This is a genomic window from Bradyrhizobium liaoningense (assembly GCF_018130825.1).
GTDB lineage: Bacteria > Pseudomonadota > Alphaproteobacteria > Rhizobiales > Xanthobacteraceae > Bradyrhizobium > Bradyrhizobium liaoningense_B.
The window spans coordinates 169705-225977 of record NZ_JAFCJS010000008.1 but is presented as its reverse complement, the minus strand read 5'-3'; the positions used below and the strand labels follow the sequence as shown (position 1 = coordinate 225977).

At 65.5% G+C, this 56273-nt stretch carries 53 protein-coding genes; 25 read left to right on the top strand and 28 right to left on the bottom strand.

From position 1 onward, the window contains the following. The first annotated feature begins 41 nt into the window (after window positions 1-41). From JQ603_RS38165 to JQ603_RS30305, 4 genes are read left to right on the top strand one after another with little or no spacing between them, the layout of a single operon-like run. Entirely contained in the window at window positions 42-248 is a 207-nt protein-coding gene (locus JQ603_RS38165; protein ID WP_245003978.1) for a hemin uptake protein HemP, read from the top strand. Window positions 249-254: 6 nt separating this feature from the next. After that, the gene (locus JQ603_RS30315; RefSeq protein WP_212345151.1) at window positions 255-1205 is read left to right on the top strand and encodes a heme/hemin ABC transporter substrate-binding protein; all 951 of its coding nucleotides are present in this window, start codon (window positions 255-257) and stop codon (window positions 1203-1205) included. Further along, a complete protein-coding gene (locus JQ603_RS30310; RefSeq protein ID WP_212345148.1) occupies window positions 1202-2293 on the top strand; it encodes a FecCD family ABC transporter permease in 1092 nt (363 codons plus the stop codon). Before JQ603_RS30315 ends, JQ603_RS30310 begins: the two co-directional genes overlap by 4 nt. Next, window positions 2290-3090: a heme ABC transporter ATP-binding protein gene (locus JQ603_RS30305; protein ID WP_212345145.1), complete on the top strand. Its 801-nt coding sequence runs from the start codon at window positions 2290-2292 to the stop codon at window positions 3088-3090. The genes JQ603_RS30310 and JQ603_RS30305 overlap by 4 nt, the downstream gene beginning before the upstream one ends. Before the next feature lie 47 nt (window positions 3091-3137). Here the strand turns inward: JQ603_RS30305 and JQ603_RS30300 are convergent, their stop codons facing one another. Both JQ603_RS30300 and JQ603_RS30295 read right to left on the bottom strand, forming a co-directional pair. Further along, the gene (locus JQ603_RS30300) at window positions 3138-4817 is read right to left on the bottom strand and encodes a mucoidy inhibitor MuiA family protein (RefSeq protein WP_212345142.1); all 1680 of its coding nucleotides are present in this window, start codon (window positions 4815-4817) and stop codon (window positions 3138-3140) included. A 170-nt stretch (window positions 4818-4987) separates the two neighbouring features. After that, on the bottom strand, window positions 4988-5608 hold the full coding sequence (locus JQ603_RS30295; RefSeq protein ID WP_212345140.1) for a response regulator transcription factor: 621 nt from the start codon (window positions 5606-5608) through the stop codon (window positions 4988-4990). 200 nt (window positions 5609-5808) lie between these two features. Here JQ603_RS30295 and JQ603_RS30290 point away from each other — a divergent pair, with 200 nt between their 5' ends. After that, window positions 5809-6846, top strand: a complete 1038-nt coding sequence (locus JQ603_RS30290; RefSeq protein ID WP_212345137.1) for an AraC family transcriptional regulator — start codon at window positions 5809-5811, stop codon at window positions 6844-6846. A gap of 3 nt (window positions 6847-6849) precedes the next feature. Here the strand turns inward: JQ603_RS30290 and JQ603_RS30285 are convergent, their stop codons facing one another. Further along, a complete protein-coding gene (locus tag JQ603_RS30285) occupies window positions 6850-8061 on the bottom strand; it encodes an NnrS family protein (protein ID WP_212345134.1) in 1212 nt (403 codons plus the stop codon). Between the two features lie 129 nt (window positions 8062-8190). On the opposite strand from JQ603_RS30285, the gene JQ603_RS30280 reads away from it, so the two are divergent. Continuing rightward, window positions 8191-8901: a Crp/Fnr family transcriptional regulator gene (locus tag JQ603_RS30280; RefSeq protein WP_212345132.1), complete on the top strand. Its 711-nt coding sequence runs from the start codon at window positions 8191-8193 to the stop codon at window positions 8899-8901. Between the two features lie 108 nt (window positions 8902-9009). Here the strand turns inward: JQ603_RS30280 and JQ603_RS30275 are convergent, their stop codons facing one another. Both JQ603_RS30275 and hemN read right to left on the bottom strand, forming a co-directional pair. Then, window positions 9010-9207, bottom strand: coding sequence for a DUF1858 domain-containing protein (locus JQ603_RS30275; protein WP_212345129.1), 198 nt, complete (start codon window positions 9205-9207; stop codon window positions 9010-9012). Between the two features lie 193 nt (window positions 9208-9400). Then, a complete protein-coding gene (gene hemN, locus JQ603_RS30270; RefSeq protein WP_212345127.1) occupies window positions 9401-10753 on the bottom strand; it encodes an oxygen-independent coproporphyrinogen III oxidase in 1353 nt (450 codons plus the stop codon). A gap of 158 nt (window positions 10754-10911) precedes the next feature. On the opposite strand from hemN, the gene JQ603_RS30265 reads away from it, so the two are divergent. The 3 genes from JQ603_RS30265 to JQ603_RS30255 all read left to right on the top strand — a co-directional run bounded on the left by JQ603_RS30265 (window position 10912) and on the right by JQ603_RS30255 (window position 13369). Further along, on the top strand, window positions 10912-11118 hold the full coding sequence (locus JQ603_RS30265) for a hypothetical protein (RefSeq protein ID WP_212345125.1): 207 nt from the start codon (window positions 10912-10914) through the stop codon (window positions 11116-11118). Between the two features lie 226 nt (window positions 11119-11344). Next, window positions 11345-12439, top strand: coding sequence for a copper-containing nitrite reductase (nirK, locus tag JQ603_RS30260; RefSeq protein ID WP_212345123.1), 1095 nt, complete (start codon window positions 11345-11347; stop codon window positions 12437-12439). A gap of 54 nt (window positions 12440-12493) precedes the next feature. Continuing rightward, window positions 12494-13369 (top strand): SUMF1/EgtB/PvdO family nonheme iron enzyme, encoded by an 876-nt coding sequence (locus JQ603_RS30255; RefSeq protein ID WP_212345121.1) that lies wholly within the window; start codon window positions 12494-12496, stop codon window positions 13367-13369. A gap of 466 nt (window positions 13370-13835) precedes the next feature. Here JQ603_RS30255 and JQ603_RS30250 read toward each other — a convergent pair whose 3' ends face one another. Both JQ603_RS30250 and JQ603_RS30245 read right to left on the bottom strand, forming a co-directional pair. Then, window positions 13836-14486 carry a 3-oxoacid CoA-transferase subunit B gene (locus JQ603_RS30250; RefSeq protein WP_211407130.1) on the bottom strand — a complete coding sequence of 217 codons (651 nt, stop codon included), beginning with the start codon at window positions 14484-14486 and terminating at the stop codon, window positions 13836-13838. A gap of 68 nt (window positions 14487-14554) precedes the next feature. Next, window positions 14555-15262: a CoA transferase subunit A gene (locus JQ603_RS30245; protein WP_166813432.1), complete on the bottom strand. Its 708-nt coding sequence runs from the start codon at window positions 15260-15262 to the stop codon at window positions 14555-14557. 335 nt (window positions 15263-15597) lie between these two features. Here JQ603_RS30245 and JQ603_RS30240 point away from each other — a divergent pair, with 335 nt between their 5' ends. From JQ603_RS30240 to JQ603_RS30220, 5 genes are all read left to right on the top strand, one after another. After that, entirely contained in the window at window positions 15598-17526 is a 1929-nt protein-coding gene (locus JQ603_RS30240; protein ID WP_212345120.1) for an AsmA family protein, read from the top strand. Between the two features lie 219 nt (window positions 17527-17745). Beyond that, the gene (locus JQ603_RS30235) at window positions 17746-19131 is read left to right on the top strand and encodes an ABC transporter substrate-binding protein (RefSeq protein WP_212345119.1); all 1386 of its coding nucleotides are present in this window, start codon (window positions 17746-17748) and stop codon (window positions 19129-19131) included. Window positions 19132-19233: 102 nt separating this feature from the next. Continuing rightward, window positions 19234-20106, top strand: coding sequence for a carbohydrate ABC transporter permease (locus tag JQ603_RS30230; RefSeq protein WP_212345117.1), 873 nt, complete (start codon window positions 19234-19236; stop codon window positions 20104-20106). Next, a complete protein-coding gene (locus JQ603_RS30225; RefSeq protein ID WP_018641536.1) occupies window positions 20103-20954 on the top strand; it encodes a carbohydrate ABC transporter permease in 852 nt (283 codons plus the stop codon). The genes JQ603_RS30230 and JQ603_RS30225 overlap by 4 nt, the downstream gene beginning before the upstream one ends. 116 nt (window positions 20955-21070) lie before the next feature. Beyond that, a complete protein-coding gene (locus JQ603_RS30220; RefSeq protein ID WP_212345116.1) occupies window positions 21071-22057 on the top strand; it encodes a hypothetical protein in 987 nt (328 codons plus the stop codon). Window positions 22058-22093: 36 nt separating this feature from the next. Here JQ603_RS30220 and JQ603_RS30215 read toward each other — a convergent pair whose 3' ends face one another. The 7 genes from JQ603_RS30215 to JQ603_RS30185 form a co-directional block, all read right to left on the bottom strand. Continuing rightward, window positions 22094-24121: a methyl-accepting chemotaxis protein gene (locus JQ603_RS30215; RefSeq protein WP_212345114.1), complete on the bottom strand. Its 2028-nt coding sequence runs from the start codon at window positions 24119-24121 to the stop codon at window positions 22094-22096. Between the two features lie 14 nt (window positions 24122-24135). After that, window positions 24136-25119, bottom strand: coding sequence for a TRAP transporter substrate-binding protein (locus JQ603_RS30210; protein ID WP_433996661.1), 984 nt, complete (start codon window positions 25117-25119; stop codon window positions 24136-24138). Window positions 25120-25220: 101 nt separating this feature from the next. Continuing rightward, complete coding sequence (locus tag JQ603_RS30205; RefSeq protein ID WP_212345112.1) at window positions 25221-26033, bottom strand: ABC transporter permease; 813 nt, start codon at window positions 26031-26033, stop codon at window positions 25221-25223. A gap of 4 nt (window positions 26034-26037) precedes the next feature. Beyond that, window positions 26038-26952, bottom strand: coding sequence for an ABC transporter permease (locus JQ603_RS30200; protein ID WP_212345109.1), 915 nt, complete (start codon window positions 26950-26952; stop codon window positions 26038-26040). Next, on the bottom strand, window positions 26949-28121 hold the full coding sequence (locus tag JQ603_RS30195; protein ID WP_212345449.1) for an ABC transporter ATP-binding protein: 1173 nt from the start codon (window positions 28119-28121) through the stop codon (window positions 26949-26951). The genes JQ603_RS30200 and JQ603_RS30195 overlap by 4 nt, the downstream gene beginning before the upstream one ends. 75 nt (window positions 28122-28196) lie before the next feature. Next, window positions 28197-29657 carry a glycerol-3-phosphate dehydrogenase gene (locus JQ603_RS30190; protein WP_212345107.1) on the bottom strand — a complete coding sequence of 487 codons (1461 nt, stop codon included), beginning with the start codon at window positions 29655-29657 and terminating at the stop codon, window positions 28197-28199. Window positions 29658-29792: 135 nt separating this feature from the next. Further along, window positions 29793-32480 (bottom strand): sensor domain-containing protein, encoded by a 2688-nt coding sequence (locus tag JQ603_RS30185; RefSeq protein ID WP_212345105.1) that lies wholly within the window; start codon window positions 32478-32480, stop codon window positions 29793-29795. 202 nt (window positions 32481-32682) lie between these two features. Between JQ603_RS30185 and JQ603_RS30180 the strand changes: the two genes are divergently transcribed. Next, window positions 32683-33786, top strand: coding sequence for an NAD(P)/FAD-dependent oxidoreductase (locus tag JQ603_RS30180; RefSeq protein WP_212345104.1), 1104 nt, complete (start codon window positions 32683-32685; stop codon window positions 33784-33786). Between the two features lie 113 nt (window positions 33787-33899). Here the strand turns inward: JQ603_RS30180 and JQ603_RS30175 are convergent, their stop codons facing one another. Beyond that, a complete protein-coding gene (locus JQ603_RS30175) occupies window positions 33900-34079 on the bottom strand; it encodes a YdcH family protein (protein ID WP_025034152.1) in 180 nt (59 codons plus the stop codon). Between the two features lie 329 nt (window positions 34080-34408). Here JQ603_RS30175 and JQ603_RS30170 point away from each other — a divergent pair, with 329 nt between their 5' ends. The 3 genes from JQ603_RS30170 to JQ603_RS30160 all read left to right on the top strand — a co-directional run bounded on the left by JQ603_RS30170 (window position 34409) and on the right by JQ603_RS30160 (window position 35234). Further along, complete coding sequence (locus JQ603_RS30170) at window positions 34409-34615, top strand: YdcH family protein (protein WP_018641547.1); 207 nt, start codon at window positions 34409-34411, stop codon at window positions 34613-34615. A 127-nt stretch (window positions 34616-34742) separates the two neighbouring features. Beyond that, window positions 34743-34961 carry a hypothetical protein gene (locus JQ603_RS30165; RefSeq protein WP_212345103.1) on the top strand — a complete coding sequence of 73 codons (219 nt, stop codon included), beginning with the start codon at window positions 34743-34745 and terminating at the stop codon, window positions 34959-34961. A gap of 21 nt (window positions 34962-34982) precedes the next feature. Beyond that, a complete protein-coding gene (locus JQ603_RS30160) occupies window positions 34983-35234 on the top strand; it encodes a hypothetical protein (RefSeq protein ID WP_018641549.1) in 252 nt (83 codons plus the stop codon). A gap of 109 nt (window positions 35235-35343) precedes the next feature. Here JQ603_RS30160 and JQ603_RS30155 read toward each other — a convergent pair whose 3' ends face one another. Continuing rightward, entirely contained in the window at window positions 35344-36051 is a 708-nt protein-coding gene (locus JQ603_RS30155; RefSeq protein ID WP_212345102.1) for a GGDEF domain-containing protein, read from the bottom strand. 142 nt (window positions 36052-36193) lie between these two features. On the opposite strand from JQ603_RS30155, the gene purE reads away from it, so the two are divergent. Together purE and JQ603_RS30145 are read left to right on the top strand one after the other, a co-directional pair. Next, entirely contained in the window at window positions 36194-36682 is a 489-nt protein-coding gene (gene purE, locus JQ603_RS30150) for a 5-(carboxyamino)imidazole ribonucleotide mutase (RefSeq protein ID WP_212345100.1), read from the top strand. After that, a complete protein-coding gene (locus JQ603_RS30145; RefSeq protein ID WP_212345098.1) occupies window positions 36679-37785 on the top strand; it encodes a 5-(carboxyamino)imidazole ribonucleotide synthase in 1107 nt (368 codons plus the stop codon). Before purE ends, JQ603_RS30145 begins: the two co-directional genes overlap by 4 nt. Window positions 37786-37821: 36 nt before the next feature. On the opposite strand, the gene aqpZ is transcribed toward JQ603_RS30145, so the two are convergent. Continuing rightward, window positions 37822-38544, bottom strand: coding sequence for an aquaporin Z (gene aqpZ, locus JQ603_RS30140; protein WP_212345094.1), 723 nt, complete (start codon window positions 38542-38544; stop codon window positions 37822-37824). 260 nt (window positions 38545-38804) lie between these two features. Between aqpZ and rpsU the strand changes: the two genes are divergently transcribed. Together rpsU and JQ603_RS30130 are read left to right on the top strand one after the other, a co-directional pair. Further along, on the top strand, window positions 38805-39101 hold the full coding sequence (gene rpsU / locus JQ603_RS30135) for a 30S ribosomal protein S21 (RefSeq protein WP_011089854.1): 297 nt from the start codon (window positions 38805-38807) through the stop codon (window positions 39099-39101). Window positions 39102-39225: 124 nt separating this feature from the next. After that, window positions 39226-39876 carry a tetratricopeptide repeat protein gene (locus JQ603_RS30130; protein WP_212345091.1) on the top strand — a complete coding sequence of 217 codons (651 nt, stop codon included), beginning with the start codon at window positions 39226-39228 and terminating at the stop codon, window positions 39874-39876. 121 nt (window positions 39877-39997) lie between these two features. On the opposite strand, the gene JQ603_RS30125 is transcribed toward JQ603_RS30130, so the two are convergent. From JQ603_RS30125 to JQ603_RS30075, 11 genes are all read right to left on the bottom strand, one after another. Beyond that, entirely contained in the window at window positions 39998-40870 is an 873-nt protein-coding gene (locus JQ603_RS30125; RefSeq protein ID WP_212345089.1) for a hypothetical protein, read from the bottom strand. Window positions 40871-40968: 98 nt separating this feature from the next. Then, a complete protein-coding gene (locus tag JQ603_RS30120) occupies window positions 40969-41253 on the bottom strand; it encodes a cupin domain-containing protein (protein ID WP_212345087.1) in 285 nt (94 codons plus the stop codon). A gap of 27 nt (window positions 41254-41280) precedes the next feature. Beyond that, window positions 41281-42378: a calcium:proton antiporter gene (locus tag JQ603_RS30115; protein WP_212345086.1), complete on the bottom strand. Its 1098-nt coding sequence runs from the start codon at window positions 42376-42378 to the stop codon at window positions 41281-41283. Between the two features lie 49 nt (window positions 42379-42427). Continuing rightward, window positions 42428-43906 (bottom strand): sodium:proton antiporter, encoded by a 1479-nt coding sequence (locus tag JQ603_RS30110; protein ID WP_212345085.1) that lies wholly within the window; start codon window positions 43904-43906, stop codon window positions 42428-42430. Then, a complete protein-coding gene (locus JQ603_RS30105) occupies window positions 43860-44657 on the bottom strand; it encodes an alpha/beta hydrolase (RefSeq protein WP_212345084.1) in 798 nt (265 codons plus the stop codon). Before JQ603_RS30105 ends, JQ603_RS30110 begins: the two co-directional genes overlap by 47 nt. A gap of 22 nt (window positions 44658-44679) precedes the next feature. Next, window positions 44680-44850 carry a hypothetical protein gene (locus tag JQ603_RS30100; protein WP_212345083.1) on the bottom strand — a complete coding sequence of 57 codons (171 nt, stop codon included), beginning with the start codon at window positions 44848-44850 and terminating at the stop codon, window positions 44680-44682. A 13-nt stretch (window positions 44851-44863) separates the two neighbouring features. Then, window positions 44864-46261, bottom strand: coding sequence for an NAD(P)(+) transhydrogenase (Re/Si-specific) subunit beta (locus JQ603_RS30095; RefSeq protein WP_212345081.1), 1398 nt, complete (start codon window positions 46259-46261; stop codon window positions 44864-44866). Between the two features lie 39 nt (window positions 46262-46300). Next, window positions 46301-46618 carry a proton-translocating transhydrogenase family protein gene (locus tag JQ603_RS30090; RefSeq protein ID WP_212345079.1) on the bottom strand — a complete coding sequence of 106 codons (318 nt, stop codon included), beginning with the start codon at window positions 46616-46618 and terminating at the stop codon, window positions 46301-46303. 11 nt (window positions 46619-46629) lie between these two features. Continuing rightward, window positions 46630-47757 carry a Re/Si-specific NAD(P)(+) transhydrogenase subunit alpha gene (locus JQ603_RS30085; protein WP_212345076.1) on the bottom strand — a complete coding sequence of 376 codons (1128 nt, stop codon included), beginning with the start codon at window positions 47755-47757 and terminating at the stop codon, window positions 46630-46632. 137 nt (window positions 47758-47894) lie between these two features. Beyond that, the gene (locus JQ603_RS30080) at window positions 47895-48047 is read right to left on the bottom strand and encodes an aa3-type cytochrome c oxidase subunit IV (RefSeq protein WP_008136857.1); all 153 of its coding nucleotides are present in this window, start codon (window positions 48045-48047) and stop codon (window positions 47895-47897) included. Window positions 48048-48284: 237 nt separating this feature from the next. Then, complete coding sequence (locus JQ603_RS30075; protein ID WP_212345073.1) at window positions 48285-50177, bottom strand: M3 family oligoendopeptidase; 1893 nt, start codon at window positions 50175-50177, stop codon at window positions 48285-48287. A gap of 127 nt (window positions 50178-50304) precedes the next feature. Here JQ603_RS30075 and JQ603_RS30070 point away from each other — a divergent pair, with 127 nt between their 5' ends. From JQ603_RS30070 to JQ603_RS30060, 3 genes are all read left to right on the top strand, one after another. Further along, complete coding sequence (locus JQ603_RS30070) at window positions 50305-51801, top strand: sigma-54-dependent transcriptional regulator (protein WP_212345071.1); 1497 nt, start codon at window positions 50305-50307, stop codon at window positions 51799-51801. Between the two features lie 348 nt (window positions 51802-52149). After that, on the top strand, window positions 52150-54384 hold the full coding sequence (locus JQ603_RS30065) for a L,D-transpeptidase family protein (protein ID WP_212345069.1): 2235 nt from the start codon (window positions 52150-52152) through the stop codon (window positions 54382-54384). Window positions 54385-54668: 284 nt separating this feature from the next. Then, a complete protein-coding gene (locus JQ603_RS30060; RefSeq protein WP_349630764.1) occupies window positions 54669-56273 on the top strand; it encodes a DUF882 domain-containing protein in 1605 nt (534 codons plus the stop codon).

The following is a 56273-nucleotide window of genomic DNA, read 5'->3' as shown; positions in this document are numbered from 1 at the left end:
GCAGGCAGCATCTGAATTTACGAAAGCGCATCACACCCAAAATGTCGGCCACATCAGGAGACAAGAGCGGCGATGCGGCAGGGCCGACACAAAGCCCTTCTGCAACAACGAGAACACTCACCATGCGAGGAGGCCGGATCGACAGCCGCGAGCTGTTCGCGCATGAGCGCGAGATCATCATCGCACATGGCGAGGACAGCTATCGGCTTCGCCTGACCTCACAGAACAAGCTGATCCTGACGAAGTAACCTGTAATGACATTTTGTCGCACCCTCGCGAACCTCATGCTCACCGCCACCATCGCGGTTGCGTCCAGCGCACATGCCGCAGGCATCACGGTGCATGACGCGCGTGATCGCGATGTCGCGGTCATCGATTTTGCCCGCACGGTCTCGATCGGCGGCGCCATCACCGAGATCCTCTATGCGCTCGGGCTGGAAAGCCGGCTGGTCGGCGTCGACACCACGAGCCTCTATCCGGCCGCTGCGCTGCACGACAAACCCAACGTCGGCTACATGCGCCAGATCTCGGCCGAGGGCGTGCTCGGCCTCAACCCGACGCTGATCCTGGCGATCCAGGGCTCGGGCCCGCGCGAGACCATGGACATCCTGGAGACGGCGAAGGTGCCGCTGGTGCTGGTGCCCGAGACCTTCTCCGAGGAAGGGCTGATCGGGAAGATCAAGCTGGTCGGCCACGCCATGGGCGTCGATGCGCGCGCTGAATGTCTCAGCGCCGCGGTCGGCGCCGATCTCGCCCAGCTCCGCGCGCTGCGCGCCAAGGTGACGAAGCCGGTGCGCGTGATGTTCGTGATGTCGCTCCAGAACGGGCGCGCAATGGTCGCCGGCCACAAGACCGCGGCCGACGAAATCATCCAGCTCGCGGGCGCCGCCAACGCGGTCGACGATTACGACGGCTACAAGGTGATCGGCGACGAGGCGATCGTGGCCGCAAAGCCCGACGTCGTGCTGTCGATCGAGCGCGGCAAGGATTCGCTGCAGGCCGATGCAGTCTATGCACATCCCGGCTTTGCGCTGACCCCGGTCGCGGCCAACAAGAGCTTCATCACCATGGACGGCCTCTATCTGCTCGGCTTCGGGCCGCGCACGGCGGCGGCGGCGCGCGATCTCTCGGTCAAGCTGTATCCGGCCTTGGCCGATGGCGGCGCATTCACGTCGGCCCTGTCGGCGGCGAATTGCCGGCAATGAGCGTGGCGGTCGGGACCGGGGCACGGAGCCTGCGACGACCTGCAGGACGGCGGTCCGCATCGTTCGCGATCCCCCTTCTGGTTGCGGCGCTGCTCGCCACCGCCATCGTTGCCCTGACGGTCGGTGCAGCCGGCATTCCCCTGTCCCGGCTTCCTGCTGCGCTCGGCTTCATCAGCAACACCACCGCCGATGCCATGACGACGCGCGACCAGCTCGTGCTGTGGTCGATCCGCATCCCCCGCATCGCCGCGACTGCGATGGTCGGCGGGCTGCTGGCGGCGGCCGGCGCGATCATGCAAGGACTGTTTCGCAACCCGCTGGCCGATCCCGCCCTCGTCGGCGTCTCCAGCGGCGGCGCGCTCGCGGCCGCGAGCGCAATCGTCTTCACGGATTCACGCTTCGGCGAGGCGCTGCGCTTCCTCCAGACCGAGCTGCTGCCACTCGCCGCCTTCGCGGGCTCGCTGGCGACCACCGCAATCCTCTACGGCATCTCCAGCCGCTCGGGGCGGACCTCGATCGCGATCTTCCTGCTTGCCGGCGTCGCCATCACCGCGATCGCCAACGCGGGCATCGGACTTCTCGTGTTCATCGCCGATGATCGCCAGCTGCGCGACATCACGTTCTGGATGCTCGGCTCGATGAGCGGCGCGACCTGGGCCAAGGCCGCCGTCCTTGCGCCGGTCCTTGTTGTCGGGCTCGCAGCCTGCGCCTTCATCGCCCGCGGCCTCGATCTGCTGGTGCTTGGCGAGGCCGACGCATTTCACGGCGGCGTCGATGTCGAGCGCCTCAAGCGCATCTCGATCGTCATGGTCTCCGCCATGACCGGCGTCGCGGTGTCTATCAGCGGCGTCATCGGCTTCGTCGGCATCGTCGTGCCGCATCTGCTCCGCCTCGTTATTGGACCTGCGCATCGGCTGCTGCTACCCGCCTCGGTGCTGCTCGGCGCCATCCTGATGGTCGGCGCCGACACGCTGGCGCGCACCATCGTCGCGCCCGCGGAAATGCCGATCGGCATCCTAACCGCCGCCGTCGGCGCGCCGGTTTTCCTCGGCATCCTGCTGCGGCAGCGCGGGCTCGCCGCGCTATGAGCGCCGTGATCGAGGCGCGCGGCCTGGTCAAGCGCGCCGGCCGCGCGACGTTGCTCGATGGCGTCGGCCTGACCGTTGCCGCCGGTGAGATGGTCGCCATCATCGGCCCGAACGGCGCCGGCAAGTCGACGCTGCTGCGGCTGCTCTCCGGCGATCTCCGCCCAAGCGAGGGCGAGGTGCGGTTGAAGCAGCGCGACATCGGCACCTACACGCCGCGCGAGCTTGCTGCGCGCCGCGCGATGCTGTCGCAGCACATCAACGTGACGTTTCCCTTCACGGTCGAGGAGATCGTGCTGATGGGCGCTGGCGAACGCGGCGCGCGCGATGCCGCTCCGCTGGTCGACGCCGCGCTGGACGAGGTGGGCCTGGCGCATTTCCGCGGGCGGCAATTGCCGACGCTGTCGGGCGGCGAGCAGCAGCGCGCCCATTTCGCCCGCGTGCTGGTGCAGCTCGCCTGCGGCGAGGCCGAGCATGGTCCCGGCCTCCTCCTGCTGGACGAGCCGACCTCGAGCCTCGATCTGCGCCACCAGATCGACCTCGTCGAAGCGGCGCGCCGCCGCGCTGGCAGCGGCACCGCGGTGATCGCGATCCTGCACGACCTCAATCTCGCGATCCGCTTTGCCGACCGGCTCATCGTGCTGAGCGGCGGCCGGCTCGCCGCGGACGGCTCGCGAGCCGAGGTCGTCACGCGCGAGATCATCCGCGATATTTTCGAGATCGACGCCGTCGTCCATCAGGCCGACGGCGTGCCGTATGTGCTGCCGCAGTCGATGCGGGCGGCGCCCGCTTCGCGATGACGGTGCACTCCCTCGCCCCGCTTGCGGGGCCAGGTGAAAGGTGGCCTCTACCCCGCCGGCACGATCACCATGCTCTTGTCCTTCGGCCAGCGGATGCGCCAGGCGAAGGTGATGTCCTTGACCTCGCCGGGCTTGGCGTCGAACGACCATTCCAGCACGCCGCGCTTGTCGCGGATGTTGCTCGCGGTCGGCGGTGTGGTCGAGGGCAGCATCTCGACGACGATGTCCTCGCTCTCGCTGACCGGCAGCTGATCCTCGATCGCAACCTTGATCGGGAAGTCATGGCCGTTGCGGACCGTGGTCTTGAACGAACGCTCGTCGGTCTTCGACGTCGTTACCAAGAGGCCCGCCGAGCCTTCGTTGCGCTTGAGCACGGCGCGTTCGATCTTGACCTTGTCGTCGGCACCGAAACCGAGCCGCACGATGTCGTCCTTGGCCGAAGCTGCGAGCTTGCCGCGGCCGACGAAGACGCCGTCGCGATAGATCGCGACCTTGCCCGGCAGCAGCGTCGTATCGTCGGTCTGCTTGAAGCTCGCTTCGAGGAAGGCGGTGGTATCCATCACCGGGGCTGCGCGGACTGCAAGATCGGCCGGCACATTCATAGACGCGATTTTCAGGCTCTTGGCGCCTTCGGCGGCGCCGAGACTGACGCGGCCGGGGATCTTGAAGGTCGCCTGGAAACCGCCGATCTCGGCAATCGCCTGTTGTTCATCGGCGCGTTCACGCGGCTCGGCTTCGAGGGCCTTGGACATAGGCATAACTCGCGCAGAACGCTCCTGCATGACTGGCGCGGGCCGCGCCAGATCCGAGGCCGTACCGAGCGCCATCGGCTTCGGCACCTGCGGATATTGCGCGACCAGCGAACCCAGCTCCGGCGCATTGCCGCCGCGGCTGATGCGAACCGTGGAGACGCCGAGCGAGACGTTCGACCAGTCCTCGCCGGTCGATTGCGTGATCTCGGCGCGACGGACCAGCTCGAGCTGCGGCTTGCGGTCCTTGGCGCCGGTGTCGAGCCGGGCGTCATAGAGCGGCAGCCAGCGCGCATTGCGCACATTATAGGTGACCCGCAACGTCGCCTTGGTCGCGGCTGCGGCGGCAACGTCCATGCGAACCTCGAGCTTGCTCGGCGGCTTGGCTTTGCGTTCGACGTCGAGTTCGGCGATCTGCCGGTCGATCTCGCGCATCTTGCGCGTGGCGTCGCGGATGGCGGTATCGGCGCTCGAAATCTCCTCGCCGACCGCAGCAAAGGCCGTGCGCCATTCGGCAATCGGCCGCGCCTCGCCCTTCTCGCCGATACCCACGGGGGACGCTTCCGCAAAGTGCTCCGCGAATTTGCGCCGTGCATTGGCCGAGTCGATCGCGCCCTGCAGGTCGGCGCGCTGGTCGTTCAGAGCCTCGATCCGCTTGTCCAGCTCAGGCAGGTTGACCGGCGCGGCGCGCGGCGGCCGCGCATCGATCGTGCCGATGGTGAGCTTTGCACCGCCCTCACCCTCGACGCGGATGGAGGAGGTATCGAGACCGAGCGGAAAGTCCTTGGCCACCAGCGTCGAATCTCCGGACGGCAAATCGACCGTTATGACGCGGGTGACGGTGGCGCCATCAGGGTAAACGGTGACGGTGTCGATCGCCGAATTGGCGCCCAGATCGGCGGCCCATGACGGTGACGCCGCGGCCATTGTCACCAGGACCAGGCTCGTCGTTGCCAAACATCTTGCGGTGATGCGCATAAAATCCCTCCTGCCGGTATCGCCGCGCCGCCAGCCGGACGCGCGCGATCAAATGCCTCGCCAACATGGTTGGACGCGGCAGGGAAGGAACCGGTTCGATTGGGGTTTCCGTGGGGCGCCGCTGCGGCGGCACCATGGCCACGGAACGCGGACAACGCGCCGCGGAGACCTCAGGCCTGAGCGGGCGAGCCCTTGCCGAAGATGCGGCGGAGCAGATCGGTCACGTTCTTGGCGCCGGCCTTCTTCAGGATGCTGGCGCGGTAGCCCTCGACTGTCCGGGCGCTCAAATGGATGCGCCGGGCGATCTCCTTGTTGGTGAGGCCGGCGGCAAGATGCTCGAGCACGTCGCCTTCACGCTCGGTCAGGGGCTCGCAGCCGGGCAACCAGCGCTGCCGGCTCGAACCGGGCTGGGCGACCTCGTCGATGGCGGCATCGATGCGGCCAACGATGTCGTGGGTGCGGAACGGCTTTTCGATGAAGTCGGTCGCGCCGCTCTTGATCGCGTCGACCGCCATGGCGATGCTGCCGTTCGCCGAGGTCACCAGAACCGGCGCCATGCAATTCTCCTCGCGCAGCCGCTTCAGCACCTCGAGGGCGGAGCGATCCGGCGGCATCTCCAGCAGCACACACGCCGGCATCCGCTCCCTTGCTTCCGAGAGCAGAGAAGCGCCATCGGCGAAGCAGATCACGTCATAGGCGCCCTGTTGGAGCGCATTGGAAAGTTGTTCGCGGGAGGCGGCGTCAGTGTCGATGACGAATACCTCGCCCTTGGAAAGCATGTTCCCCGGCATATCCCGATCCAGCAATGTCTTGGTCAAATGACCCGAGACGGCCGGGGGCCCCGTCGCGCCCCGCCGTCATGCGCACGGCATTCACGCCCGTGCTTCGGTTTCCCTTATGTATGTTCCGTCCTGTTCCCGGATTTGACGGATCGGGACAGAAACTTTACATTTCGGGACATCTGCGGGAATGGCTGGCAGGAACGGTTCGCATGACCGACCTCATTCGCAGCGCAGGCTTGAGCTATTACCCGGAGGTCGCCCGGGCAGTCGGGCTCGACCCCAGGCAGATGATGCGCAAGGTCAGGCTGCCGCTGGCCGTGCTGGACAAGCCCGATACACCGATTGCAGTCACCAGCGTGCGCCGCCTGCTCGAATTGTCGGCAGAGGCTTCCGGTGCCGAAGATTTCGGCCTGCGCCTCGCCGAGCGCGGCGGCCTGACCAATTTCGGCGCGGTCGGCCTGATCGTACGCGAACAGGCGACCGTCGGCGAAGCGATCGAGGCGTTCTCGCGATTCATTCACATTCATCACGACGGCATGAAGCTCGACGTCGTCAGGGACAGGCAGACCGTGACCATCACGCTGCACCTGCGCGGCCGGCAGCCGCGCGCGCCGCGGCAGTCGATCGACATGGCGCTCGGCAGCGTCCACCGCATCATCCAGTCGCTGTTCGGCAGCGATTGGCGGCCGCAGGAGGTGCACCTGCATTATCCGCCGCCGCACGACCGCAAGCGCTACCGCGACTTCTTCGGATGCCGCGTGACCTTCAAGGCGGATGACGATGCGATCCTGCTGTCGGCGCACGATATGGAGCGGCGAATTCCGAGCGCGCATCCCCTGATCGCGAATTATCTGCGCAAGCGGATCGAGGCGATCGAGACCCGGCCGGCAAGCTGGGAGGAGAAGGTCGACGAGGTGGTGCGGACCCTGCTCGCCAGCGGCGATTGCACCGTCGAGCGGGTGGCCGAGCACCTCGCCTGCACCCGCCGCACCGTCCACCGCCACCTCGCCGCATCAGGCACCAGCTTCTCGGCCATCCTCGACGCCCAGCGCGCCGATCTCGTGATGCAGCTGATCGACGATCCCGACCGGCCGCTGGCCGATATCGCCGCGCAGCTCGGCTTCTCCGCGCAAAGCGCGATGGCCCGCTGGTTCCGCGGCCGCTTCGGCTGCACCATCACCGCATGGCGCAAGGGCATGCGGCCGCTGGGAAAGCCAATCGAAACCGCTCCCGCATCGGCCGCCTAGGACTCAGCGTGCCGGGGCCGGCACGCCCATGATGGCGAGGGCGCGTCGCGGGCTGCCGGCGAGCAGCGGGCCGAATGCGACGGCAAAGCCGAGGAACGCGGCGACCCAGCCGAAGGCCGCGACATGCAACAGCACGTCACCATGCGCAGGCACGACCGCTGCGCAGACCCGCGCCAGCGCCGCAACGACAATCGCGACATAGATGGCTTGCGTCGCGGGCGAGGCGGTCAGCGCCTGCCCGGTATGACCGAGGCTTGCACGCGTCATCACCGCGAGCGTCATGGTCCCGGCCGCGCCCGCCATCCAGGCATGAATGCCGGCACTCGGCGGCAGTTCGCCGAAGGCCGCCAGGGCATTCAGGATGAAGCCGAACGGCACGAAGACGTAACCGACATGCAGGATCAGCAGCAGCCGCTCGCGCGTGGTGCGATCGCCGGCCCAACGGGCGAGCCGAACCAGATGCAGCACGCCAACCACAGCCATTAGAACACCGGTGACCATGTTCAGCGGCGCCGCGATCCACCCGATCAGCGCCAGTGCGCTCGCTCCGATCACCGCGCCGTCAAAACGTCCGAATGGCACCGGCAGGCGTCCGGGATTGAACTTGACCAGCCAGTTGCGGGTGAAGCTCGGAATGATGCGGCCGCCGATCAGCGCGATCAGCAGCATCACGACACTGACGCCGACGCGGATGCTGACATCGGCCGCGCCTTCGTAATGTGCTTCGAGATGAAAGCCGACATTGCCGGAGAGCAACATGAGCACCAGCACCACCACCGGCAAATTGCGCCAATTGCCGCCCGCGATGATCTCGCGCGTCGCAGCGGCGACGACCAGCGCCAGGAAAGCGGCATCGACGACCAGCGCGAAGGCCCAGCCGATCTCGGCCGACAGCGTCACCGCAACGCGCCCGGCGAGCCAGACCACCAGCAGTGCTGCCAGCGAGGTCCCCTGGATCGGCAGCCGCCCGGTCCAGTTCGGGATTGCCGTGAACAGGAACCCGGTGATGACCGCCGGCAGGAAGCCATAGAGCATCTCGTGGACGTGCCAGTCGCGCGGCGCGAAGGCCGATGTCACCGACAATTCACCGTAGAACATCGGCAGCCAGGCCAGAATCGAGAGCCCGGCCTGGATGGCGGCGAGCAGGAAAAAGGGCCGAAAACTGTTTGCGAACAGCGGCCAGCCCGCAAAATTGCGGGATCGGGCGCCAGCCATGGGGCAACTCCTGTCAATTCAGACTGTTGTTTGGAAAAATACTGCCGTCCCGGACGGCCGGTTTTGCGCTATCGCAAATTGCAGGACGATTGCAGGTGCCATCACACTCCCGAGCGCCAAGGAGGCAGAATGGCCAAGGTCGACACATCGCTGGTTGCGCATTTGCCGCTGTTTGCCGGGGTCAAGCCGGAGGACCTCGAGGAGATCCTGCGCGAGGCCCGTTCGGCACGCTACCCGAAGAACACCGCCATCTTCGAGCAGGGCGCGGACGCGCAGTCGTTCTTCCTGCTGCTGCACGGCCATGTCCGCGCGGCCAAGACCACCCCGACCGGCGAGCAGATCGTGGTGCGCTATGTCGCCCCGGGCGAGACGTTCGGGCTCGCGATGGCGATCGGCGCCGCGCACTACCCGGCCACCGCGATGGCTGTCGACGATAGCGTGGTGCTGATCTGGCCGAATTCGGCCTGGCCGCGGCTGGTCGAGCGGTTTCCCTCGCTCACCGCCAATACGCTGCAGACCGTCGGCGCGCGGCTGCAGGAGAGCCACACCCGCATATTGGAAATGTCGACCCAGCAGGTCGAGCAGCGTGTCGCGCATGTGCTGCTGCGCCTTGCAAAACAGTCCGGCAAGAAACTCGACCACGGCATCGAGATCGATTTCCCGATCAGCCGCCAGGACATCGCGCAGATGACCGGCACCACCCTGCACACCGTGAGCCGCATCCTGAGCGGCTGGGAGAGCCAGGGCCTCGTCGAGAGCGGCCGTCAGCGCATCATCCTGCGCGAGCCGCACAAGATCGTCGTGCTGGCGGAACGGACGGCCGACAGCGGCCCGGCGTGAGCGCCGCACCGCTGTCGTTGAAGATAGGGGTGAGGGCGCCTCCGCTTGCGGCGGAAGCTTGACCCTCACCCGGGAATTCGCACGCGCCCGCGCGAACTCCGGATCGTCTCACGCCGGCACGCAGTCGCAGAGCGCAGCGAGGAATTTGTCGCGGTCGATGCCGTGCTCGCGGCAGGCGTCGTCCACCGTGTGGAAGGTTGCGATCGGGCAGCCGACGCAGGCCAGCCTGAAAGCAAGAAACACGCGGATCGTGTGCGGCGCCGTGCGCATGATGTCATCGACCAGGTCGTCGGATCGAAAGGGCATGGACAACTCCGTTCCGAAGCGACGATAGCGGAGCGGGTGCCGGTTTCTTTGCTGAAGCGCAAGCTGTTGCCGGTTCCTCAACTCGTCATTCCGGGGCGCGCGAAGCGCGAACCCGGAATCCATCGCGCAGCGGATGATAGGGAGAAATGGATTCCGGGCTCGCGCCAAAGAGGCGCGCCCCGGAATGACGCGGCTACACCGCCCTGCTGTGCAACTGCTTTCCCGGATCCAGATGCGCGTCGAACGCGGCGGCGACGCTGCGGACCAGGAAGCGCGAGTCGTTTGCGACTGCGATCCGATCGCCGTCCAGCCTCACGACGCCGTCCGAGATCAGCGGCTTCAGACGCGAGGCCGATTTGAGCATCGCCTTCGGCTCCGCGCCGTAGCGCGCGCAGATGTCGCCGAGATCGGCGCTGAACTCGCACATGATGCGCTCGATGATGTCGGCTCGCAGCCGGTCGTCGTCGGTGAGCCCGTAGCCCTTGGCAGTGGCGAGCCGGCCGCTGGTGATGCTTTGCGCGTAGGCGCCGATCTGCACCTCGTTCTGGACATAGCCCTGCGGCAGATGCCCGATGGCGCTGGCACCGAAGCCGAGCAGAACCTCGCCTCTGTCGGTGGTATAGCCCTGGAAATTGCGGCGCAGCGTCCGGTCCTCGAAAGCCACGGCCATGGCGTCGTCGGGACGCGCAAAATGGTCGAGCCCGATCTGCACGTAGCCGGCCTCCTTCAGCGCATTGGCGATCGCGCAGGCCTGATCGTGACGCGCAAGACCGTCGGGCAGCACCGCCTCGTTGATCATCCGCTGGTGCTTCTTGAAGGCAGGCACGTGCGCATAGCCGAACACCGAGAAGCGGTCGGGCCCGAGCTCGAGCGCGCGCTGGACGGTATCGAGGCAGGAGGCGACGGTCTGATGCGGCAACCCGTAGATCAGGTCGAAATTGAGTCCCGCGATGCCCGCACGCCGGAGCATGTCGACGACATCAGCGGTCTGCTCATAACTCTGCACACGGTTGATCGCGCGCTGCACGACCGGATCGAAACTCTGCACCCCCAGGCTGGCGCGGTTGACGCCGGAGAGCCGCATCGCCTCGACCATCTCGGCGGTCAGCGTCCTCGGGTCGATCTCGACCGCGATCTCCGCCGACGGCAGCACGAAGAACGAATGGCGCATCGCCGCCATCAACTCGGCGAAGGCCTCCGGCGCCATGATCGTGGGCGTGCCGCCGCCGAAATGGATGTGTTCGACCTTGATGCGGCGACCGATGGTTTCGGCGACCTGCGCGATCTCGCTGCGCAGTGTCCGCTGGTAAGCCGCGATCAGCTCGTCGCGGCGCACGATCTGGGTATGGCAACCGCAATACCAGCACATCTCGCGGCAGAACGGCACGTGCAGATAGAGCGACGCGCTGGTGCCGGCAGGAAGCTCCGACAGCCACCGGGCGTAGGTATCGGCGCCGATCGCCGGCGAGAAGTGCGGCGCGGTCGGATAGCTCGTATAGCGCGGCAATCTCTCTTCGCCGTAGCTCGCTGCGAGATCAGTCCTCATGTCTTACCCATTCGTAAATCGATGCCGGCGTGGCGCGGCAAATCCCGGATGGCATTGAATTACCCGTTTCCTGGCGAGCGACCTTGCGCTCGCTCAAAGTCCGAGCGCCTGATTTGGCCGATGATGACGTTTAATCACCGCTATCCTGGAGATAGGCCATGGCGTCGTTCGCGCTCGATCTCGTTCTCTGGCTCGCCGGCATTCGCGGCCACATCCCGCGCTTCGACGATTTCCGTCCTGTCCCTGCCGCGCCCGCAACCGGCGCAAATCATCTCGCGCGCGTTCTGGCCCTCATGGCCGCCGTCTTCGCCGCACTGTCGCTCGCGGTCTGGGGCACGGTCTGGATGGCGATACACCTGCTCTGATCGAGCAGATCCATCCGGTCACGAGCGAATGCAACTGAACATGCGAACGACTTGCGCAGCTGACGACGCGCGATCGTAGCCCATCGTCGATGCGGCTTCGGCGCACCTCCTAAGGAATTTACCGGAGGCTAAACCGGCAGAAGCTTGTCGCAGCGCAAACACTCTTGCCGCAACAGGCGCACACTGCATCCGTCATCAAGACCATTTCAGATGAAGGATGCTTCCAATGTTCACCCGCAGAGCCGCATTGATCAGCGCCGCCGCGACCGCCCTGATGCTGGCGACACCCGCCCTGGCTGCCGACGATCTCAAACTGCCGCGTCAAAAGGTCGAGCTGGTCGCCCCGCCCTTCGTGCACGCGCACGAGCAGGCGACCAAGCAGGGTCCCAAGATCATCGAGTTCAAGCTCACGATCGAGGAGAAGAAGGTCGTCATCGACGAGAAGGGCACGACCTTCCAGGCCATGACCTTCAACGGCTCGATGCCGGGCCCGCTGATGGTCGTGCATGAGGGCGACTACGTCGAGACGACGCTGGTCAATCCCGCGACCAACACCATGCCGCACAACATCGACTTCCACTCCGCGACCGGTGCGCTCGGCGGCGGCGCGCTCACGCTGGTCAATCCCGGCGAGCAGGTCGTGCTGCGCTGGAAGGCGACCAAGACCGGCGTGTTCGTCTATCACTGCGCGCCGGGCGGCCCGATGATCCCCTGGCACGTCGTCTCCGGCATGAACGGCGCCGTGATGGTGCTGCCGCGCGAGGGACTGAACGACGGCAAGGGCCACGCGCTGAAGTACGACAAGGTCTACTATATCGGCGAGCAGGACATGTACGTGCCGCGCGACGAGAAGGGCAACTTCAAGTCCTACGACTCACCGGGCGAAGCCTTCACCGAGACCGAAGAGGTGATGAAAAAGCTCACGCCGACCCATGTCGTGTTCAACGGCAAGGCGGGCGCGCTCACCGGCAAGAACGCGCTGACCGCCAATGTCGGCGAGAACGTGCTGATCGTGCACTCGCAGGCCAATCGCGACAGCCGTCCGCATCTGATCGGCGGTCATGGCGACTATGTCTGGGAGACCGGAAAGTTCGGCAATGCCCCCGAGGTCGGGCTCGAGACCTGGTTCATCCGCGGCGGCTCGGCGGGAGCTGCGCTGTACAAATTCCAGCAGCCCGGCATCTACGCCTATGTCACGCATAACCTGATCGAGGCCGCCGATCTCGGCGCCACCGCGCACTTCAAGGTCGAAGGCAAGTGGAACGACGATCTGATGATGCAGGTGAAGGCGCCTGCGGACATCCCGGCCAACACCAACTAGACGCGACGAGGGGCCGGCGAACAACCGGCCCCTTCTTCCTTTCGGGGGACGACCATGCTGATCGCATTCAAGCTGAAACTGCTGCTCGCCTGCGCCGCCGGGCTCGCAGGCCCGATCGCGATGGCGCCCCTCGTCTCGGATATGACGGTCCACGGCACGGCGGCGGAGCCCGCGATCGTCAGGATCGCACCGGGCAATTTCCCCTATCGCGAGGCCGGCGATTTCACGCGTGGCGGGCAGCAGGCGGAAGTGCCGCTGCGCGCGATTCGCTTCGAGAAGCCGCTGCACATCATGCGGAATCAGGTCTCGTCGTCCGACTATCAGATCTGCGTGCAGGACGGCGCCTGCCGCGCGCTCGATCGCGGCGTGGCCGTCGCCATCGATCGGCCCGCGGTGCAGGTGAACTGGCACGACGCCGAAGCCTATGCCGGCTGGCTGTCGCGCAAGACCGGCCAGCACTACCGCCTGCCGAGTGACGAGGAATGGGCGTTTGCGGCGGGCTCCAGATTCAAGGACGATGGCGCGCCGGTGGACCAGGACAATCCTTCGAAGCGCTGGATCAGCCGCTACGAGCGCGAGTCCGAGCGCGATCCCTTCGACACTGCGGCCCATCCGTTCGGCAAGTTCGGCGTGAACGAGCACGGCATCGAAGATCTCGCCGGCAATGTCTGGGAGTGGACTTCGACCTGCTTCGTGCGCTCGCGCGTCGACGAGGCCGGCAATGCCGGCCGGCCGACCGTGAATTGCGGCGTGCGTGTCGCCGAAGGCGCGCACCGCGCCTATGTCACCGACTTCATCCGCGACGCCCGCGCCGGCGGCTGCGCGCAAGGCGTGCCGCCCGCCAATCTCGGCTTCCGCCTGGTGCGGGAAGAGCGGACGTGGATGGCGAACGTGTCGATGCGGTGGGGCAAGGTGCGGGCGAGGTCGTAGCCAAGACCATTGCCATGTAGCCCGGATGGAGCGAAGCGCAATCCGGGTCAGGCCGTCCGCGAGCACCCCGGATTTCGCTACGCTCCATCCGGGCTACGGCCTCCGTCATTGCGAGCACAGCGAAGCAATCCAGAATCCTTCCGCAGGAATAGTCTGGATTGCTTCGTCGCAAGGGCTCCTCGCAACGACGGTGTGGAGGCGGCGCGCCCATGCCCCTCCAGCGTCGTCCTGGCGAAGGCCAGGACCCATAACCACCGAACAAAGTTTGGCGAAGACTGGTCGTTCGGGACTACCGACCGCGATCGATAGACCTCGCGGTATGGGTCCTGGCCTTCGCCAGGACGACACCGAGGATGTGGTGGCGCCCTACTGTCCCTCAGACGCCCTCATCTTCGGCACCTACACCGTCAAACGAAAATGGCCGGGACGAGGCCCGGCCATCTCACGATTATTCGCGACCGCTGCCTCAGGTGTTCTTCAGCGCGACGCGGAATTCGGCTTCGGTCTTGGACTTGACCTCGTCGAGCGAGACACCGTCGGCGAGCTCGATCAGGGCCATGCCACCGTCGCCGTGCTTGTCGATGGTGAAGACGGCAAGATCAGTGACGACCATGTCGACCACGCGCTCGCCGGTCAGCGGCAGGTTGCACTGCTTCAGCAGCTTCGGGCCGTCCTTGGCCGAATGCTCCATCACCACGACGACGCGCTTGACGCCGGCGACGAGATCCATCGCGCCGCCCATGCCCTTGACCATCTTGCCGGGGATCATCCAGTTGGCGAGATCGCCGTTCTGGGCCACCTGCATGGCGCCGAGGATCGAGAGGTCCATGTGGCCGCCGCGGATCATGCCGAAGGAATCCGCGCTCGAGAAATACGAGGTCGAGGGCAGCTCGCTCACGGTCTGCTTGCCGGCGTTGATGAGGTCGGCGTCCACCTCGTCTTCATAGGGGAACGGGCCCATGCCGAGCATGCCGTTCTCGCTCTGCAAGGAGACGTCCATGCCGTCGGGGATGTAGTTCGAGACCAGCGTCGGGATGCCGATGCCGAGATTGACGTAGTAGCCATCGCGCAATTCCTTCGCGGCGCGCGCAGCCATCTGTTCACGGGTCCAGGCCATCGTTGTGCTCCTGTCGATTCTTTAGTGGCGCATGATCTGATCGGAAAACCGGCTTCCACTTTTCCGGATCATGCGCTGGTGCGCGGGCGGGTGTTGCGGAATTCGATGCGCTTCTTGGCCGTGCCGACCTCGACGATGCGCTTCACGAAGATGCCGGGCGTATGGATGTGGTCGGGATTGAGTTCACCGGCCGGAACCAGATGCTCGACCTCGGCCACCGTGACCTTGGCGGCGGTCGCCATCATCGGGTTAAAGTTGCGCGCGGTCTTGCGGTAGATGAGGTTGCCGGCGGTATCGCCCTTCCAGGCGTGCACGATGGCGAGGTCGGCGAACAGGCCGCGCTCCATCAGGTACTTCTCGCCGTCGAACTCCTTCACTTCCTTGCCTTCGGCGATCAGCGTGCCGACGCCGGTCTTGGTGTAGAAGGCCGGGATGCCGGCGCCGCCGGCGCGGATGCGCTCGGCCAGCGTACCTTGCGGGTTGAATTCGAGTTCCAGCTCGCCGGCGAGGAATTGCTGGGCGAACAGCTTGTTCTCGCCCACATAGGACGAGATCATCTTCTTGATCTGCCGGGTTTCCAGGAGGCGGCTGAGCCCGATGCCGTCGACGCCGGCATTGTTGGAGACGACCGTCAGCCCCTTGACGCCGGATTCGCGGATCGCGTCCGACAGCTCCTCGGCAATGCCACAGAGGCCAAAGCCCCCCGACATGATCATCATGTTGTCTTTCAGAATGCCGTCGAGCGCCGACTTGGCGTCGGGATAGACCTTGTTCATGCAAAAAACCTCGACTGAACCTTCGGCTTGCAGCCGTCGCGCCTGATTGGCGGCGATTATTAGGCGAAATCCTCCAAAGCCGTCAATGATACGGGGTTCTCCGCCCCGCGGGGCGGTGGTAGAAGCTGCCCACGGCGTGGGCAGAGCCGCCCGCGGCCTTGAAAGCGACAAGAAAACCCATCAAGTTGCGGCACTTAACGTAGCAGGACTTGTAACCTAACAAGACTTGTAACCTGACCAAACTTGTAGCGTAACAACCTTGGGCGTGGGGCGCGCAGGTCTCCCGGCCGCCCTTCTGGACCAACAACCAACCCGATCAGGACATGCCATTGACCATGGCCCAAGGAATGAAGCGCCTCGGGACGCCGATCGCGGCGCTGCTCGGCGTCGCGCTGATCGCCCTGATCGCAACCTCATGGCTCATCAACCGCGACGCGCTGCGCAAGGCGGTGGAGGCGCAGATCCGCGACGTCACCGGCCTGGAGCTCAATGTCGCAGGCAGCATCGATATTTCGGTGCTGCCGGCGAGCTACATCTCCTTCCATGACGTCGGCCTGAAGGGCGGCGGCACCAGCGATCCCGCGCTCCATGTCGACGTGCTCACCGCCAATCTTCGGCTGCTGCCGCTGCTGCTGCAGCGCTTCGAGATCGCCGACCTGACGCTGCTGCGGCCGCGCATCCATGTCAGCCTCAAGCCGGACGGCGAGAGCAACTGGACGCCCTTCATCCAGACCATTGCGCGCACCATGAAGCCCGGGGCCGACAACCAGGTGTCGTTCTCCGAGATCCGGATCCAGGACGGCGTGCTCAATTACGAGGACGCCGCCACCCACGCCACCGAGAAGTTCGAGGACATCGATCTGTCGCTGGCCTGGCCGTCGATCTCGCGCTCCTTCGCCGCGACCGGGCAGTTCGACTGGCGCGGCGAGCGCGTCGACGGCTCGATCAGCTTTTCCGATTTCGTCGCCGCCCTCTCCGGCGACCGGTCCGGTCTGAAGGCGCGGATCGCCAGCGCGCCGCTCAAGCTCGCCTTCGACGGCAGCGTCGCCAACCGCACCAGCCCGATGATGGAGGGCACGCTCACCATCGACAGCCCGTCCCTGCGCAACGCGCTGCGCTGGACCGGACAGCCGCAGCCGGCCAGCGGCGGCTTCGGCCGGTTTGCACTGAAGGCGCGCGCCAACGTGGTGGGCGCCTCGATCGCGCTCACCAATGTCAATGTCGAGCTCGACGGCAACACCGCCGAGGGCGTCATGACCTACGCCAATAACGGCCGGCAGACGCTGCAGGCGACGCTCGCCGCCGATGCGCTCGACTTCACACCTTATATTTCGACCTTCCGCCTGCTTGCGAGCGGCGCCCGGGACTGGAACAGGCAGCTGTTCGACCTCAACGGGCTGTCGACCACCGACCTCGACATGCGCCTGTCGGCGGCGCGGCTGACGGTCGGACCGACGAGGCTCGGCCGCACCGCGATCGGGGCCAATTTGCGCAACGGCACGCTGGCGCTCTCGGTCGGCGAGGCCCAGGTCTATGGCGGCATCGCCAAGGGCTCGTTCGGCATTGCGCGCTCCGACAGCGTCGCCGACATCAAGGCGCAATTCCAGTTCACCGACGTCGACCTGCAGGCCTGCGCCACCGAGCTGTTCGGCCTCAACAAGCTGTCCGGCCGCGGCAACATCAACGTCTCGCTCGTTGCCTCCGGCTCGAGCCCGTTCGGCCTCGTGCAGTCGCTCGACGGCAGCGCCACGGTCACCGGCCATGACGGCGCGATCTCGGGCTTCAACGCCGAGCAGCTGTTGAAGCGGCTGGAACGGCGGCCGCTGTCGGGCGGCGGCAATTTCCGCAGCGGCTCGACCCCTTACGACAACCTCACCATCGCGGTGAAATTCTCCGATGGCATCGCCACCGCCGAAGACATCCGCGTCGAAGGACCGGCGGCGAAGATCACGCTCACCGGCACAGCATCGGTACCGACGCGCGAATACGACATGAAGGGCGTGGCGAGCCTCAACAGTGCGTCGGGCTTCGAATTGCCGTTCGTGGTGCAGGGGCCCTGGGACGATCCCCTGATCTTCCCCGATCCGGAAAGCCTGATCCGCCGCTCGCCGGCCTCCGCGCCGCTGCTCGACATGCTCAAGGACCGCAAAGGCAGCGATGCCGTGCGCTCCGCGATCGAGCGCATCACCGGCGGCGGAAAACGTCCCGCACCGGCAGAATCGCCGACGGCGGAGAACGCCAAGGAAAACGCCAAGTCGAACTAGTGCCAGATCATTGAGCGCTGATCGGCCGGCAACGGCCGACCAGCGCGAATTGATCCGGGCGAATTGATGCGGCGATTGGATCGATGCGCACGTTAAGCATCTCCTCCGGCGCAAGGCCCACGACCTAGGTCTGACAAGATGCCGCTAGATCGGCTCACCGCCATGCGCTAGTGTTTTACACGACCGGTTAAAAACACCGGCCGTTTGAGGGAGAAAAACGTGAGATCCAAGGTTATTGGCGCAGTGTCACTGGCGGTCGCTGCGGTTGGGCTGTTCGCAGTCACTGCACCTGCCTTTGCGCAGCAGAAGACGATTACGGTCTGGTGGGGCAAGGGCTTCTATCGCTCCGAAGACGACGCGCTGATCGATACGATCAAGAAATTCGAAGCCAAGACCGGCATCAAGGTCGAATTGTCGCAATACGCGATCCAGGACATGATTCCGAAGACGGTCGCCGCACTCGATGCCGGCACCGTGCCCGATGTGGCCTATTCCGATTCCTATGACGTGCAGGCACAGGGCAAGTGGGCCTATGAGGGCAAGCTCGAGGACCTCACGGACGTCATGCAGCCGATCAAGGACCGGTTCGTGCAGAACACGCTGGATGCCTCGATCCTCTATAACGACGTCACCAAGAAGAAGGCCTATTACGGCTTCCCGCTGAAGCAGCAGAGCATGCACGTCCAGATCTGGAACGACATGCTGGAGAAGGCCGGCTTCAAGCAGAGCGACATCCCGAACGACTGGACGGGCTACTGGACGTTCTGGTGCGACAAGGTGCAGCCCGCGATCCGCAAGGCCACCGGCCAGCGCATCTACGCCGTCGGCCAGCCGATGGGCGTGGAATCCACCGACGCCTTCCAGTCGTTCTACACCTTCATGGACGCCTACCACGTCAAGCTTGTCGACGACGACGGCAAGCTCCTGGTCGACGATCCCAAGGTTCGCGAGAACCTGATCCTGGCGATGAAGGACTACACCGACACCTATATCAAGGGCTGCACGCCGCCCTCCTCGACGACCTGGAAGGATCCGGACAACAACGTCGCCTTCCACAACAAGACCATCGTGATGACCCACAACTTCACGATCTCGATCGCGGCGAAGTGGTTCGAGGACTCCCAGAACCAGGCATTGACCCAGGAGCAGCGCGACGCCGGCAAGAAGGCCTATGAGCAGGACATCGTCACGGCGTCCTTCCCGAAGGCTCCTGATGGTTCGACCATCCGCTACCGCTCCGACGTCAAGACCGGACTGATCTTCACCGCGGCCAAGAACAAGGCCGAGGCCAAGCAGTTCATCAGCTTCCTGCTCCAGGAAGAGAACGTCCGTCCCTATATCGAGGGCGCGCTCGGCCGCTGGTTCCCGGTGACGAAGGAAAGCCAGGAAAGCCCGTTCTGGCAGGCTGACAAGCACCGCAAGGCCGTCTACACGCAGTTCAAGGGCGGCACCGCGGCGTTCGACTTCACCAAGAACTGGAAGTTCACGATCCTGAACAACGAGAACATCTGGGCCAAGGCGATGAACCGGGTCGTCAGCGAGAAGGTCCCGGTCGACAAGGCCGTGGACGAGATGATCGCCCGCATCAAGCAGGTCGCGGGTTAAACTGTATCCCACCCTCTCCCCGTTCTTACGGAGAGAGGGTAAGCAAGCAAACAACACCGGCCGCCTCGCGCGGCCGGAAGTCCTTTCAAAGAGTCCGAAAGAATGGCGATCACGCTCTCTGGCGATCAGGCACTTCCCGGCCCGCCCCTGTCGTCGCGGCTGACCCCGGCGCAGGTCTGGGGCATTATTCTGCTCGCGCCCTATCTGCTCGTTTTCCTTGCCTTCGTCGTCTATCCCGTCTGCTACGGGCTATGGCTGGCGCGCGCTCCGGCGAACTATGTCGCGCTGTACAACGATCCGATCTTTGCGCGTGCCGCAGTCAACACGCTGATCTTCCTGGTCATCGGCATCAACATCAAGATGCTGATCGCGCTGTTCCTGTCCGGCTTCTTCGCCATGCAGCGCACCTGGATCAAATGGCTCTCGGTGATCTTCATCCTGCCCTGGGCGGTGCCGTCGATCCCGACCATCCTGTCGGTGCGCTTCATGTTCAATCCCGAATGGGGCGTCATCAACCACCTCATCTTCTCCTTCACCGGCGATGACGGCCCGAACTGGCTGAACGACCCGACCGTGGCGCTCAGCATGGCGATCGGCGTGCACATCTGGAAGTCGCTGCCGTTCTGGACGCTGATCCTGATCACCGGACGCCTTGCGATCTCGCACGACCTGTTCGAGGCCGCCGAGGTGGACGGCGCGAGCTGGTGGCAGAAATTCCGCTTCATCACCTGGCCGTCGATGCAGACGCTCTACGTGACCTGCACGCTGCTCTCGATGATCTGGACGCTCGGCGATTTCAACAGCGTCTACCTGCTCACCGGCGGTGGCCCGGCCGACCTCACGCACGTGCTGGCGACGCTCGGTATCCGCTATCTCCGGCTCGACCAGCTCTCGCTCGCGATGGCCTCCATCGTCTGCGCGATGCCGTTCGTCCTGCCGCTCGTGTACTTCATGATGAAACGGTTGTCGCGATGAAGCTTCCCTCTCTCCGTGACGTCGCGACGGAAGCGCGGCTGCTCCTGATCGGCATTCCCGTCTTCCTGTGGACGATGATCCCGATCTACCACATGTTCCTGTTCGCGATCTCGCCGAAGGAGGACGCATTCTCGGGCAAGCTGTGGCCGGACCATCCGACGCTGCACAACTTCGAGATCGTGTTCAAGCAGCAGCACTACTTCCTGCGCGATTTCTACGTCCAGTTCTGGAATTCGACGCTGATCGCAGCGGCCGTCGGCGTGCTGACGCTGTTCATCGCCACGGCCGCGGCGTTCTCGATCTCGCGGCTGAAGGTGCCGGGCGGGCGCATGGTGTTGAACCTCGCGCTCTTCACTTATTTCATCCCCGCGGCGTTCCTCGCGGTGCCGATGTATCGCACCATGGGCAATTACGGCCTGCTCAACAATCACTGGTCGCTGATCCTGGCCATGGTGACGATCGCCTCGCCTTACGCGATCTGGGTGCTCAAGCAGGCGTCCGACAAGCTGCCGGTCGAGCTGGATGAAGCCGCGGTCATGGACGGCGCCACCACGCTGCAGATCTTCCGCCTGGTCTATCTGCCGCTGATGATGCCCTCGCTGGTCGCGATCGGCACCTATGCGGTGCTGCTGGCCTGGAACGAATATCTCTACGCGTTCCTGCTGCTCTCGAACGACCGCGAGATCACCCTCCCCGTCGCGCTCGGCAACTTCCTCGCCGCCGACGACTCGCCGTGGGAGCTGCTCATGACCACCGGCTTCATCTACGCGCTGCCGCCGGCCGCGGTCTATTACGCCTTCCGCCGCTACATGGTGGGCGGGCTGACGGCAGGTGCGGTGAAGTCCTGACGCGACAGGACGCATCGAGGCGCCGCAAGCAAAGCGCTTGAGCGACGACGCGGGCAATTGCGGGTTGTCTGCGTCTGCTCTAACCTCCGTGCCCCAATATTACGGGGCACGGCATCATGCGCAGCAACGACGCGATCCATCTCGGCCTGATGCTGCTGGCGCTCGCGGCCGCCTATCTGGTGCCGTTCGAGCTGTTGCTGCTGGCCTATGTCGTGCTCGGCCCGGCGCATTATTTCACTGAGATCTCGTGGCTGCATGATCGCAGCTACTACCTGCCCCATCGGGGGATTGCCTTGGTCCTGGCCATCGTCGCCGTGGTCGCGGCGCTGATCGACAACGCCTCGTGGTTCGGCTTCGCGATGTGGGCCGCGCTGATCGTCTGCGCCATGCTGGCGGCGACCGCCACGGCGATCGAGAGCATGCTGCTGTTCATGGTGGCGATCGCCCTGTCCGCGATCATGTATTCGAGCGGCTCCTCGCTCGCCGTGATCGGTATCCTGATTCCGACGCTGATTCACGTCTCGCTGTTCACGCTGATCTTCATGGTGCTCGGCGCCTACCGGTCCGGCAGCCGCGTGCAGGCCGCGCTGGTGGTGGTCTATCTCGCCGCAATCGCCGCGATCGTGCTGCTGCCCCCCACCGCCGAAATCCGGATCGCAAGCTTTGCCCGGGTGGGGCAGGATTATTTCGGCAATGTCGGCCCGGCCCTCGGCCGGCTGTTCGGCGTGCCTGGTCTCGTGCTCGACACCAGGCTGACCAGCCTGCTCGCCTTCGTCTACACCTATCATTACCTCAACTGGTTCATCAAAGCCGACGTGATCCGCTGGACCGAGGTTCCGAAGGCGCGGCTGGCGGCGATGGCCGCCGCCAGCGCGGCGTCGACCGCGCTCTATTTCTACGACTATGCGTTCGGCTTCACCTTCCTGCTGGCGCTGAGCCTGATCCACATCCTGCTGGAGTTTCCGCTCAACAGCCTCGCGCTGCGCCAGCTCGGCGCGGCCATGCAAAGCGAGGTACGCGCCTTTCATGCCGCACGCACGGCAACGGCTGCGCCTCGGCCTGCGAAGTCGAGGGCCTCGAAACGAACGACGCGGCCACGGTGACGTGCATGGACAAGGATGGCGACGCGCAGATGCGCCTCATCCAGCCTTGCGTACAGTCTGGAGAAATTCCGCCACGTCCTTCTTGAGCGCGCGTGCCTGATCCTGCAAGGCCGAGGCGGCCGTGAGTGCGGCTTCGGCGCCGGCATCAGTCTCGCCGGCCACGGTACGGACGGCGCCGACCTGGTCGGTCACGGCCGCTGTCCCGTTCGCGGCCTGCTCGACATTGCGCGCGATCTCGCTGGTTGCGGCCCCCTGCTCCTCGACGGCGGACGCAATCGTCGTCGCGATCTCCGTCATCTCGGCGATGGTTCTGCCGATCTGACCGATCGCAGCGACCGACTGTCCGGTCGAGCCCTGGATCTCGGCAACGAGCCCTGCGATCTCCTCGGTGGCGCGCCCGGTCTGGGTTGCGAGGCTCTTCACTTCATTGGCGACCACGGCAAAGCCCTTGCCTGCATCGCCGGCCCGTGCCGATTCGATCGTGGCATTGAGCGCAAGGAGGTTGGTCTGGCTCGCGATCGCCTGGATCAGCTGGACCACCGTACCGATCCGCTCGGCCGAATCCGACAGCGCGCGCATCAGCGCTTCGGTCCGTGAGGCCTCTTCCTTGGCCTGATCCGATACCGATACGGAGCGCGCGACCTGGCTGGAAATCTCCTTGATCGAGGCCGCGAGTTGATGCGTCGCCGCCGCAACGGTCTGCACATTCTCGGACGCCTGGGCCGACGTCGCGGCGACCTGCTCGGCAAGCGAGCGACCGCGCTCGGCGACGCGGGCGAGACTTCCGGCGCTCTGTCCCATCTCCTCGGCACGGCTCGAGACGCCGCCAATGACGCCCTCCATGCCGCGATCGAAGCGGTCGGCGAGCTGCGCCATCATCGCCGCACGTTCCGTCTCGGCTGCGGCGCGCTGCGCGGCAGCGTCCTGCTCCATGCGCCGGACGGTCTGTGCGCTCTGGCGGAACACCTCGACCGCGCCGGCCATGTGACCAATTTCGTCGCCGCGCCCGCCGCCCGGGATCGCTTCGTCGAGCTCACCCGCCGCAAGGCTCTGCATGCGCAGGGTCATCTGGCCGATGGGACGCGACACGCTGCGTCCGATCAGCCAGGCCAGCAATGCGCCGAGGACGAGCGCGAACGCGGCCACCGTGAACACGAGATTACGGGTTTGCTCGACGGATTCAGCCGTGAGCCGGCTCTGCTCGGTGCGCGTCGCGCCGAGGGCCCGGCTGATCTCGGCCGCCTTGGCATCGATCGCGCTGCTGGATTTGACGAGCTCGGCCTGCGCCTTGCGTAGCTCGCTCATCGCGGCGGAAAGCTCCGTCAGCGTCGCCGATTGATCGGCAAGCACCTTCTTGAGGGCCGCGATCAGATTCTTCAGTCGCGGCGCATCGACATCGGCGATCTCCGCCTCGCTATCGGCCACCGCCGCCAGCGCATAGCCGATCGTCATCCCGGCATCGTCGGCGTCGACCTGGGCCTGGGTGATGGTGAAACGCAGCACCGAGACGCGCATCGCATCCACCGTGCCGGCCAGACGCAGCGGCTGCAGCAGACGGTCGGGCTGGTTCGCGAGCGCGACGTTGATCGCACCGACGTCGAGGCCTGCCGAGGCGCCGAGGGCCTCGCTCTTGGTGCTTGCGGTGCGCAGACGATCGACAGCGGCGGCGACTGCCGTGAAGGATTTTCGATAGGTCCCGAGCGCATCCACCAGCGCGCTCCGGCCGGCGGCAATCGCCGGCAGGCGGGTGAATTGCTGATCGACCTGATCAAATGTCTGGCCAAAGCCGTCGATCGCCTTCATGGCGCTGTCGCGGTCGCCGATATTGCGCGTGCGGACGAATTTCTCGACGGTGACGTTCGACGAGAGCAGCGCGGCGTGCACCCGCGCCATGCCGGCATCGCCGTCGGCGCTGGTGACGAGCTCTCCGACGGTGCCGCCGATCTCGGACAGCCGCATGACGGCAAGCAGCGCCAGTACGCAGAGGAAACCCAGGACCAGCGCGAAGCCGCCGAAGATGCGCGGGCGGATGCCGATGCGCGACAGAAGCAATGACAGGTTCATGATGTTTCCCGCGATCACGGCGTAGCCCGGATCCGGGCGAGCAGATCCTTGCCGAAGCGCTTCTCGAACTCAGGCTCCAGGGGCTTCACGGCATCGATGAAGGGCTGGCGATCGACCTTCTCGATGATCTCCATGCCGGCCTTGCGCAGCTCCTCGAGCTTCTTCGTCTCCTCCGCGACGCCACTCTGCCAGGTCGCCTCCGCACCGGCCTTGGCTGCGGCGACGATGGCGGCCTGGTCGGCGGGCTTCAGGGCCTGGAACGCCTCGCGGTTGGCGACGAAGGCGATCGGGGCGAAGAAATGCCCGGTCAGGCTGGCATATTTCTGCACCTCCTCGAGATGGCTGGTGGCAATCGTCATGACCGGGTTCTCCTGCCCGTCGATGCGGCCATCCTTCAGCGCGGAGTACACCTGCGTGAACTCCATCGGCACGACCTCGGCGCCCAGCGCCTTGAAGGTCATCTGATAGACCTCATTCGGCAGCACGCGGATCTTCAGGCCGCGGAGGTCCGCAGGAGAATGAATCGGCCGCTTCGAATTGGTGACGTTGCGAAAGCCCTGCTTGCCGATCGCGAGCAGCACCAATCCCTTGTCGGCAAAATGCTTGGCGAACAGCGCGCCGACCGGCCCCTCTGCGACCGCCTTGGCCTGCGCCGCATCGCGGAACAGGAACGGCACGTCGAACACGCCGAACTCCGGCACGGCGGAGCTGACCACCGAACCGGACAGCGTCGCCATGTCGACCACACCACTGCGCATGGCGGCCAGGATCGCCGTCTCACTGCCCAGCGCGTTGCCGGCGCGTGCATCGAGGATGACGCGGCCCTGTGCGATCTCGCCGAGCTTGCGGCGGAATTCGTCGGAGCCGATCTGCTGCGGCGACTGCGGCGAGCCGTTGTACAGCAGCGACACCATCTGCGTCGCACCGGCCGACGGACGAACAGCAAGACAGAGTAACGCCAGAACCGTGCTGGCCACACCAATATAAAGCCGCTTCATCGCCCCTCTTCCCCAAGCGAGGCGACGATAGCCAGATAAGCTATATGAATTATTAACTATGTCAGGTGGTGCCTGAGCACCATACATGGCATGTCGGACGGCTACAGCGGCGCAGCGCTCTCGCCCTGCGAGCTCGACAGTTTCGAGGCCAGCGAGGCGATGACGATGACCACAGCGATCAGGGCGATCACCAGCGTGCAGATCGCGTTGATCTCCGGCTTCACCCCCAATCGCACCTCCGAATAGATCCGGATCGGCAGCGTCGCCGAGCCTGGGCCGGTGGTGAAGCTTGCGATCACGAGATCGTCCAGCGACAGCGTGAAGGCCAGCATCCAGCCGGCGACGATCGCGGGCGCAATCAGCGGCAGGGTGACGGCGACGAAGGCGCGGACCGGGTTGCAGCCGAGGTCCATCGCCGCCTCCTCCAGCGAACGGTCGAGCGAGCCGAGACGGGACTGCACGACCACGGCGACGAAGCACATGGTCAGCGTGGTGTGGGCGATCGTCACCGTCCAGAAGCCGCGCTCGGCATTGAGCGCCACGAACAGCAGCAGCAGCGACAGACCAGTGATCACCTCCGGCATCACCAGCGGCGCATAGAGCATGCCGGAGAACAGCGTTCGGCCGCGAAAGCGCTCGCCGCGCGACAGCGCCACCGCCGCGAGTGTGCCGAGCAGCGTGGCGATGGTCGCGGAGGAGACCGCAACCCGCAGGCTCATCCAGGCCGCCTCGATCATGGCGCGGTCGTTGAAGAGTTCGCGATACCAGCGCAGCGACCAGCCGCCCCACACCGTCACCAGCCGCGAGGCGTTGAAGGAGTAGAGAACGAGGATCAGGATCGGCAAATAGAGGAATGCCAGCCCGAGCGCCAGCGAGGCGATGTTGAAGCGGGACAGGCGGGAGACTTTTCGCATCGCCCTACCGTCCCTGTTCGAGCTGCCGCTTCTGCAGGCGCTCATACAACAGCAGCGGCACTAGCAGCACGATGAGCAGCACGATGGCCGCAGCGGAGGCGACCGGCCAGTCCTTGTTGGTGAAGAATTCGAGCCACAGGGTCTGGCCGATCATCAGCGAGTTGGAGCCGGCCAAGAGATCAGGAATCACGAACTCGCCGACGATGGGAATGAAGCACAGCAGCACCCCGGCACCGACGCCGGGCAGCGACAGTGGAAAGGTGACGAGCCAGAACACCTGCCAGGGCGGCGCGCCGAGATCGGAGGCCGCCTCCTCCAGCACCGGCTCCATCTTGGCGAGCGTGGCGTAGAGCGGCAGGATCATGAACGGCAAATACGAATAGACGATGCCGATATACATCGCGGTGTCCGTGGAGAGCCACACCACGGGCTGGCTGACCAGATGCAGCGAAAGCAGGATCTGGTTGAGCAGGCCATCATGCTGGAGGATGTTGATCCAGGCATAGATGCGGATCAGGAACGAGGTCCAGAACGGCACGATCACCAGCACCATCGCCACCGCCTGCCAGCGCTTCGGCAGCCGCGCCATACCATAGGCAATGGGATAGCCGATCAGGAGCAGCAGCGCCGTCGCCGTGACGGCAACAGTAAGACTGCGCACATAGGCGAACACATAGATGTCGTCGGAGCCGAGCAGCCTGAAATTGTCGATCGACAGCGCGGCAAAGGCGGCCTTGAGCGCGTCCCATCCCGCCGTCAGGTCGAACACGGGCACGTAGGGCGGCTGCGCGATCGCGGTCTGCGACAGGCTGATCTTGAGCACGAAGGCGAACGGCACCAGGAAGAACAGCGCCATCCAGACATAGGGCGCGATGGCGGCAAAGCGCGCCGGTCGCGCGAAGATACGGCGGGAGCTCATGACGGCAGCACCACGCAATCGTCGGGCGTGAACCAGGCGACGACGTGCTGGTTCAGGCTGTAGGCGTCGACGTCGATACGCGCGCTGTTGGCGACCGAAGCCTGCAGCATCCCGCCGGTATCGAGCTTCACCTTGTAGGTGGTGGTGCCGCCGAGATAGCAGATGTCGGCGATCACGCCGTCGAGGATGTTGATCGCCGTCTCGCGACCGGCCTCGCTCGCAGGAGCGCGGCGCGACAGCTTGACCTTCTCGGGGCGGATCGCGACCGCGAATTTTCCCGCGCCGACCAGCTCGCGCGGCTCGGCCACCACCAGCGCACCCGCATCACGCGTGCCGATGACCAGACGATGACCGTCGCGCAATCTGGTCTCGCCGTCGAACAGATTGATGTCGCCGACGAACTCCGCGATCCAGCGCGAGCGCGGCGCCTCGTAGAGCTCGCGGGGGCTCGCGACCTGGGCAAGCTTGCCTGATTTCATCACGCCGATCCGGCTCGCCATCGTCATCGCCTCCTCCTGGTCGTGGGTGACGATGATGAAGGTCATGCCGAGCCGCCGCTGCAGCTCCATCAGCTCGCCTTGCGTGCTCTCGCGCAGCTTCTTGTCCAGGGCCGCGAGCGGCTCGTCGAGCAGTAGGAGTTGCGGTCGGCGCGCCAGGGCGCGGGCGAGCGCGACGCGCTGGCGCTGGCCGCCGGAGAGCTGGTCCGGCTTGCGCTTCTCCAGGCCTTCGAGCTTCACCAGCGCGACCATCTCGGCCACGCGCGTCGCGATCTCGGCGCGCGCCATGCCGGCACGCTTCAGGCCGAAGGCGATGTTGTCGCGCACCGACAGATGCGGGAACAGCGCGTAGTTCTGGAACATCATGTTGATCGGGCGCTCGTGCGGCAGCGCCTGCGCGATGTCCTTGCCGCCGAGCAGGATGCGCCCCTCGTCCGGCGCCTCGAAGCCGGCGAGCATGCGCAAGAGCGTGGTCTTGCCGCAGCCACTGGGGCCCAGCAGCGCAAAGAACTCGCCGGCCTTGATGTCGAGCGAGACGCCATCGACGGCCCGGAACGTCCCGAAGGTCTTGGCGACGCCCTCGATGCGCAGCAGCGGCTGCCCCGCCGCGGGAAATGCATCTCCGGCGGCCGCTTCAGCCGCGACGTCCGTTCCGGGTAACTCTTCCGCCATAATCCCTGCCAACCCCGATTCCGCCGCACGCTAGCGGCCGATCGGTCTTTGCTCAACCGCTTCTGGGGAGATCGTTCACATCACATTCGCCATGAACGCCGCCAGCCTGTCACGATCCGCCGCAGGCATTGTCAGGCCCAGCTTGGAACGCCGCCAAAGGACATCATCGGGGAAGCGCGCCCATTCGTGGGTCATCAGATAGCGCACCTCCGCGCCGGTCAGCTCGGGTCCGAAGGCGGGGCCTAGCTCTTCGCGCGTCTTCGCCTCGCCCAGCACGGCGGGCAATCGCGAGCCATAGGCCGCGACCAGGCGCTGGGCCTCCGGCTCCGAAAGAAACCGCCAGCGGTCGCGCGCAAGGTCGACCTCGCTGTCGAAACCGTCCCAGGCAAAATCGCCGCCGGGCAGCGCCGCGCCGGCGGTCCAGGGCGGCGACATCGGATAGAACGGGGTCAGCTTCGTCACCGCCCGCTCCGCGCGCAGGCGCGAGGTGGTGACATCGCCGCCGAACATCGTCAGCAGCGGCGCCTTGCGCCGGCGCGCATGGAACAGCGTCGTGCCCTCGCGCCCGCGCGCGGACGCCAGCGCCAAATTGACACCGGAGACCGTGCGGACCACGTCGGTCGGGCCGACACGCTCGCGGAAATAGCGGCTGGCAGCCTCGCAGAGATAACTGACGTCGGCGCCCGGCATCGCGACGATGGCGGGATCGCCGGTGAAGGCGTGCGTGACCGTGCCGATCAGCGTGAAGTCCCGCTCGAAGGGCCGGGCGAAGATCAGCCGGCCATCATTGTTCTGAAAGACGTAGACGTTTTCAGAATCGAACAGGCGCGGCACGACGATCTGGCTCATCTGCATGGCCGCCATCGGGGCTTGCTGCTGCCGCAGCACGGTGTCCGCGACCATCGGGGTCCAGGCGCCGGTGGCGTTGGCCAGCGCCCGCGCCGTGACGATACGGCGATAGCCGCGATCGACCACAGCGAGCCGCCAGGTCTCGTCCCGATCGGCACGGACGCAGCGCGCCCCGGTCCGGATCGCAGCGCCACGTTCGGCGGCATCCAGCGCCGTGAGCACCACCAGGCGGGAATCGTCGACGACGCAGTCTGAATATTCGAACGCCGTGCCGAACGGACGTTTCAGCGCGTTGCCGACCGGATGATGCGTGATGTCGAGGGTCGCCGACGGCGGCAGGCCGCCCCGGTTCGTGAGGCCGTCATATAGATACAGACCGGCGCGCAACAGCCATGGCGGACGTTCGTCGGAATGCGCGGGAATCACGAAGCGCATCGGCCGGACCAGGTGCGGCGCGATCCGGAGCCAGATCCGGCGCTCGGCGAGCGCACGGCGCACCCGCCAGAAGCCGCGGCGCTCCAGCATCGACAGGTCGCCATGGATCAGCCGCGGTGTCGCCGACGACGCAGCGCCGGCGAGATCGCCCTGCTCGAACAGGATCACGCGCAGGCCGCGGCCGGCCGCATCGCGCGCGAGGCTGACACCGTTCAGGCCGCCGCCGATGATCGCAAGGTCGTAGTCCGCCATGAAACCGTCGAGAGGGAGCGAAGCCCTCTCATAACTAGAGCCATTTCCGTTCCGATGAAATCGGAACGGCTCCAGATTTTTGTTTCAGCGGGTTTTCCCTGGCGCGAACCGGTATCCACTTGGCTCGGAAACGCTCTAGCCGGTCTTGAGCGCAAGCTCCATGGTCTCAGTGCGGCCGACGAGGTCGGCATATTTGCCGATCGGCAGGGGCTTGCCGAGCAGATAGCCCTGCACGCCGTCGCAGCCCTCCTTGGCGAGGAAGGCGAGCTGTTCGAGCGTCTCGACGCCCTCCGCGACGATCGACATTTCGAGGCCGTGGCCGAGATCGATCACGGCACGCACGATCGCCGCCGATTGCGGGTTGCGGCCGAGATTGATGATGAAGGCGCGGTCGATCTTGATCTTGTCGAACGGGAACGCCTGGAGGTAGCTCAGCGAGGAATAGCCGCTGCCGAAATCGTCCATGGAGATGCGCACGCCGAGCGCCTTCAGCCGGCGCAGCAGCGCAAGGCCCCGGTCGAAATCCTCGATCAGCACGCCCTCGGTGATCTCGAGCTCGAGCCGCCCGGGCGCAAGCCCCGTCTCGATCAGGATGGAATGGACGAGGCCAACCACGTCACCGTGCATGAACTGCGCCGGCGACAAATTGACCGCAACCTGGAGCGGCTTCGGCCAGGACGCCGCCTCGCGGCAGGCCTCGCGCAGGATCCACTCGCCCATCTCGACGATCAGGCCGCTCTCCTCGGCGATCGGGATGAATTCGGCCGGCGAGACCTGGCCGCGCACCGGATGCTGCCAGCGCGCCAGCGCCTCGAAACCGATGATCTCGCTCTCGGCGACGCTGTGGCCCGCGGCTCCCTGCGGCTGGAAGGCGAGCGAGAGCTCGCCGTTCTTGATCGCCATCGAGAGGTCCTGGTGCAGCACGCGGCGGTCGCGGATCTGCTGGTCCATCTCCGGCTGGTAGAGGCTGATGGTGCCGCGCGACTTCTGCTTGGCGCGGAACAGCGCCGCACCGGCATTGGCGAGCAGCGAAGCGCCGTCGGTGCCGTTGTGCGGGAAGATCGACATGCCGGTGGTGACGCCGGCGCGGACCGGCCGGCCGTCGATCTGGAAGTCCTGCGCGACGGCGTCGCCGATCTGCTGCGCCAAGGCGAGGCCCGCCTCCGGCTGCTTGCCGTCGATGATCAGGCCGAACTCGTCGCCGGACAGGCGCGCCACCACGCCGCCGCGGGCGGAGTCCTGGAGCCGCTGCGCCACCTCGATCAGGAGCTTGTCGCCCAGCGCATGGCCAAAGACGTCATTGACCTCCTTAAGCCCGTCGAGGTCGACGCAGAGGACGGCGAACTCCTCGCCGGTGCCTTCGCAGGCCTCGATCATCTGGGTCAGCGCCTGCAGGAAGGCGGCGCGGTTCGGCAGGTCGGTGAGGCCGTCGTGATAGGCCATGTGCGCCATGCGCGACTCGGTCTGCCGGCGGTCGGTGACGTCCTCGTGGGTCTTGATCAGATATTGCGGCTCGCCGGCATCGCTGAGCACCGTGGCGCGGCGGGTCAGGAACAGCCGCAGGCCGTCCTTGGTGGAGATCGGATGCTCCTCGGTGATCATCCCGCGCTTCTTGATCGCCGCCTCGTCACGGGCGATGATCAGCTTGGCTTCCTTGGGATTGAAGATGTCGGACGCGGTGAGGCCCGTGGCTTCCTCGCGCCGGCGGTTGAGGATCGTCTCGGCGCTGCGGTTGGCGAGCAGATAGCGGCCGTCCTTGACCTGCTCCACGATCAGCGCGACCGGGATATTGTCGACCACGAGCTCCAGGAACTTCTTCGTGCTCTCCAGCTCCTGCGACAGCGAACGGCGGTCGGTGATGTCCTCGAACACCAGCAGCAGGAATTCCGGCTTGTTGCTCTCGTTGCGGACCACGATCCGGATCGAAGCCACCATGCGCCGCTCGCCGCCGCGGTCGACCTCGAATTCATTGCGGAACTGACCATCCGGCGCCCCCAGCGCCGCCCGGTCGGCCGCCTCGATGCTCGCCGCCGAGCTCGGCGCAAACAGCTCCCGCGCATTCTTGCCGACGGCGTAGTCCCGCGACAGTCCCCAGAACCGCTCATAGGCGCTGTTCGCGAAGATGTAGCAACCGTCGTCGATGTTCTTGGCGGCCACGCAAGCCGGCACATGGTCCAGCACCGATTCCAGGAATTGCTTGGTGGAGGCGAGCTGCCGCGACAGCTTGCGCTGGTCGCTGACGTCGAGATGCGTCGCGACCGATCCGCCGTTCGGCAGGATGAAATATTTCACCAGGATGGCCCGCCCGTCGGACAGCTCGGTGATCAGGCCGTTGGGGCTTGCCGCCTTCTCGTAGAACTCGTCGTCCGAGACGCCGCCGAGGACGCCCCGTTTGCGCCTGAGCTCGAGGAGGTCGTAGCCGTTCATACCGGCCCAGAGGTCCGAGCGGGTCAGGCCGTAAATATCGAGATAGCGGTCGTTGCAGAAGATGATGCGCCGCTGCGCATCGGTCATCACCACGCCCTGGTTGAGATTGTTCATGGCGGAGGAGACGAAGGCATTGCGCCGTAGTTGCAACCGACGGGTCCGGCGCAGCGCCGAATGGACCCACAGCGCGACGGCCGCCAGGAACGCGCAGACGACGATGCCCGCGATCAGGACTTCCCAGATCAGGTTGGGATCGAGCTGGCCGAGATAGCTCGGCGGGGCGAGGCTGTCCGAGAGCGCAAAGGCGCGCGCGGGCGCGACCGCGCCGGCCAGGCACAGGACGGCCTGCACAGCAATCGGAAGCGTGCTGCCCACGTGCCAGTTCTTCTCAGCCATCAGCCACCCGCGATTTCAACGTCGGATTGTCTGGCCTCGCGGGTTTGGATCGGGTAAACGCCTGTACGCGCAACAGAAAAATGTGACGCCAAATACGGCAATTGCCCTGACATGATAAATGCTTCCTTAACGGAAAACGGCCCCGGGCCCTCGTTCTCAGGTTCATTGGCCCCGGCGCTTCCAGCGGACGTCCTGCACAACCATGGATAAGGTCGACTGCATCGTCATCGGAGCCGGCGTGGTCGGGCTTGCGGTGGCCCGGAAGCTCGCCCAGGCCGGGCGCGAGGTCATCGTGCTCGAGGAGGCCGAGGCCATCGGCACCATCACCTCCTCGCGCAACAGCGAGGTGATCCATGCCGGCATCTACTATCGCGCCGGGAGCTGGATGGCGCGGATGTGCGTCAGCGGCAAGCACGCGCTCTACCGCTACTGCGCCGAGCGCGGCATCCCCCACAAGAATTGCGGCAAGCTGATCGTCGCGACCAATGCGAAGGAGACCGAGAAGCTGCAATCGATCAAGGCGCACGCCGAGGCCAATGGCGTGCTCGACATGCAGCTGCTCACGGGCGAGGCCGCACGCGCGCTGGAGCCAGCGCTGGCCTGCGACGCCGCGCTGCTCTCGCCCTCGACCGGCATCATCGACAGCCACGCCTACATGCTCTCGCTGCGCGGCGAGGCCGAGGAAGCAGGCACCGCCTTCGCGTTTCACACTCCGCTGGTCCGCGCCAAGGCGGCGGCCGGCGTGATCGAAGTCGAGGCCGGCGGCGAAGCGCCGATGACGCTGCAATGCGGCCTGCTCGTCAACGCTGCGGGACTCGCGGCGACGACGGTGGCGCGCAACATCGACGGCATGCCGCTGGACCGGATTCCGCCGGCCTACCTCGCCAAGGGAAACTACTTCAGCTGCAACGCCAAAGCGCCGTTCTCGCGCCTGATCTATCCGGTGCCCGAGCCCGGTGGGTTAGGCGTGCATTTGACGCTGGATATGGCAGGGCAGGCGCGTTTCGGGCCCGACGTCGAATGGATCGAGACGATCAACTACGAGGTCGACCCGTCACGCGCCGAGCGTTTCTATCCGGCAATCCGCAAGTACTGGCCGACGCTGCCCGACGGCGCGTTGATGCCGAGCTATTCGGGTATCCGGCCGAAGATCGTGCCGCCGGCTGTCGCCACGCAGGACTTCCTGATGCAGGGGCCGCGCGATCACGGCGTCGCAGGTCTGATCAACCTGTTCGGCATCGAATCGCCGGGGCTGACATCCTCGCTCGCGATCGCCGATCACGTCGCCGAGCTCGCAGAGATCTAGGCTCCCACAACGATGATTGCGCGGGGTCTCGCACCCTTGCAGCAGGGATGAGCGCAAAGGCTCTCATCCCTGCCTGAAAGGGTACGATCAACTCAACACTGTTACGGGGGTTACTAGTGGAGCGTATCGCCTTGCTTCAGACGCTCGATCTGGTCCTTGACCATCAACTTCCGGCGCTTCAACTCAACAATTTGCAGGTCGTCTGTTGAAAGGTGCACGAGAGCTTCGTGCAATTCGTTTTCGAGAAGTTTGTGTTTCCGCTCCAATTCAACAAGATGTGCCTGAATTGTCATTCGAAACCTCCTCGGTAGGGTTGAACCTTAGGATTCGATCCGGACAGCAAAGTCTACATCACCGATTCGTTCTGTCGATGGGTATCCGTCGTCCCACCGTCATTTTTGAAAATACATATGTAATGAAGCGTGAGTACGGAACCGCGCGGGAAAAATCCATGATATCAATGCGCTTGCTCAGCGCCGCGGCGCACCGTTGAAATATCTTGCGGGAGATCGGTGCGCGGCAGCCCGAGATCGCTTGCGGTCACGCCGCGCAAGGACGATAATTTCCACAGGGCATCCACAGCCCAGATCACACGCCTATTCGGTTTTCGGCCACCGCAGACATGACCCATGAAGACGAGCGTGAGCTCGAAGCCGAGCTCACCCGGTTGCAGCAGGAACACCGAGATCTCGATGCCGCGATCGATGCCCTGCATCAATCGCCTGCCCCCGACCTATTGCGGCTGCAGCGGTTGAAGAAGCGCAAGCTGCTGTTGCGCGACCGCATCGCGTTCATCGAAGACCAGATCACGCCCGACATCATCGCCTGATCGCGTCCCGCGCGATCGCGACGCCTCACCGCGTCTGAATCCGCTTGACTCAAAAAGAACAAAATAGGAACATTCCTACACCAACGCCCCAGGAAACGCCCAAGGAAAACTCACAAGGACAACGCAGATGCCGGCACCCGCCCTTTCGGACAACAGCCACTATGAACAGGCCTGCGATCAGGCGATCGCGATGTGCGACGGCAATCTGCGCAGCACCATCAAGGCGCTGATCATGGCCAACGAGTATCTGGAGGCGGAGCTGGAAGAGTTGCAGGCGGCGATTTCCGCCGGCTGCATTCCCGAGACCTCGCGCAGCAAGATGCGGAGCAAGAGCAGCGCCGCTTAGTTTCAACATTGGAGCAACGCCATGTCGGATGTGACCTACTACGTTGCAATGCCCTTTTTGATCGATGCCGACGGATCGCCCGTCGCAGGCGCGGCGGAAGAGTGTCAGTCCTCATCGGCAGCACTCCGGCGCGCCGAGATTCTGGCGCGCGGGGCCGGCCATATCGGCGCGGTCGCCTTCAGCCGCAGCGGCGATCCCATGACCGGCGAATTCGGCGACGCGACACTGCTACGCAAATTCGGCAACGTCCCGGAAGATCTCGCGACCCTCTGATCCCTTTTGGCTTGAGCACGATCTCCGCGCAAACGCGTTCCGCGTTTGTCACGAGGGAAAACCGCTACGCACTTTGCGCTGACGCGACCCTTCGGGTCCGGATCGTGCTCTAGCGCTCGCTGCTGACGAGCCCGATCGGCGGCTCGTGCCGGCGGCGCGCCTTGCGCACATACATGGCGGCATCGGCCTCTTCCAGGGCACGGCCTGCGTCGGAGTGCGGGCCGAGCAAGGCGACGCCGGCAGAGGCTCCCGCCGTCACGTTCTGGTCGCGGAAGACGAAGGACAATTCGTCGATCGCCTGCTCGAAGGTCGCGGCCTTCGCCTTGGCATCGGTCTCGTTGAGATTCCACAACAGCAGCGCGAACTCGTCGCCACCGAGCCGGCCGACCACGTCGGAGGCGCGGACCTGCCGCGTCAGCGTCGCGACAATCGCCTTGAGCACCTCGTCGCCGGCGGCGTGGCCGAAGGAATCGTTGATCGGCTTCAGCCGATCGACATCAAGCACGATCAGCGCGCCGCTGGCGTGATACCGCTTCATGTAGGCAATGGCGCGCGTGAGTTCGCGCTCGAAGCCACGCCGGTTCGGAATCTCGAGCAGGAAGTCGGTGTCGGCGGCCGCCTCGAGTTCCGACACCCGCAACAGGGCCGCCTTGAGCTTGCCCCTGAGGTCGCGGATGGTCGCCTTGCTGTCGGCGGCAGCCGGCGCTCTGCGCGAGGCCAGCCTGGCCGGGCGATTCGAGAGGGCTTTGGATCGGCCGGCGCTGGTCTTCCGGCCCTTTTTGGCCTTCGCAGCGCTCGCCCTTTTTGGTTTCTTCATGGGCATCCTGCTCAATGAAGGCTTGCGGGGATTCACCAAGACAGGATAGTGCATTCCCTTCTCCTTGCCACCGCCTTGCGAGCCGCCGGCCGGAACCGTTAATCTGGCCTATGTTTCTGTTTTCCCGAGCACAATTGACGTCATGACCGCGCCGATCGCCATCATCATGGGAAGCCAGTCGGATTGGGACACGATGCGGCATGCCGCCGAGACGCTCGATGCGCTCGGCGTCGCCGCCGAGACCCGCATCGTTTCGGCCCACCGCACGCCCGACCGGCTGTTTGCCTTCGCCAAGGGCGCCAAGGCGGCGGGTTACAAGGTCATCATCGCCGGCGCCGGCGGCGCCGCGCATCTGCCGGGCATGGCGGCCGCGCTGACGGAACTCCCGGTGTTCGGCGTTCCCGTCGAATCGAAGACGCTCAAGGGGCTCGATTCGCTCTATTCGATCGTACAGATGCCCGCGGGCATCCCGGTCGGCACCCTCGCCATCGGCAAGGCCGGTGCGATCAACGCGGCGCTGCTCGCGGCTGCCGTGCTCGCCTTGTCTGACCCCGCCCTGTCCGATCGCCTCGCCGCCTGGCGCAAGGCACAGACCGACGCGGTTGCCGAGCGTCCGGAGGACAAGGCGTGACTGACGCAAAGCAGGTGAAGCTGAAGCCCGGCGACACCATCGGAATCCTCGGCGGCGGACAATTGGGGCGGATGCTGGCGATGGCTGCGGCGCGGCTCGGCCTGCGCTGCCAGGTGTTCTCGCCCGATCCGGACTCGCCGGCCTTCGACGTCGTGCTCAACGCGACCTGCGCCGAATATGCCGACGTCGAAGCGCTGGAGCTGTTCGCGAGCGACGTCGACGTCATCACCTACGAATTCGAGAACGTTCCGGCGGCCGCCGCGATGGTGCTGGATGCGCGCCGCCCGGTGCTGCCCAATCGCAAGATTCTCGAGACCACCCAGGACCGGCTCGCCGAGAAGGACTTTGTGACGAAGCTCGGCATCGGCACGGCGGCCTATGCCGACGTCACCTCCGTCTCCTCGCTGCGCGAGGCGATCCTGAGGATCGGCCTCCCTGCGGTGCTGAAGACCCGCCGCTTCGGCTATGACGGCAAGGGCCAGGCCATCATCCGCGAGGGCGACGACATCGCCAAGGTGTGGACCAGCCTCGCCACCAAATCGGCGATCCTGGAAGCCTTCATCCCGTACGAGCGCGAGATCTCCGTGATCGCTGCGCGCTCGGCCGCAGGTGAGGTCGAGTGTTTCGACGTGACCGAGAACGAGCACCGCGACCACATCCTGAAAGTGTCGCGCGCGCCCGCGCCGATCCCGGACGCGCTCGCGGATGAGGCGCGCAATGTCGCGAGCAAGATCGCGACTGCGCTCGATTATGTCGGCGTGCTGGCGGTGGAGATGTTCGTGCTTGCCAACGGCACCGGACCGAAGGTGCTGGTCAACGAGATCGCCCCGCGCGTGCACAATTCCGGGCACTGGACGCTGGACGGCGCCTCGGTCTCGCAGTTCGAGCAGCACATCCGCGCCATTGCCGGCTGGCCGCTCGGCAGGCCGGTGCGCCACGGTGAGATCGTCACGATGACCAATCTGATCGGCGACGAGATCAACGACTACGACAAGTGGCTGACCGTCCCGGGCGCGACCGTGCACATCTATGGCAAGGGCGCGCCGCGCCCCGGCCGCAAGATGGGCCACGTGACCGAGGTCCGCCCGCCCCGGGACAAGTGACGGGATCGCAGCAGAGGCTGCAATCCCGCCTGGCGATCACGCCGTCTTCACGCCCGCAACGACGCCCGTGGGCTCCTCGCTGAGCCAGCGATAGATCACCCCGCCGAGCGCACCGCCGATCAGCGGCGCAACCCAGAACAGCCAGAGCTGCGCCAGCGCCCAGCCGCCGACGAACAGCGCGGGGCCGGTGCTGCGCGCCGGATTCACCGACGTGTTGGTGACGGGAATGCTGACGAGATGGATCATCACCAGCGCGAGCCCGATCGCGAGCGGTGCGAAGCCCGCGGGGGCGCGGCCGTGGGTAGCGCCCATGATGATGAACAGGAACATCATGGTCATCACCACCTCGGTGAGGAAGCACGCCATCATGCTGTACTGACCGGGCGAATGCGCGTCATAGCCGTTGGACGCGAAGCCCTTGGTGACGTCGAAGCCGGGGGCGCCGCTGGCGATGATATAAAGGAGGCAGGCGGCCACGATCGCGCCGGCCACCTGCGCGATCACGTAGGGCAGGATCTGACCGGCCGGAAAGCGCCCGCCGGCGGCGAGGCCGACCGTGACAGCCGGATTGAGATGACAGCCCGAGATGTGGCCGATCGCGTAGGCCATCGTGACGACGCTCAGGCCGAAAGCCAGGGACACTCCGACCAGACCGATTCCGACCTGCGGGAAGCCGGCCGCGATCACCGCGCTGCCACAACCTGCGAATGTGAGCCAGAAGGTGCCGATAGCCTCGGCAGCATATTTTTTCATATCCATTGTCGTCCCCTCATTTCAAAGATTCCGGAACAAAGCTCCGGTCGCGCCCCGCCCAAGGCGTCAAACCGCCCAAATCGGGGCCGCACAAAGGTATTTTCGCCGCATTTAATGGCCGAACTTGGCCCGAAAATCCGCTTGGCCGGTGGACATTCCAGGTTTTGTCTGATACATCCGCGCGCTCAAGGTTAAGGGCGCCCGGCTTTTTGCCATCCCCTTTGACTTACCAGAATTCAAATCCGATCCACTGAAGAGGATGCCGCGTGCAGGTTCTCGTTCGCGATAACAATGTCGATCAAGCCCTCAAGGCGCTGAAGAAGAAGATGCAGCGCGAGGGGATTTTCCGCGAGATGAAGCTCCGCGGACACTACGAAAAGCCCTCCGAGAAGAAGGCTCGCGAAAAGGCCGAGGCCGTGCGCCGCGCGCGCAAGCTGGCCCGCAAGAAGCTGCAGCGTGAAGGCCTGCTGCCGATGAAGCCGAAGCCGGTGTTCGGCGCCGGCGCCGGTGGCGAGCGTGGTGGTCGTGGCGGCCCGGGTGCCGGTCCGCGCGGTCCGCGCTGATTTGCTAAAGCTTTAAGACCTCAGTTTTCGATGACGCGGGCCCCTGGCCCGCGTTATTGTTTGTGAGCGGTGCCTTTCTGGGATGGGGCACTACCGGTGCGGAACCAGCGCGAGCGAACCGTAGATGGCCTCCCCTCTCCCCGAGCGCGGCTTGGCGCGACCACGCCTGATCTCGCGCCAGTCGCTCGCGCTGACCTTGATGGGGATTGCGCTGTGCGGCTGCTCCTTCGACCTGGGATCCTTGATGCCGGAGAAGGAGAAGCCGCAGGAGGCACCGAAGGCGGCGGCGACGGCCGAGAGCGCGGTCAGCGCCGGCAACGTCACCGAAGCCCAGGCCCACACGGCAAAGGCCCAGTCCCTCGCCAAGTCGGGCGAGACGGCGGCAGCGCTGGACGAGTTCAATCGCGCCGTCGGGCTCGATCCCTACAATGCGCAGGCGCTCTATGGCCGCGCGCTGATCTACCAGGGCAATAACCAGCACGATTTCGCCGTCGCCGATTTCAGCGCGGCGAGCGGGCTCAATCCGCAAAAGGCCGAGCCGCTGCTCGGCCGCGCCACCAGCTATCTCGCGCTCGGCAAGATCAAGGAAGCCGCGGCCGACCTGGATGAAGCCTCCGAGGCCGATCCGCACAATGCCCAGATCTGGACCGCGCGCGGACAGGCCTATGAGCGGCTCGGCGACAGGGCCAAGGCGGCGGCGTCCTACAACAAGGCGGTTGCCCTGCGTCCACGCGACGATGCCGCCCGCAGCGGCCTCGCCCGCGTCGGCGGCTGACAGGGCTGCTTGAGCTTCGGTTCTGATTAGATCAGAACCGAAGTTCTAGATTCTTGTTTTGACGCGTATTCTTCACGCGAACCGGTGTCCCCTTCGCTCGAAAACGCTTTAAGGCGCCGTCTTAATCGGGCGTAGCGCTCTTCGGCAGAACGGCGTGGAACATCGACTTCATGCCGGACAACATCTCGTCGGCGACATTGGTCTTTTTCTGCGCCGGCATGGACGCGCCGACGTCGGCACGCAGGTCGAGCGGCGGTGCGATCACCGGAACGGGAATGTCAGCCGGCGGCGAGATTCGATTCGGGTCGTCATTGCCGACCGAGGCCGTGTAGGGCGGCGACGAGGTGCCATTGCCAAGAGCCTCGGTTGACGGCGTGGACACCGTGATCGGCGGCGGCAGCGGACGGACCGTGGACGGCTCCGTCGGGGCGACACGCGGGGCCTCGGGGGCGCGGGCGGCTTCGCGCTCGGGGGTCCGTTCGGCCGGCTTGGTCTCGGCAGCTTTAGCTTCGGCAGCCTTGCCCTCAGGCGACTTGCGAAGACGCTCGATGGCGGCACGCGCCAGATCGTTGGCGTCGGGCGTCGCAGCCGGGGACGCAGCGGCGGGCGCGGAATTAGCCTCCACCACCGGAGCGGTGGCTGCCGGGGTCGATTTCGCGGCTGCCTTCTCGCGCGCCGGAGGGCGGCCGTGCGAGGTGTCGGCGGGAGCGACGTCGGCGGCCTTGGTCTCAGGCTTGTCGGCAGGCTTCTCGGCCGCAGCCTTGTCCGTCACACTCTTTTCGGAGACGCCCTTGGCCTTGACGCCGGGCGCGGGAAGATTGGCGGTGTCGGTCGGCTTGGCGGACTTGCCGGCGTCGGCAGGCGCGACCACGGCCGCAGGGGTGTCGGCCGCCGGCTTGGCGTTGATGTAGTGGTTAACGATATACGCCCCGATGATCGTCGCGAGCACCGAGGGGAAAATATCCATCGAGATTTTAGCGAGGTATTTCAGCATTTCTCGGCCACTCCCCGCGCGACCAGATGCGGGAACTTTGGGGCAATTGTAAGGGATCAACTGCGACGGATCGATGGCAAAAGGGATAACCCTGCGCCTTACGGCTTCAGCTCGATCTCAAGGAACACGATCTCAGTTGAGGTTTCGTTAAGTACGTCGTGTTGGACGCCGGCCTTGCGGAAGTAGGATTTGCCGGCGGCAAGCTGCGCCTTGGACCGCTCGCCATTGGGCGCCACGATGGTCATTTCGCCGGCGACGACGGGAACAATCACGTAGTCCATCCCATGGGTGTGGTGCCCGGTCGCGCTGCCCGGGGCGAGCCGCCATTCGGTCACCCGGACCTGCTCGTTATCGATCTGAACTTCGGACTTGGCGGCAAGCATTGGGAACCTCTCCTGGGACATAGCGCTTCAGGGCACGAAAACCATGAACACGTAGACGGCAAATACCACCATATGGACCAGGCCGAACAGGACATTGGTCCTGCCCGTGCCGAAGGTCAGCATGCTCAGGAAGAAGGTCAGCAGCAAAAGGACGCTGCCCTGGGCACTGAGGCCGAGCTCGAGCTCCTTGTCGAGCGCGTAGGTGGCGACGCCGACGGCGGGAATGGTCAGCCCGATGGTCGCCAGCGAGGATCCGAGAGCGAGATTGATGCTCTTCTGGAGGTCGTTCTTGCGCGCCGCCGCGATGGCCGCGACGCCCTCCGGCATCAGGATCAGCAGCGCGACCAGAAGGCCGGCAAAAGCCGGTGGCGCGCCGATCCTGGCGCCCACGGCATCGACCACCAGTGAGAATTTCTTGGCCAGCAGCACGACCGCCAGGAGCGAGACCAGGAGCAGCGCCACGGTGAGCGCGAGCGCTCCGACCGAAAGGTGCACCTCCCCGCCCTCGCCCTTCCCCCGTTCATGAACGAAGTAATCCTTGTGCAGGACGGTCTGGGTGTAGAGGAACACCGCATAGAGCGCGAGCGTGACCACGTCGACGAAGCCGAGCTGAACCGCCGAATAGACCGGTCCCGGCGTGGTGGTCGTGTAGTTCGGCATGATCAGCGTGATGGTCGCGAGCGCGAACAGGACGCTGAGATAGACGTTGGCGCCGGAGAGCTGAAAGCCCTGCTCGCGATAGCGCAGGCCGCCGATGAAGATGCAGAGCCCGACGAGGCCGTTGCAGACGATCATGACCACGGCGAACACGGTGTCACGCGCCAGTTCCGGGGCAGGCTTTTCGCCCAGCATGATGGTGGTGATCAGCGCCACCTCGATAATGGTGACCGAGAGCGTCAGCACCAGGGTGCCATAGGGTTCACCGACCCGTTCGGCGATCACCTCGGCATGATGGACGGCGGCGAACACCGTGCCGAACAGGATGACCAGAAGCACGATGGCGAAGCCGAGCCCGGCCAGCGACAGCGTGAAGACGTAGTCCGTCACGCTGACGGCCACGAACAACAGCACGGCCAGCGCCGGGAAGATCCAGGCCGACCGGGGCATCGGACTATGCGCGCTCATCCACTGGCTCCAGTTGTGAAACCGAGCAGTAGCAAATCGGCCGTCAGATTCAATGCCAGTGCAGGATCGGCGCGATCGGCAGCCAGGTCAGCAGCAGGAACAGCGGGATCAGCACGGCGCCGGCGCGCAGCAGATAGCCGAAGAAGCTCGGCATCTCGATGCCGTTCTCGCTGGCGATGCTGCTGACCATGAAGTTCGGCGCATTGCCGATATAGGTGAGCGCGCCCATGTAGACCGCGCCCATGGAGATGGAGGCGAGCGTGCCCGACAGGGAATGCATCAGCACTTGCGGATCCCCGCCGGCCAGCTCGAAGAACAGCAGATAGGTCGGCGCATTGTCGAGGAACGCCGACATCAGGCCGGTGCACCAGAAATAGGCGGCCTCGCGCGGCGCGCCGTCCGGCGCCGTCACCGCCGACAACAGCCAGGCGAAGGCGCCGTGATGGCCGGCATTGAGCATGGCGATGACCGGAATGATGGCGACGAAGATGCCCGCGAACAGTTTTGCGACCTCCCGGATCGGCTCCCAGGTGAAGCCGTTGGCCTGCCTGTGCTCGTCCGGCGTCAGCCACACCGACAACACCGCAATCGCCAGCAGCACCGCGTTGCGGGCGAGGTCTTCCAGCTCCAGCTTCGTTCCGAGAACGTCGAAGGCGATGCCCGGCTTCCACATCGCCGAGGCCAGCAGGCTGGCGACGATGGCCGCAATCAGCACGAGGTTGACGAGGCCGCGGATCCGCACCGGCTTCCCAGGCCCCGCATCGCCGAGCGGCGGCTCGCTCCTGAAACGCCAGACGTCGACGACGACGAAGATGACGAGCAGCAGCCCGGCAACGATCGTCGTCTGCAGCCAGATGTTCCGCGTGGTCCAGAAGAAATCGACGCCGTGCAGGAAGCCGACGAACAGCGGGGGATCGCCGAGCGGGCTCAGCGCGCCGCCGACATTGGCGACCAGGATGATGAAGAAGATCACGACATGGGCATTGTGGCGCCGCGGCCGGTTGGCGCGGATCAAGGGGCGGATCAGGATCATCGCCGCCCCGGTGGTGCCGACGACGCTCGCCATCAGCGTGCCGAGCGCGAGGATGCCGGTATTGGCCGCCGGCGTGCCCTTGATGTCGCCCGTGACGAGAATGCCGCCGGCCACGACATAGAGCGAGAACAGCAGCACGATGAAGCCGAGATATTCGGCGAGCATGGCGTGGACCAGCGCCGCCAGCGTGGCCATCCCCCCTGCGAACAGCGCGAGCGAGCCGAGCGCCAGCAGCGACCAGATCGCGGCGATCTTGCCGTAGTGATGGTGCCAGAATTTTGCGACCAGCAGCGGTCCGAGCGCGATCGACAGCAACAGGCCGGCAAAGGGCAGCGCATAGGGCCAGCGCATCGCCGCACCGTCGATCCCCGCGGCCGCCCATGCGGGCTGCGGCAACAGCGCGAGCGGCGCGGCGATGACCACGCAGCCCCGCCAGGTCGCAAGCCGTCTAGGGAGCAATGAAGCGCCTCGCTGTCTCGATCGCGCCGAACGCATCGAGATTGTCGTGTCCGCCGCCCGCAAAGCGAACGAACTGCTTCGGTTCATGCGCGAGCGCGAACAGACGCTCTCCGAACACGATCGAAATGGCAAGGTCATTGGTGCCGTGCATCACCAAGAGCGGCACCGTGACGCGCGCGATGCGCCCGTCGGAACGAAACTGATCGCGCATCAGCAGGCGGACCGGGACGAAGCGGAACGCCGCGGCGGCGACGTCGACGGTCGACGTGTACGGCGCCTCCAGGATCAATTTTCCGACGGGATGCTCGGACGCGATGGCAACCGCGACGCCCGTCCCCAGCGAAAAGCCCCAGACGACGATCCGTTCCGCGGCATAGCGGGCGGTGGTGAAGGCGTAGGCGGCCGCGGCATCGCGCAGCAGCCCCTCTTCGCTCGGCGCTCCGCTCGAGCCGGCATAGCCGCGATAGGACAGCGCGACGAGGCCGGTGCCGTCGGCCGTCATCGCCTTGAAGCGATCGATGCGGCCGGCGAGGTAATCGCCATTACCCGGAAAGAACAGGATCACGGGACGGCCGGGCCTCGCCGGCACGTGCCAGACGATGACCTTCTCGCCATCGGACGTGGTCAGGATATGCTCTTCCGCCTCGGGCAGGCCCGCGGCATCGGGCGCGGTGCGGCCGACAGGTGGGATCGGAAACAGCATCTCGCGCTGGCGGACATACAGCACGACGAGACCGACGCAATAGACGGTCACGAGCAGGATGGCGATCCACTTGACGATGGTCATGATGAGGCGGCCGGTCTCCACCTCAGGGCTTGCGACGGCTCCGAAGCAATTTCATGACGTCGGGCCGGATGCTGGCGGGAACGTCGCGGCAACCGCACGCCGCCTTGTGGACGGCGTGCCAGGCGATGCGCTGCTCGCGCGTCGCCTTGGGCGGCATGCGATGGGACCGGTGCCAATCCTTGTTGATGGCCACGGTCCCTCCCGCGTTACATCGCCTTGACGATGTTCTCGGTGACCTTCTTGGCGTCGCCGAGCAGCATCATGGTGTTGTCGCGGTAGAACAGCGGGTTGTCGATGCCCGCGTAACCCGACGCCAGCGAGCGCTTGATGAACATCACCGTTCCGGCCTTCCAGACCTGGAGCACCGGCATGCCGTAGATCGGCGAGGACTTATCCTCTTCGGCCGCCGGGTTGGTGACGTCGTTGGCGCCGATCACGAAGGCGATGTCGGCCTGCGCGAATTCGGAGTTGATGTCCTCGAGCTCGAACACCTCGTCATAGGGCACGTTGGCTTCGGCCAGCAGCACGTTCATGTGGCCGGGCATGCGGCCCGCGACCGGGTGAATGGCGTATTTCACCTCGACGCCTTCCTTCTTCAGCATGTCGGCCATCTCACGCAGCGCGTGCTGGGCCTGCGCCACCGCCATGCCGTAGCCGGGCACGATGATGACCTTGGAGGCGTTCTTCATGATGAAGGCGGCATCGTCCGCCGAGCCGAGCTTGGCGGGCTTCTGCTCGCCGGTACCGCCGCCGGCCGCAGCGGTCTCACCGCCGAAGCCGCCGAGGATGACCGAGATGAAGGATCGGTTCATCGCGTGGCACATGATGTAGGACAGGATCGCGCCTGATGAGCCGACCAGCGCACCGGTGATGATCAACGCCGAATTGCCCAGCGTGAAGCCGATGCCGGCAGCGGCCCACCCCGAATAGGAGTTCAGCATCGAGATCACGACCGGCATGTCGGCGCCGCCGATCGGGATGATCATGAGCACGCCGAGAGCCAGCGCCAGGATGACGATCAGCCAGAAGTCGAGCGCACTGCCGGTCATCACCAGCCCGACGATGAAGACGACGAGCAGAACGGCGAGCACGATGTTGATGACGTGACGGAACGGCAGGATGATCGGCGCGCCGCTCATGCGCGCGGACAGCTTCAGGAACGCAATGACCGAGCCGGTGAAGGTCAGCGCGCCGATGGCGACGCCGAGCGACATCTCGACCAGGCTCTGCGGATGAATATTGCCAGGTGTTCCGATGTCGAAGGCCTCGGGCGCGTAGAACGCGCCGGCGGCGACCAGCACCGCGGCCATGCCGACCAGCGAGTGGAAGGCCGCGACGAGCTCCGGCATCGAGGTCATCGGCACGCGGCGGGCGATCACCGCGCCGATCGCAGCGCCGATCGCGATGCCGACGATCACCAGCACCCAGGCGAGGCCGTCTGCCGGCGGGTGGTTGGCAAGCGTCGTGGCGACCGCGATCGCCATGCCGATCATGCCGAACAGATTGCCCTGGCGCGACGAAGCCGGGCTCGACAACCCGCGCAGCGACAGGATGAACAGCACTCCCGCCACGAGATACAGAAATGCAGAGAGGTTGGCGCTCATCTCAGGTCCCCATTGATCCCATCAGCCCGAGGTGGCCGCTTACTTCGACTTCTTCTTGTACATCGCCAGCATGCGCTGGGTGACAAGGAAGCCGCCAAAGATGTTGATGCAGGCGAAGATCAGCGCAATGAAGCCGAAGGCGCGCGCCCAGCCCGAGCCGCTCGAAACATTGGCGACGCCGCCGGCAAGCAGAGCGCCGACCACGATCACCGAGGAGATCGCGTTGGTCACGCTCATCAGCGGCGTGTGCAGCGCGGGCGTCACCGACCACACCACGAAATAGCCGACGAAGACGGCGAGAACGAAGATCGACAGCCGGAAGATGAAGGGGTCGACGACCTGTGCAGCATGCTCCATGGCGGCTCTCCTTAAACCTTCGGCTGGAAATTCGGGTGGATGACGGCACCGTCTTTGGTCAGCGCGGTGGCCTTGACCAGTTCGTCGTCCCAGTTCACGGCGAGCTTCTTCTCTTTCTTGTCGACCATGGTCTCGATGAAGGAGAACAAATTGCGCGCATAGAGGCTGGAGGCCGAAGCCGCGACGCGGCCGGCGACGTTGGTGTAGCCGACGATCTTGATACCATCGAGGTCGACGACCTCGCCGGCCTTCGCGCCCTCGACATTGCCGCCGCGCTCGACGGCGAGATCGACCAGCACCGAACCGGGCTTCATCGACTTGACCATCTCGCCCGAAACGAGTTTCGGCGCCGGCCGGCCTGGAATCAGGGCGGTGGTGATGACGATGTCCTGCTTCTTGATGTGCTCGGCGGTGAGCGCAGCCTGCTTGGCCTGATACTCCTTGGACATCTCCTTGGCGTAGCCGCCGGCGGTCTGCGCGTTCTTGAACTCCTCGTCCTCGACGGCGAGGAATTTCGCACCGAGCGATTCCACCTGCTCCTTCGTCGCGGGGCGGACGTCGGTCGCGGTGACGACGGCGCCGAGGCGGCGCGCGGTCGCGATCGCCTGCAGGCCGGCGACGCCGACGCCCATCACGAACACCTTGGCCGCGGGCACCGTGCCGGCGGCGGTCATCATCATCGGGAAGGCGCGGCCGAAGGCCTCGGCGCCCTCGATCACGGCACGGTAGCCGGCGAGGTTGGCCTGCGAGGACAGCACGTCCATCACCTGCGCGCGGGTGATGCGCGGCATCAGTTCCATCGCGAAAGCGGCGACGCCGGCATCGGCGATCGTCTTCAGCGCGGCCTCGTTGCCATAGGGGTCCATGATGGCGATGACGAGCGCGCCGCGCTTGTATTGCGCAAGCTCCGAGGCCTCGGGGCGCTTCACCTTGATGATGATGTCGGCGTCCTTGAGCGCATCGGCGCTGACGGTCGCGCCCACGGCGGTGAATTCAGAATCCGGCAGGCCCGACTTGAGGCCGGCACCCGGCTCGACGGCGATTTCGGCGCCCAGCGCCTTGAACTTCTTCACCGTATCAGGCGAAGCGGCGACACGCGGCTCCGACGGATCGATTTCCTTGGCAACGGCAATCTTCATAGGCCCTCCGGCGGCGCGGGAAAAAGCGCGCACGCAAACTTAGCGTCACTCCCGCAACGTTGGATACCGGTTTTGGCACCGGCTTGAATGCAAATTTTATGAGCACCGACGACGCTGGCGGTGCACCAGGCGATGGATCAGGTGAGGAAGATCGCCATCAGGATGACGATGAGCGCGACCGAGGCCGTGCCGTATTTCACCAGCTTGATGAAGCCCTCATAGGTCTGCTCGTGGGCAACGTAGTCGTTGCCGTCGGCAGTGGTGTACGCCACTTCGCTATGGTCAGCCATGGATTGTCCCCAGTCGAAAGTCGAATTCTCGGGCTGGGATACCTTAATCTTTCGGGCAGGGCAACGGCAGGCAGGCGCGGTTTTCCCGCAAATCGGCTCATTTGGAATTCCGATTGCCGGGAAAGCTCGGCGCGAGCGCCGCTCGGCCCTGATGGGGTCATCGCGGCGGTGACAGCGCGCTCCGTCGCCGGGGGATTCGGCATGACGGAGCGCCTTGCGTGCCCTCGTCGATCGGGCTCAGCCCATGGCCTCCAGCTCGTCGATCATGCCGGCGATGACCGAGAGGCCGCCGTCCCAGAATTTGGGATCCTTGGCGTCCAGCCCGAACGGCCGCAACAGCTCGGAATAGTGCTTGGTTCCACCGGCGGCGAGCATGTCGAGATAGCGCTCGGCAAAGCCTTCGGCCGCGTTCTCATAGACGGCGTAGAGCGAGTTCACGAGACAATCGCCGAAGGCGTAGGCATAGACGTAGAACGGCGAATGGATGAAATGCGGGATGTACATCCAGTAGTTCTCGTAGCCCGCCTTGATCTCGATCGCGGGCCCCAGGCTCTCGCCCTGCACCGACAGCCAGATCTCGCCGAGCCGCGTCGCGGTGAGCTCGCCGTTCTTGCGCTCGGTGTGGACCGCGCGCTCGAAGGAATAGAACGCGATCTGCCGCACCACGGTGTTGATCATGTCCTCGACCTTGCCGGCGAGCAGCGCCTGGCGCTGCTTCGGGCTCTTGGTCTGCGCGAGTAGCCGCCGGAAGGTCAGCATCTCGCCGAACACGCTCGCGGTCTCCGCCAGCGTCAGCGGCGTCGGCGCCATCAGTGCGCCGTTCTTCGCCGCCAGCACCTGGTGCACGCCATGGCCGAGCTCATGGGCGAGCGTCATCACGTCGCGCGGCTTGCCCTGGTAATTCATCAGCACGTAGGGGTGCGCCGACGGCGTGGTCGGATGCGAGAACGCGCCCGGCACCTTGCCCGGCCGCACCGGCGCATCGATCCAGCGATCGGTGAAGAAGCGCTCGGCGATGTCGGCCATTTTGGGCGAGAAGCCGCGATAGGCCGTCAGCACCATGTTGCGGGCATCGGGCCAGCCGATGACGTCGGTCGCAGCAAACGGCAGCGGCGCGTTGCGATCCCAATAGGCCAGTCGCTTCTTGCCGAACCACTTCGCCTTCAATGCGTAGTAGCGATGCGACAGCCTTGGATAGGCGGCGCGCACGGACGCGACCAGCGCGTCCACCACCTCGCGCTCGACGCGGTTGTTGAGGTGGCGCGAATCCGCGACATCCTTGAAGCCGCGCCAGCGGTCGGAGATGTCCTTGTCCTTGGCGAGCGTGTTGGTGATCAGCGCAAAGGTGCGCTCATTGGCCTTGAAGGTCTTCGCCAGGGCTTCGGCCGCGCTCTTGCGCTTGGCGCCATCACGGTCCTGCAACAGGTTGAGCGTCGGCTCGATCGCAAGCTCCTTGGCTCCGACCTTGAAGCGCAGGCCGGAGATGGTCTGGTCGAACAGGCGGTTGAAGGCGGAATAACCGGTCTGCGCCTTCTCCAGGAAGAGCTGCTCGAGCTTGTCGTCGAGCTGGTACGGCTTCTCCTTGCGCAGGTCCTCGATCCACGGGCGGTAGTACTCCAGCTCCGGAGCCTGCATCGCGCGGGTCAAAATATCGTCATCGATCCGGTTGAGCTCCAGCGCGAAGAACAGAAGATGCGTGGACGCCGCGGTCAGGCGTTCGGACACATCGCCGTAAAACTTTGAAATCTTGGGATCAACGCTGTCGCCGGCATGGACGAGACCGGCATAGGAGCCGAGACGGCCGGCGAGATCGTCGATCGCCTCATAGCGCCGCACGGCCTCGGCGAGCCATTTTCCGCCATCTTCCTTTGCTGTCCCTGTCGCGAGCTTGCCCTTGTAGTCGGTCTCGAACGCGACGCAATCGGCATCCATCTTTTCGAGATCGCGCGCCACTTCCGGCGCATCGATCCCGGAATAGAGATCGGCGAGGTTCCACTCCGGAAGCTTGCTGGTCTTGCTCGCAGCTTTGGAGGACTTCGCCTTGGCGGCCGATTTCTTGACGACGGATGTCTTGGTGGCAGGCTTGCGGAGAGCGGGCTTTTTGAGAGCGGGCTTGGAACGCGAATTCATTGTGTGGGAAACCTGTGTTCAACAATCGCGACGGCGGGCGGGGGCATCAAGGTTTAAGAGTGCGTTAATCGGCTTCGGCCAGAGTGCCCCGATTCGAGACAGATAGTTGTAGCGTGCGGGGAACACCATGGCTGCCAGTATTTTGATCGCCGACGACGACGCTGTAGCCCGCCGGCTGGTCGAGAACATGGTGCAGAAATGCGGCTATGAAACGGTCGTCGTGGAGTCCGGCGACGCCGCGATCGCCGCGCTCACCGCCCCCGACGCACCTGCCATCGACGGCGTCATCCTCGATCTCGTGATGCCCGGCCTCGACGGCATGGGAGTGCTGGCGAAAATCCGCGAAGCGGGCCTCTCCGTACCGGTCATCGTGCAGACCGCCCATGGCGGCATCGACAACGTGATCTCGGCGATGCGCGCAGGCGCCGCCGATTTCGTGGTCAAGCCGGTCGGCATGGAGCGGCTCCAGGTCAGCTTGCGCAACGCGCTCAACACCTCCGCGCTCAAAGGCGAATTGCAGCGCATCCGCCACAGCCGCGAAGGACGGCTGACCTTCTCCGACATCATCACCCGCGCCGAGGCGATGGCACCCGTCATGCGCGCCGCGCAGAAGGCGGCGAATTCCTCGATCCCCGTGCTGATCGAGGGCGAGTCCGGCGTCGGCAAGGAGATGTTCGCGCGCGCCATCCATGGCAGCGGCGAGCGCAAGGCAAAGCCCTTCGTCGCGGTCAATTGCGGCGCGATCCCCGACAATCTCGTCGAGTCGATCCTGTTCGGCCACGAGAAGGGTGCCTTCACCGGCGCCACCGAACGCCACACCGGCAAGTTCGTCGAGGCCCATGGCGGCACGCTGTTCCTGGACGAGGTCAGCGAGCTGCCGCTGACCGCGCAGGTCAAGCTGCTGCGCGCGCTGCAGGAAGGCGCGGTCGAGGCGGTCGGCGGCCGCAAGCCCGTCAAGGTCGACGTCCGCATTGTCTCGGCGACCAACCGCAAGCTGCTGGAGCGGGTGAAGCAGGGCCACTTCCGCGAAGACCTGTTCTATCGCCTCCATGTGCTGCCGCTGACGATCCCCTCGCTCCGCGCCCGGCGCGAGGACATCCCGCATCTGCTGCGGCACTTCCTCGCGCGCTTTGCCGCCGAGGAGAACCGCCCCATCGCCGGCATCAGCGGCGAGGCCATGGCGCACCTCGCCCAGCTCGACTGGCCCGGCAACATCCGCCAGCTCGAGAACGCGGTCTACCGCGCCGTGGTGATGAGCGACGGCGACCAGCTTGGCCTCGCTGACTTCGCCCTGCTCGCCGCCCAGCCGCATCCGGCGACCGACATTCCGACCGCACCGTTGATGCTGGAGCCGATCGCGGCGCCTTCGTTGGTGTCGGGTAGCGAAATACCAATCGCACCGCTTCCCCTGGCGGGAAACCTGTCGATGCTGACGCCGACCGGCGACGTCCGCCCGCTAGAGGACATGGAGAACGAGATCATCCGTTTCGCGATCTCGCACTATCGCGGACAGATGTCGGAAGTCGCCCGCCGCCTCAAAATCGGCCGGTCCACGCTCTACCGGAAACTCGACGAAGCCGGGGTTCCCGGCCATGGCGGGAAAAGCGGCGAGGAGACGCACTGAGCCTGATGCGAACGCAGGTTCGCGCGAGGCTGGGAAGCGGCCGTAAGCCGTTCGCATGACGACAAAATTCGGCTGCGACTTGAACCGTGACTTGGAAGTGACAGACAGAGGGAAAAGCGCGTGCGGCAAGCGCACAATCCGTTGCCAAGAGGCTCCCATGAAGTCAGTTTGTCGTGAGTTGTCCCGGGTAGCGCTGGCTGCAAAATCGGGGCCTGTATATCGTCTGGCGTAGGGAATCGTTGCGTGCAGGCGTGCGACTTTCGAGAGGCCGGCGCGATTAGCCGAAGCTCAATTAGGCGATAACGAAGCTGTTCCATCAGGGGCAGTTCACCCGAGGGGTGTGACACAATGCGTGACTGTTTGAACCACCGTGCAGGCTTTGACCGTGTCTTGATGACGGTCGCGGCAACCTTCCTCACGGTGTCGGCCGGCTCGGCGCTGGCGCAGGATCAGACGCGCAGCAGCGCTGCCGAGCTCGCGATCGAAGCCGCCATCCCGCGCCCTGAGCCCGCCAACGTCCCGCCCCCGACCGCTTCCGACATCAAGCTCGACACCACCGCCACGGTGCAGGATCCGGCGAAGGAAACCGCCAAGGAAACTGTCAAGGAGCCCGTCAAGGCCGACGCCGCGCCCGCGCCGGACAAGGTCGAGACCAAGCCGTCCGACGTCGCCACCACGCCCGCGCCCGAGGCGCCGAAGAGCGAGACCGCGAAGACCGAACCTGCGAAGACCGAGCCCGCGACGACAGAGCCTGCCAAGGCTGACACTGCGAAGTCTGACACCGCGACCGCCCCGCCGGCCGCGCCCGCGGCGCCTGCCGCTGCGGCGGCTCCGGCCGCCGAGCCGGTCAAGGCCGCCAGCACCGTTCCCGCCGCCGACCAGCCGGTCGCGGACAAGCTCAAGGACATCATCGGCGCCAAGACCTCGCGCCATTTCGACCGCAAGAACGAGCGTGCGGCGATCGAGAAGTTCTACGGCGCGCGCGACTTCGCGCCGGTGTGGACGCAAGGCGGCAGCCTGACCGCTGCGGCCAAGGGCGTGATCGCGCGGCTCAAGGATGCCGCCTCCGACGGTCTCAATGCCGCCGACTATCCGGTGCCGGATTTCGCCGCCGCCACGACGCCCGACGCACTCGCCGACGCCGAGTTGAAGCTGACCGCCAGCATGTTCGACTATGCGCGCCAGGCGCAGAGCGGCCGCATGCACTGGTCGCAGGTCAGCGGCGATATCCTCTATCCCGAGCATCCGGTCGATCCGGGCGAGGTGCTCGCCAAGGTCACGACCGCGACGGACGCCTCCGCGGCGCTCGACAGCTACAACCCGCCGCACAAGCTCTACAAGGAGCTGAAGGCCAAGCTCGCGGAGCTGCGCGGCCAGGGCAGCGGCCCGGTGATCGAGATCGCCGACGGTCCGGCGCTGAAATACACCCCGGCCGGCAAGAAGCAGGCTGAGATCGTCGTGGACGATCCGCGCGTGCCGCAGCTCCGCGCCAAGCTCGGCATCACCGAGAACGCCAGCGACACCCGCTATGACGCTGCGGTCGCCGAAGCCGTGCGCAAATTCCAGAGCGGCGTCGAGATGAAGCCGACCGGCATCCTCGACGACAAGACGGTCAAGGCGCTCAACACGCCCAAGCGCGACAAGCAGATCGACACCGTGCTGGTGAACATGGAGCGCTGGCGCTGGCTGCCGCGCGACCTCGGCGTCCCCGCGCTGGGCGATGCCTATGTCATCCTGAACATTCCCGACTACACGCTGAAGGTGATGCAGCGCGGCCAGCAGGTCTGGACCACCCGCGTCGTCACCGGCAAGCCCGGCCAGCACGCCACCCCGCTGCTGACCGAGACGATGAAGTACATCACGGTCAACCCGACCTGGAACGTGCCGCCGTCGATCGTCTACAACGAATATCTGCCGGCGCTTCAGCAGGACCCGACCGTGCTCCAGCGCATGGGCCTCAAGCTCGAGCAGAACCGCGACGGCTCGGTGCACATCTCGCAGCCGCCGGGTGAAGCTAACGCGCTCGGCCGCATCCGCTTCAACTTCCCGAACAAGTTTCTGGTCTATCAGCACGATACGCCGGACAAGAATCTGTTCGCCAGGGATGATCGCGCCTTCAGCCATGGCTGCATGCGCGTGCAGTATCCGGATCAGTACGCCTCCGTGCTGCTCAACATCGCCATGCCGAACGAGAAGTACACGCCCGAGCGCGTGCGCAGCATGTACGGCAAGAGCGAGATCGACCTGAAATTCCCCACCCCGATCCCGGTCAACATCACCTATCAGACCGCGTTCGTGGACGACGCCGGCAAGCTGCAATTCCGCAAGGACGTCTATGGCCGCGATGCGACCATGCTCAACATCCTGAAGAACGGCCGCGGCAAGGACCTCGAGAATATCGTCGCGCACTCGCAGCCGAGCTATTCGCGCCCGGCGACCACCCTGCCCTCGGGCGTGGCGGTGGCCAACAATGGCGGCGGCTTCGGCTCTTCGGGTCCGAACTTCTTCGAGCGGCTGTTCGGGGCCCCGACCCCGCCGCCGGCTCCAGTCGGCCGCCGGCCGCAGCGGGTGTTTACCCGCTGAGGCCTGCCCGGCGCCTCATTTCCTGAAATTCTTCAATGAAATCAGCGCCCGCATCCCCAGGATGGGGGCGCTTAACGTTAACCATCCTCCGACCTGCCCTCAGGCAGCGGGCGTTTTTTTGCCACAGTCAACCGTTTAGGTCCGTACACTGACTTGGTTTGGGGGCGGGAAGGTCAACCTCGAATTAACCTTCTTGCTTTAAGAAAGCGTTCACCCTCTTTCGCGCGCTAACGGGGTTGGCGGGAGAGTCCATTTGAACGCTCGTCGACTGGGTGGGCTCATACGTGCTGACTGGTCTTGCACGCCAATACGCTGTGCTGTCGTTGTCCCATGCGGGAGTGAAGGCCGGATCCCGGATCGGCCTCGCTGCCGCGCTGCTGCTTGCCGCCGCAGGTTCGGTGCATAACGCGGCCGCGCTGAACGAGACCAAGACCCTCTCCTTCCACCACACCCATTCCGGCGAGGACCTCACCGTCACCTTCAAGCGCGACGGGCGCTACGACGAAGCCGCGCTGAAGCAGCTCAACCACTTCCTGCGCGACTGGCGCACCCAGGACGAGACGGTCATGGACCGTCGCCTCTTCGACATCCTCTGGGAAGTCTATCGCGACGTCGACGGCAAGCAGCCGATCCAGATCATCTCCTCCTACCGCTCCCCCGCCACCAACGCCATGCTCCGCCGCCGCTCCTCCGGCGTGGCGCGCTTCAGCCAGCACATGCTGGGGCATGCGATGGACTTCTACATTCCGGGCGTGGCGCTGGAGCAGATCCGCTTCGCCGGCCTGCGCCTGCAGCGCGGCGGCGTCGGCTTCTACCCGACCTCCGGCTCGCCCTTCGTGCATCTGGACACCGGCAGCATCCGGCACTGGCCGCGCATGACGCATGACCAGCTCGCCCGCGTCTTCCCGGACGGAAAGACGGTGCATCTGCCGACCGACGGCACGCCGCTGAAGGGCTATGAGCTCGCCAAGGCCGAGATCGAGCGCCGCGGCAACGGTGACGATTCCGGCAGCAAGCCGAACTTCTTCGCCGCCCTGTTCAAGAGCAAGTCGGCGCCGGCCGCCGCCAGCAACGACGAGGATGACGAGGGCGCGCCGGCCCCGGCCGCCAAGCCCTCCGCCGCGACGGTGGTCGCCGCCGCAGCCAAGCCGGCCGATCCGGTGCCGACGCCGCGCGCCAAGCCGCAGGTCGCCGCCACCCTCCAGCTCGCCTCGGCCGATGCGCAGCTCGTCGCGTCGCCCAAGCCGAAGCCCGCACCTGACAAGCCCGCCGCCAAATCTGCCGAGGCCAAGCCGGAGACCCCGGCCGACATCATCAATGCCCGCGGCTTCTGGGATACCCCCGCCACGCCGCAGCAGGCGACGCCGGCGCAGGTCGCGGCGCTGAAGGCTCGCCAGGCGCTTGCCTCAGCGAGCGATCCGCAGCCAACCGCGAGCGTATCCAGCGCAACGCTTCAGGCGCTGGCCTACGCACCTGCCGCCTCTCCGGTCGACCGCAGCAACGTGGTCGCCGCCTCCGCGCCGATCCCGCGCTCTGCCCGTCCCGGCGCGCGCGGCGCGGCACCCGCCACCGAGATCAACAGTGTGGTCGGCAAGAGCGTCGACGGCATGGTCGCGACCGCGACCCGCCTGTCCGCGGCCAGGAACGAGAGCATCTGGCTCAAGATCGTGATGCTGTCGCCGAGCGCCAGCCGTGCGATGTCGGTCACGCTGATGGGCGAGCTCGATACGGCGGCGCTGCGCGGCTATTTCGTCAAGCCGCAGACGGTGATCGCGATGGGCTTCACCGACGATCCGATGCCGGGCCTGTCTTGCGACAGCTTCTCGGGCAGCGCGACCGCGAAGCTCGAGACGACGTCGTTCGTGATGCGGACGGCAGCGCTACGCTAA

Excerpts from the sequence above, each read along its gene's own strand:
- JQ603_RS30205 (WP_212345112.1), bottom strand. The coding sequence starts at position 26,033 with ATGCGAAAAGTCTCCCGCCTGTCCCGCTTCAACATCGCCTCGCTGGCG.
- JQ603_RS30230 (WP_212345117.1), top strand. The coding sequence starts at position 19,234 with ATGGCGATCACGCTCTCTGGCGATCAGGCACTTCCCGGCCCGCCCCTG.
- JQ603_RS30180 (WP_212345104.1), top strand. The coding sequence starts at position 32,683 with ATGGATAAGGTCGACTGCATCGTCATCGGAGCCGGCGTGGTCGGGCTT.
- JQ603_RS30130 (WP_212345091.1), top strand. The coding sequence starts at position 39,226 with ATGGCCTCCCCTCTCCCCGAGCGCGGCTTGGCGCGACCACGCCTGATC.
- JQ603_RS30185 (WP_212345105.1), bottom strand. The coding sequence starts at position 32,480 with ATGGCTGAGAAGAACTGGCACGTGGGCAGCACGCTTCCGATTGCTGTG.
- JQ603_RS38165 (WP_245003978.1), top strand. The coding sequence starts at position 42 with ATGTCGGCCACATCAGGAGACAAGAGCGGCGATGCGGCAGGGCCGACA.
- JQ603_RS30165 (WP_212345103.1), top strand. The coding sequence starts at position 34,743 with ATGCCGGCACCCGCCCTTTCGGACAACAGCCACTATGAACAGGCCTGC.
- JQ603_RS30285 (WP_212345134.1), bottom strand. The coding sequence starts at position 8,061 with ATGGCTGGCGCCCGATCCCGCAATTTTGCGGGCTGGCCGCTGTTCGCA.
- JQ603_RS30160 (WP_018641549.1), top strand. The coding sequence starts at position 34,983 with ATGTCGGATGTGACCTACTACGTTGCAATGCCCTTTTTGATCGATGCC.
- JQ603_RS30115 (WP_212345086.1), bottom strand. The coding sequence starts at position 42,378 with ATGAGCGCGCATAGTCCGATGCCCCGGTCGGCCTGGATCTTCCCGGCG.
- JQ603_RS30280 (WP_212345132.1), top strand. The coding sequence starts at position 8,191 with ATGGCCAAGGTCGACACATCGCTGGTTGCGCATTTGCCGCTGTTTGCC.
- JQ603_RS30225 (WP_018641536.1), top strand. The coding sequence starts at position 20,103 with ATGAAGCTTCCCTCTCTCCGTGACGTCGCGACGGAAGCGCGGCTGCTC.
- JQ603_RS30215 (WP_212345114.1), bottom strand. The coding sequence starts at position 24,121 with ATGAACCTGTCATTGCTTCTGTCGCGCATCGGCATCCGCCCGCGCATC.
- JQ603_RS30195 (WP_212345449.1), bottom strand. The coding sequence starts at position 28,121 with ATGGCGGAAGAGTTACCCGGAACGGACGTCGCGGCTGAAGCGGCCGCC.
- JQ603_RS30310 (WP_212345148.1), top strand. The coding sequence starts at position 1,202 with ATGAGCGTGGCGGTCGGGACCGGGGCACGGAGCCTGCGACGACCTGCA.
- JQ603_RS30075 (WP_212345073.1), bottom strand. The coding sequence starts at position 50,177 with ATGAATTCGCGTTCCAAGCCCGCTCTCAAAAAGCCCGCTCTCCGCAAG.
- JQ603_RS30245 (WP_166813432.1), bottom strand. The coding sequence starts at position 15,262 with ATGAACAAGGTCTATCCCGACGCCAAGTCGGCGCTCGACGGCATTCTG.
- JQ603_RS30190 (WP_212345107.1), bottom strand. The coding sequence starts at position 29,657 with ATGGCGGACTACGACCTTGCGATCATCGGCGGCGGCCTGAACGGTGTC.
- JQ603_RS30070 (WP_212345071.1), top strand. The coding sequence starts at position 50,305 with ATGGCTGCCAGTATTTTGATCGCCGACGACGACGCTGTAGCCCGCCGG.
- hemN (WP_212345127.1), bottom strand. The coding sequence starts at position 10,753 with ATGAGGACTGATCTCGCAGCGAGCTACGGCGAAGAGAGATTGCCGCGC.
- nirK (WP_212345123.1), top strand. The coding sequence starts at position 11,345 with ATGTTCACCCGCAGAGCCGCATTGATCAGCGCCGCCGCGACCGCCCTG.
- JQ603_RS30305 (WP_212345145.1), top strand. The coding sequence starts at position 2,290 with ATGAGCGCCGTGATCGAGGCGCGCGGCCTGGTCAAGCGCGCCGGCCGC.
- JQ603_RS30125 (WP_212345089.1), bottom strand. The coding sequence starts at position 40,870 with ATGCTGAAATACCTCGCTAAAATCTCGATGGATATTTTCCCCTCGGTG.
- JQ603_RS30175 (WP_025034152.1), bottom strand. The coding sequence starts at position 34,079 with ATGACAATTCAGGCACATCTTGTTGAATTGGAGCGGAAACACAAACTT.
- JQ603_RS30315 (WP_212345151.1), top strand. The coding sequence starts at position 255 with ATGACATTTTGTCGCACCCTCGCGAACCTCATGCTCACCGCCACCATC.
- JQ603_RS30090 (WP_212345079.1), bottom strand. The coding sequence starts at position 46,618 with ATGGAGCATGCTGCACAGGTCGTCGACCCCTTCATCTTCCGGCTGTCG.
- JQ603_RS30220 (WP_212345116.1), top strand. The coding sequence starts at position 21,071 with ATGCGCAGCAACGACGCGATCCATCTCGGCCTGATGCTGCTGGCGCTC.
- JQ603_RS30295 (WP_212345140.1), bottom strand. The coding sequence starts at position 5,608 with ATGCCGGGGAACATGCTTTCCAAGGGCGAGGTATTCGTCATCGACACT.
- JQ603_RS30110 (WP_212345085.1), bottom strand. The coding sequence starts at position 43,906 with ATGCGTTCGGCGCGATCGAGACAGCGAGGCGCTTCATTGCTCCCTAGA.
- JQ603_RS30105 (WP_212345084.1), bottom strand. The coding sequence starts at position 44,657 with ATGACCATCGTCAAGTGGATCGCCATCCTGCTCGTGACCGTCTATTGC.
- JQ603_RS30255 (WP_212345121.1), top strand. The coding sequence starts at position 12,494 with ATGCTGATCGCATTCAAGCTGAAACTGCTGCTCGCCTGCGCCGCCGGG.
- JQ603_RS30265 (WP_212345125.1), top strand. The coding sequence starts at position 10,912 with ATGGCGTCGTTCGCGCTCGATCTCGTTCTCTGGCTCGCCGGCATTCGC.
- JQ603_RS30290 (WP_212345137.1), top strand. The coding sequence starts at position 5,809 with ATGACCGACCTCATTCGCAGCGCAGGCTTGAGCTATTACCCGGAGGTC.
- JQ603_RS30250 (WP_211407130.1), bottom strand. The coding sequence starts at position 14,486 with ATGGCCTGGACCCGTGAACAGATGGCTGCGCGCGCCGCGAAGGAATTG.
- JQ603_RS30085 (WP_212345076.1), bottom strand. The coding sequence starts at position 47,757 with ATGAAGATTGCCGTTGCCAAGGAAATCGATCCGTCGGAGCCGCGTGTC.
- JQ603_RS30300 (WP_212345142.1), bottom strand. The coding sequence starts at position 4,817 with ATGCGCATCACCGCAAGATGTTTGGCAACGACGAGCCTGGTCCTGGTG.
- JQ603_RS30200 (WP_212345109.1), bottom strand. The coding sequence starts at position 26,952 with ATGAGCTCCCGCCGTATCTTCGCGCGACCGGCGCGCTTTGCCGCCATC.
- JQ603_RS30275 (WP_212345129.1), bottom strand. The coding sequence starts at position 9,207 with ATGCCCTTTCGATCCGACGACCTGGTCGATGACATCATGCGCACGGCG.
- purE (WP_212345100.1), top strand. The coding sequence starts at position 36,194 with ATGACCGCGCCGATCGCCATCATCATGGGAAGCCAGTCGGATTGGGAC.
- JQ603_RS30210 (WP_433996661.1), bottom strand. The coding sequence starts at position 25,119 with ATGAAGCGGCTTTATATTGGTGTGGCCAGCACGGTTCTGGCGTTACTC.
- JQ603_RS30240 (WP_212345120.1), top strand. The coding sequence starts at position 15,598 with ATGGCCCAAGGAATGAAGCGCCTCGGGACGCCGATCGCGGCGCTGCTC.
- JQ603_RS30065 (WP_212345069.1), top strand. The coding sequence starts at position 52,150 with ATGCGTGACTGTTTGAACCACCGTGCAGGCTTTGACCGTGTCTTGATG.
- JQ603_RS30170 (WP_018641547.1), top strand. The coding sequence starts at position 34,409 with ATGACCCATGAAGACGAGCGTGAGCTCGAAGCCGAGCTCACCCGGTTG.
- aqpZ (WP_212345094.1), bottom strand. The coding sequence starts at position 38,544 with ATGGATATGAAAAAATATGCTGCCGAGGCTATCGGCACCTTCTGGCTC.
- JQ603_RS30095 (WP_212345081.1), bottom strand. The coding sequence starts at position 46,261 with ATGAGCGCCAACCTCTCTGCATTTCTGTATCTCGTGGCGGGAGTGCTG.
- JQ603_RS30080 (WP_008136857.1), bottom strand. The coding sequence starts at position 48,047 with ATGGCTGACCATAGCGAAGTGGCGTACACCACTGCCGACGGCAACGAC.
- JQ603_RS30120 (WP_212345087.1), bottom strand. The coding sequence starts at position 41,253 with ATGCTTGCCGCCAAGTCCGAAGTTCAGATCGATAACGAGCAGGTCCGG.
- JQ603_RS30155 (WP_212345102.1), bottom strand. The coding sequence starts at position 36,051 with ATGAAGAAACCAAAAAGGGCGAGCGCTGCGAAGGCCAAAAAGGGCCGG.